Source organism: Paenibacillus sp. Z6-24 (assembly GCF_054161335.1).
In genome coordinates this window covers 3859889-3917559 of sequence record NZ_CP096398.1, presented here as the reverse complement: position 1 = coordinate 3917559, position 57671 = coordinate 3859889, and the positions used below count along the sequence as shown (strand labels likewise).

Genomic DNA, 57671 nt, shown 5'->3' with positions numbered 1-57671 from the left:
AATATTGACGCAAACTCTGTACCAGACTTATACTCCGTGTAAATAAAGTTGCGAAATCATGTAGGGAGGAGCACATGAATATTGGGCCAGGAACAGGAAATCTACTATGCGATCAAGCAGGCCATTATTGAACAGAAGATGCGTCCGAATATGCAGTTGGTTGAAGAAGTGCTGGCCGAGTCATTTGGGGTAAGCCGGACGCCGGTACGCAATGTTGTCCGTCGGTTGGCTGCGGAGAAGCTGGTTACGATCATTCCTTACAAAGGAGCATTTGTATCCTGTCCGACGATTCAGGAAGCCAGGCAGGTATTTGAGATGAGACGTGTGATTGAAGTGGCAGTGGTGCGGAAGGTGTGTCAGCAGTTCAGTCATGATCAGTATGAACGGCTCAGCCGATTGATTGAGGAAGAGCATCAGGCACAGCATGATGGGCAGATTTTTGAAGCGATTCGGATAACGGGAGACTTTCACCTCCGGCTGGCGGAAGCTTCGGGCAATGCGTACTATCATCGCTATCTGGAAGAACTGATCTCTCTGTCGTATGTCATCATTGCGCTGTATGGAGAGCAGAAGACCAAATGCTGCCAGGATCATCAGCGCATTTTGGAAAATATCCGCCAGGGTCAGGCCGAGGCAACTGAGCAGATGATGCTGGAGCATCTATGGGAGATTGAGAAGGAACTGAATTTTGACGAGCAGCATACACGGCTATTGTCGCTTGCGGATATTTTTCAGGAGCACCGGCAGGTAGGCAGTTCGACGTCCTGAATATTCATTTGCTCCGGATTGTATACAATCTTGGATGCGAAAATTAGACCGATTGTACCCAAAGGAGAGAGGCCGTATGAAATTGACAGTTGAAAAGGTACGCAAGAACTTTGGTGAGCGGACGATTCTGCAGGATGTGGATCTGACGATACATGAGAATGAATTTATCTGTATTCTCGGACACAGCGGCTGCGGCAAGTCGACACTGCTGAATATGGTGGCCGGCTACATATTCCCGGATGAAGGCGAGATCAAGATCAACGGTGAGAAGATTCAGGGACCATCCCGTCAGCGCGGTATGGTGTTCCAGGATCATGCACTGTTCCCATGGTGCACGGTACTGGAGAATGTCGCCTTTGGCCCGGAAGTACAGGGAATGCCCAAGAAGCAGGCCCGCGAGACGGCTGCCGAATTTCTCAGCCTCGTCGGACTGGAAGCTTATGGCACCCATTATCCAGCCGAGCTGTCCGGCGGCATGAAGCAGCGGGTAGGTATTGCCCGAGCGATGGCCAGTCACCCGGATATTCTGTTGATGGACGAGCCGTTTGGCGCACTGGATATTCTGACTCGGGACATGATGCAACGTGAACTGCGGAGATTGTATGAGAAGCTGCGCACTACTATTTTGTTTGTAACCCATAGCATCAGCGAAGCGGTCTATCTGGCCGATCGGGTTGTCGTGATGAAGCATGGTGTGATCGCAGAAGTGTTTGAAATTGGTATTCAGCATCCGCGTTCCTTTGATTCACCGGGATTCGCAGAGACGATGGCCCGGATCGAACGGCTGCTGATGGAAGACGAAGAGGAGGTTAGCGCATGAACGATATCCACACCACGCTCTCCAAGACAGGCGAGGCAGCAGCACCGGCACTCAAGCTAAGCACGGCCCGCAAGCGTAAAGGAAAAGGTTTCCAGTCTACCATGGACACGATCAAAAATATAATCCCGTATATTTTATTCTTTGCCGTGTGGGAACTGTTTTCCCAGCTGAATGGCCGCCTGCAGATGTTCAATCCACTGTTTCTGCCGGCGCCTTCCCTGCTGATCCATGACGGCTGGGCACTGGCCAAGACGGGAATTATTCTCGATAGTCTGATCGCCAGCTCGATGCGCATTTTCTTCGGATTTGCCTGCGGAGCGACAGTGGCGGTACTGCTCGCGGTGCTGATGAGCAAATTCTCTATGCTGGAACGCTGGATGTCTCCTTTTCTGACGCTGGTCAGTCCGATTCCTTCGCTGGCCCTGCTGCCACTATTCATTATCTGGTTCGGTATCGGCGAATTTCCCAAAGTACTGCTGATCGCTTGGACGACATTCGTCCCGGTGTTGGTCAATACGGTGGAAGGCTTCAAATCGGTTCCTTCCACACTGATCCGTTCGGCACTCAGCCTGGGCGCCTCGGAACGTCAGGTATTTACCCGTATCATGATTCCTTCGGCTATTCCCAATCTGCTCATAGGTGCACAGATCAGCTTGGGACTTTCCTTTTCCGCATTGATCGTCTCGGAGATGATGGGCGCCGATTCGGGGCTGGGCTATCTGATCGTGGATGCCCGCAATTATTTTAAAGTGACCAATATGTTCGTGGCGATTATTCTGATCGGTATCGAATACAGCCTGTTCGCCCTGCTGCTCAAGCTGCTGGAACGCAAAGTGCTGGCCTGGCGCCGGGGCGGGATGGGCGAAGCGGTCGAAAAGACCAGGTAACGACTCGCAGACACAGGATGATTACCTTACAGCCAGACCATCACAGCAGGAGGTATCCCTATACAAAGTACACCAATTCTATATTCAAGGGGGAAATAAAGATGAAGAAGAACTGGCTGCAAATGATTTCGGGTCTGGCAATGGTGACGGTACTGGCAACGGCATGTTCAAGCGGAGGTGGTGCAGACAAAGAAACGGCTGCAGCGAGCAGTGCAGCCGGATCAAGCACAGGGCTGGAGCAGACGGATATTACGTTGGTCGGTGTTCGGGATGCACAGATCTCCTCGCAGCAGATCATTGCCGACAAGCTGGGCTACTTTAAGGAAGAAGGATTGAATGTAGAGAGCAAACTGATCGAGAGCGGCCCGGATATCGGTCCGATGGTCTCTGGCGGCAGTGCGCCGATCAGCATCCAGACTAACTTTATGGATATTATCCTCAAGTCCAACAATATCGGTGTCAAAATCGTCGCTCCACTGGCCCAGATTGCCGGTACACAGGCAGTGGTCGGTTCTTCCCAACTGCAGCTCGGTTCAGCCAAGGATCTGGAAGGCAAAGCGATCGGCATCCCGAACGGCGCCGATGTCAAAATCGCCATCGATAATATGGGCAAAGAGCTTGGCGTAGATGTGAGCAAGATCAAATTCGTCAATCTGGCGCCAAGTGACGCGGTGGTCGCGCTGCAAAATGGAGATATCGATGCGATGGCTGCCTGGGAACCCTTTATTACCAAAGCGGTGCAGGGCGGCGGCAAATTCCTGTTCAGCGGTACCAAAAGCGAACTGCCTGACAAAAAAGGCGATGTAAACTGGATGAGCGTGCATACGACGATGCAGGTCACCGATCAATATCTCCAGGAAAATCCAAACACGGTCAAAGCGGTACTGCGCGCACTGAACAAAGCCACCGCCTATATTAATGATCATCGCGAAGAAGCGATCAAGATTCTCGCTCCCGAGCTGCATCTGAGTGAAGCCGAACTCAAGGAAATCATGAACCGCAACGTCTACTCCATGACAGTGGACGATACGTATGTAAATGGCAGCAATGGTCCTGCTGTCGGTAACTATCTGCTGTCTGTTGGTAATATCACATCCATCCCGGCTCCGGCTTCCTATCATGACCTGAGTCTGCTCAAGGATGTGGATGCTTCACTGGTGAAGTCGGATATCAAATAACTGCAGACAGGAGCGTACAGACTATGCATGTATATGATCTGGTCGTGATCGGCGGGAATGTTATATTTCCGGATGCCATAGAGCAGACCGATATCGCTATACACAACGGTAAAATCGCGCATATCGGCAGACTGTCTGCCGCGGATATTGCAGGTGCGGTGCAGGTAATACATGCTGATGGCATGCAGGTAATGGCCGGCATGATCGATGCCCATGTGCATTTTAATGAACCGGGATTTGGCGACTGGGAAGGGTTCAAGACCGGTTCGGCTGCACTGGCAGCAGGCGGATGCACCACCTATATGGATATGCCGCTGAACGGCGTACCGCCTACCGTTACGACGGCTGCGCTGGAGTGGAAAAGGGAATTGGCTGCCGGTCATTCCCATGTCGATTATGGCTGCTGGGGCGGCCTTGTGCCAGGCAATCTGGAAGAGCTGGAAGCACTCAGCGAACAGGGAGTATGCGGGTTCAAGGCATTCATGTCCGCACCGGGAGATCCCGACGAAGAAGCCTTCCGCAATGTCGATGATACTACCCTGCTGGAAGGTATGCAGCATATCGCCCGCACCGGCCGGGTACTGGCACTTCATGCCGAGAGCGAGCCTGTCGTCTCGAAGCTGACAGCATCTCTGCTCGCAGAAGGACGTACGACAGCTGCCGATTATTCGGCTTCCCGTCCGATCGAGGCCGAGCTGGAAGCAGTCATCCAGGCACTGGAATATGGCAAGCAAACAGGCTGTCCGCTGCATTTTGTCCATATCAGCAGCGCAGCCGCTGTACAGATGATCCAGAATGCCCGAACAGAAGGGATGGACGTCACGCTGGAGACCTGTCCCCATTATCTGACCCTGACCGATCAGGATCTGGAGCAGATCGGGCCTGCTGCCAAGTGTGCGCCGCCGCTGCGCAGTCCGGAGGAACAGGAACTGCTCTGGCAGTGCATCGCCGCTGGACAGATCGATATGATCACCTCCGATCACTCGCCCTGTCCGACTGCACTCAAGACGGACGCGGCGCATATGTTCGAAGCATGGGGAGGTATCTCGGGAGCACAGCATTCCCTGGAACTGATGATCAGTGAAGGTTATGTAAAACGCGGATTACCTCTGCCGCTCATCAGCCGGATGGTTTCACTTGCACCGGCCCAGCGCTTCGGATTGTATCCGCAAAAGGGCGAAATCGGCATCGGTGCAGACGCGGACCTGGTGATGGTGGATCTGGATGCCTCTTATACGGTAGATCAGGAACAGCTATTGTACCGGCACAAACACAGCCCTTATGCAGGACACGAGATCTTCTGTCAGGTGCAGCTGACAATGGTACGTGGACATATTGTATACACCCGAGAGCATGGGGTGACAGATGAACCAATCGGCCAATCCCTCTGTATTCCCAATGAAAAGCCGCTGAGTCTATTTTGAACAATGCTGGCAGCATACGTGAGAAATAAGCAGAGGCATATTCTACAGATGTTACATTCGCACGATATATTGGAGATAATAATCGATAATGCACTGACAAGGATTCCTATCCAGCTCATCCTCATGACAAAAAAGCTCACGATCCTCACCAAACAGTGGGGATCGTGAGCTTTTATTTTAAAGGTAACCTGCAAGCGTTTGGCAGTTTGAACGCGAGGTTCAATACAAAATGATTTTGCAAAGCAAAATATCCTACGGCTTCAAACCTGGAGGAAAGGCCCCTATTTCTTTCTGGAGGGATGGATATTAACGGTTATCGATCGTCTCCGGATACATATCATGGTTCATCATGCGATGCTCGGCCATTTGCTCATATTTGGTGCCCGGCTTGCCATAGTTGGTGTACGGGTCAATGGAGATGCCGCCGCGCGGGGTGAATTTGCCCCAGACTTCGATGTAACGCGGGTCCATCAGCTTCACCAGATCGTTGAGGATGATGTTCATGCAGTCCTCGTGGAAATCGCCATGATTGCGGAAGCTGAACAGGTACAGCTTGAGCGATTTGCTTTCCACCATTTTCACGTCGGGGATATAGCTGATATAGATGGTCGCAAAGTCCGGCTGGCCGGTAATCGGGCAGAGGCTGGTGAATTCCGGGCAGTTGAATTTGACAAAGTAATCACGGTACGGGTGTTTGTTGTCAAAGCTCTCCAGGATGCTCGGGTCGTACTCGAATGTGTATTTGGTGCCCTGGTTGCCGAGCAGGGTAAGGTCCTGCATTTCGTCTTGTTGTCTTCCTGACATATGGGAATCTCCTTTTTACGGTGGAATTTTAGTGTGCATGGAGAGCAGCAGCGCTGCGAGGATGAGATTGCTCTGTCGGCCGCTGGTAAGCCCGGATATTTTTGAAATGACTGCTTGCAGCAGTAAATATCCGGGCTTAAAGGCGGCCTTTAGAGCAATTTCATCCTCTCCGCTGGAGCGTGCAATTCATTTGCACATATTAAAATAAAGTACATTAACAAAAAAGATCTTCAAGCCTGCGGCTGGCATGAGGGTATTGGGATGACAGTAGATTCGGCTACTCGCCTTCTATTGAATATGGCTGATTATCACAGCATGTTCATTTATTACTGAAATCAAAGTACAACTTCTCTTACACGCCGCGTTTGTTGCCCCATACGAGGGTGTGCAGCTGCGGCAGGATGCGGGCGTCGTTGAAGGCGGGGATGTCCATCGCCTGGTCGATCAGCCATTCGTAGCGGTGCAGCAGGGAAGAAGCGATGTTCTCGTCTGCGCTGGTGACGTCCGGGTTGCCGGTTTGCATGTAGAACGGGACGTTCGGGTAGCGTTTGTGTACCTGTTCGGCGTATTTTAGATCGGCTTCGTCGAAAATAACGACTTTGAGGCTGATCGACTGGTCGACAGGAGCCTGCTCATCCGAGTCGGCATAGATAATGCCCTGCATCATCTGGTTGATCTGGTTCTGGCGCAGTTTGCGGATGATGCTGTCGAGTATCTCGAAGTTGGTCTCCATGCCCGAGCTTGGCGGCTTGGGGGAAATGGTAACGTCGTTGATATCGAGCAGCCAGTCCTGCCAGCGGGAGCCCTGTGTCTCGACAGCGGTACGGATGCCGTCCTGACGGAGCAGCTGTACCAGTTCCCCGATCGAACCCAGCAGTGCCGGATTGCCGCCGGAGATAGTGACATGGTTGAAACGGTCACCACCGATAGCTTTGAGCTCATCGTATACATCATGGGCGCTCAGCTTGCGGATCTGGTCTTTGGCACTGCCATCCCAGGTGAAGGCCGAGTCGCACCAGCTGCATCGGTAGTCGCAGCCTGCGGTGCGCACGAACATCGTTTTTTGCCCGATGACCATACCTTCGCCCTGGACGGTCGGTCCGAAGATCTCCAGTACCGGGATAGTGGCTGTAGGGCGGACTGGCGTACCGACAGATTCATTGCCGCGACGGAATTGCTCATTTTCGCGACCAGCCGGGTCATTTGTATTATTTGACTCTTCCTTACTGTTTATCGGTTCGACCATCATATTGGCGGGTTTGTCGGTGAGCAGTCGGCTCATGATTCCATCCACTCCCGTCTGGCTTCGGCGTAGCTGGTCGGTGTCTCGTACAGCTGGACGAATTCGGTGCGTCCACCCTGGATCTGGTTACAGTAAGGGTCGCTTTGCAGCGCCTGTTCCATCTGTTCATACAGCCAGACGACCATATTCTCGGCAGTGGTATTCATTGGCGGCAGCGTCTCGTTCAGATAGCGGTGATCCAGATACGGCTCGATGCACTCTTTCCAGATATTCTTGATATCACCAAAGTCGATCACAATGCCATTAGTGGACGGGATGCCGCTAATGCCAAAAATGACTCTATACGTATGTCCATGCAGGTTCATGCATTTGCCTTCATAGGCATGCAGATGATGGGCTGCATCGAACGTGAATTCCTTGTTAACGAGCACCCGCTTGCGATGGTAGCGGAGCTGCTCATGCTGGATATCGGTGCCATACTGCTGCAGTTTCTCTACGATGCGAAATGGTCCGGGCTGGTTCATCGCTGGCCTCCTTGCGGAGCTGTCGCAGACGTATCCGTGTCATCCAGCTCGATCATGATGCGGCCTGCAGCCGGGGTGGATGTGCGTTCCTGCATGTATTTATCCAGTCCTGCCTTGCGCAGCTTGCACGCCGGGCATTCTCCGCAGCCATCGCCGATGATGCCGTTGTAGCAGGTGAGTGTGTTCTCGCGAATATATTGAAAAGCGCCCAGTTCGTCCGCCATCTTCCACGTCTCCGACTTGTCCAGCCACATTAGCGGCGTATGAATGACAAAGTCATAGTCCATCGACAGATTGAGCGTGACATTCATGGATTTGACGAAAATATCACGGCAGTCCGGATAGCCGCTGAAGTCCGTCTCGCATACGCCGGTGATGATATGACGTGCGCCCTTTTGCTTGGCCATAACGGCCGCGAAGCTCAGGAACAGCAGATTCCGTCCATCGACGAACGTGCTTGGCAGCTGTCCTTCTTCCTCGGTAATCTCGATATCCGAACGGGTCAGGGCGTTGGGGGCGAGCTGGTTCAGCAGGCTCATATCCAGAATCGTCTGCTGTACACCCTGTTCCTCCGCGATTTGCTTGGCGACTTCGATCTCGGCGCTGTGACGCTGCCCGTAGTTAAAAGTAACGACTTCCACCTCGGCAAAAGTCTGTTTGGCCCAGAACAGGCAGGTCGTACTATCCTGGCCGCCGCTGAATACGACAACCGCTTTTTCATTTTTAAGCATAAAAAAATCTCTCCATTTCCATCAGGGGATATCAGAAAATACAGCCGGGCCTGAAATGGTATCTGCTGCACAGCAAGACGATCCGGCAATAGCCGTTCATCATCAGGCAGGATACATATTCTGGCCAAACGTGATTTCTGTTGTCCTTTGGGAAGAAGAGAGTTCCATGAACTTGATCTATAGTGGCATTTTGCAGCATCTTATGAGGGAAAATCAATTATGCATAAATAGACCCGGATGTATACAAAATGCTCAAGCAAAAACAAACCTGCGATGAGGCGGTTTTAGTTTTTTATAGAGGGAGTTCGCGAACCTCTCCCGCGTCGTACTCCACAGAACCTTCATTTATACCGATGATATAAATAGTAGTTCCAATCAGGACAACCACGGACTTTCTTCTGTTCAGGATGCGGCTGTAAAAACCGCTTCATCAGTATAGCATATCCAAGCATGATTGCTAGGGTAAATTATGCCAGTCAATGGACATGCTAAAGCAGAATTTATCCGACCTATTAATTATTGAGTCTTGGAGTTTGGCAGTCATTTGGTAGAGGTCAATATAGAAACCAAAAGGTTTTATATTAATAAATTATGGTGAGGGGAGGGCAATATATGTTAGTTAGTGAATTCCATCTGTTTTTAGGAGAACCGAATTTTTATATGAATTTGGATGAAACAGATAAACATACGAAATCAGAGGCAGCACCTGATATAAATAATCAAAATGTAAGAGTAACTTTTCTTGATGGAGAGAATTGCAGAACCATTGACGGAGTATTTGAAGAATTTAATGAAAAGTTTAGCTTCCCTTCTTATTTTGGTTGGAATTGGAATGCTTTGGAGGAGTGTCTGAGTGATTTGGATTGGTTGAATGCTCAAGGACACCTTGTTTGTATGGGTAATGCCGAACAATTACTTTATTTATCTGATAATGATCTGTCTGCAATTTTGGATATATTAAAAATAACAGCTCTAGAATGGAGCAATGGAAGACAATACTGTGTTCCTGAACAACCACCGATGCCTTTTAAAGTAATATTTTGCTGTTCTGCAGATCACCAAGAAGATTTTAAGAAACAACTTGAAAAAGCAGATATATATGCGGATATGCTCCTGTAATTTACTATAAAACATAGTAAGTGTGTAAAACAGAAAGTGATTAAATCAAGTGATCGATGGCTGCTTTTTTGCAAAAGGGATAATAAATCAGTAAAAAAGCGGCTGTACGCCAGATCACTGCCGTATACAGCCGCTACTCTATCTAACAGAAATCAATCCCACCAGAAATACCAGATATCCTGCTGCTTCAGGTAGCTGGCATATTTGCCAATCGTATCAAATGGCTCCGGCACATAGGGGGAGAACAGCATATGCTGCTTGGCCAGCTGCAGTGCCTGTTCGTTCAGCATCAATCTTTACTCAGTGACATTGCCCTGGTTGGCGACCTCGGCGGATTTGCGTTCGATATGTTCCGGTTCACCCAGATAAAAGCGGCGGATCGGCTGTACATGCTCATCCAGCTCATACACGAGCGGGATGCCGGTTGGGATATTCAGCTCGGTCAATGACTTTTCATCGATATCTTCCATATACTTGATCAAAGCCCGCAGGGTGTTGCCGTGGGCGGAGATCAGGATGCGTTCTTTTTTGCGGATGAGCGGCACAATCCGCTGATGCCAGAAATCACCTACCCGGTGCACCGTATCCTGCAGGCTTTCCCCGAGCGGCAGATCATGATCGGCAATGTTTTTGTAGCGATCCTCCAGCCTTGGATTACGCGGATCATCCGGATTTAGCAGCGGCGGTCGGACGGTTAGACTGCGGCGCCACAAATGGAGCTGTTCCTCGCCGTACTTCAGTGCTGTATCCGTTTTGCTGAGACCCTGCAGGGCGCCATAATGCCGTTCGTTCAGCTTCCAGGCTTTTTGCTCGGGAATCCAGAGCAGATCAAGCTCGTCGAGAATATAATGCATCGTCTGAATGGAGCGCTTCAATACAGACGAGAATGCCATATCAAAGGTATAGCCGGCTTCCCGGATCAGATGCCCGGCTTCGCGTGCTTCATGAATACCTCTTTCGGTCAAAGACACATCGGTCCAGCCGGTAAACAAATTTTGGCGATTGTATTCACTTTCCCCATGACGAACAAGAATGACGTGATACATAAAACATTACTCCTTTCAGCAGATGAGAATGACTGGATTTGTTCATATAGTGGAGATAAAAGTGATAGTGTAGAGACTGCCGAAGTGAGCAAATCAGGGTCTGACTGACACTAGACAATCGGATGACTGGATGAAGTATGTATGCTTGCTCTCTATTTGATTTTTTTAACCAATCTAATGAAGATAAAATCATTTTAATGCTTTATGCACTTCTTTAAATAATGAGTTATAGCACTTTAATGAATTTTTTTATATGTAAAATTTGACTGTTTCTAGCCTAATAAGACACTGTTTGAATTCTGAATATAATTGCTTTATTTGGAGTAGGAGTCTTAATCCATATATTGAAGAGGAGTCGAGGAATCATGAATAATATTTGTTTGGTATGTGGGTATGATCAATTGGAAGAACCTCAATATGTAGAAGGGGTGCCAAGCTATGAAATTTGTCCTTGTTGTGGATTTCAAGCCGGATTTGATGATGATGCTGCAAGTTACCCGCAGACTATACCAGAATATAGAGCCGGTTGGTTAAAGCATGATGCGCCGTGGTTCTCATCCAGAGGAAAGCCAGTAAATTGGAACTTACAAGAACAGTTGAAAAATATAAACTTTGAATTGTAATTATAATATAGACACGCATACAAAAATTCAGTTCAGAAGCTTGATATCACATAAATACAGGATTATTTGGACAGGTTTTTCAGTATATAAAGGAGCATAAAACCATGAATGCAGATAAATACAAGAAATTTAAGTATTTTTTGGATTGTTATATTGTAATAGCAGAGAGTGATATTGGCGTTCTGGAAACAATACAAGAATTCAAGAAGTCTGAAAGTGAGACTACTATGCAAGCTCTTATAAATGAATTGTTGGAAATTCAAAAAAGAAACAAGTGGGAAGAAATTCAAAGAATTATAATTGAGCATTCATCTAGAAGTATTAGTAGATAATATGTGGAAAATCTTACAGTGACTATTAATGAGGTTCCAATAGGTTGCTTCGATATTTTCCATCAATTGATTATAGATTCCAGCTATACAAATAGCCGGACTATAGAAAAAATGGGATCTCTTGAAATGCAGTTGGAGTTACAGGAAGCATCTATACTAAGTTTGGGTGAATTAGATTTAAACTGAAAGAAATAATCAAGACGTCAAAACAATCTGCATTGGATAAGGGTAGAGCTTAACATCTATACTATTTTTGCAATCCGAAGGAAGAAGGAAATAAATGAAAATTTGGAGTATTATGCTCTCAGGCGAAGCTTTACGTATTGACGAATTAGAAGATGCTAATAGAATACAAGAACTAATAAATGAACTATGTATAGGCGAGAAAGTTAATGATTGGTCAGGCATAAAATTAAAAACGTATTCAGAAGGTCTATATTCTGATTTTGCAAATTTCTTCCACGGACTACCTTTATTTAGTCGAAAAGCACTAAAAGTATTTCAGCCGCTAATTGGAGATCAGGTTGAATTTCTATCTGTGACACATCCTGATCATAACTTTTTTATATGTAATATCCTCAACATAGATGATTATATTGATCATAGTCTGGCTATACCAAAAAGAATTGAAATTTTAAAATTACTTCGAACATATGATCATTATGTTTTTAAAGATGCACTTTTAATGCATTCTGTCAGAAGACATATTTTCCGAATTCCCGAGCTAAAACGTAATATTTTTGTTTCTGATGAATTTGTACAAACCTATCTGGATAATAACTTGAATGGTCTGGTCTTTGAACTGGTTTATGATTCTGAATCGAAAGATGCTGGTGATGAAAAACAAATCCTTGCCTATCAGAAATATATTGCGGAAAAGATTGAAGTTGGTGAAACCTATACCTGGACTCAGGCAATGAAGCTGATCGAACAGGGAGCAGCTTTTGCCAGTCAGCACTGGAAAATCCAACAAACTGAAGATGGAGATTTTATGATAGGACAGTTAACGAGAGAGCTAGATTATCAATTTTTTGTCCCTACAGTCACCCTAAAAGAGTTGCATAAGTTGAACTGGTACAAGACCAGTAAATCAGACATTTAAAATAATAGTAGCGTATTATTCAGATAAAGCCAGCTGCGAATATATACTTGAACATACAACTCATACAATCGCCGAAATAAACGATTTTCTGAACTGTATGCCATATTAACGGAACGGAAGAAAGGAAATAAGGATAACGGACGATCTTTAAGCGTTTGGCAGTTCAAACGCGGAGTGCAATAAAAAGTGATTTTTGCGCAGCAAAATATCTTACTGCTTTAAGCCTGGAGATCCTCATTTTTCTCCCAATAATTAAAGGATCTCCGGGCTTAACCAGAGGACGTGTCCTATTCCTTTCTGGAGTGAATGATGACCAACCTCCCCATATCCATTGGCAAGCACTCCCTATTCATGTTATTTTAAAGCAGACAGCGATAGCACCAACCTGACCGCAAGCAGCCATACATCAGGCACTATCGCCTTAACCACTCGCTTATATCAAACTAACTAACCATAAAGGAGATTCACCCATGAACATTACCATTCGCCGTGCTCAGCTGGAGAAGATGGAAGAACCGGAAAAAGGCTATATCGGCAAAGTCGAACTGGAAGTCGAAGGTCATGCAGAACCTTATGAAATCACCCTGTTCTCCAAACGGGGAACAGACTGGGATTACAGCCTGCATTTCCTCAATGAATCCGGCAAGGAAGAAGAGATCGAAGCCCTGGAGACGGTTATCGAGGAAAATGACGATGAATTCGATCGCATTATTGATGCAGCATGGGATGCCTGCGCCAGCGAGGACATACCGCCTCATGTCCAGCGTGAACGCGAGGAAAATGCTAACAACTGATTCGATGACCGGAACTTGATCATGTGCTCAATCATCTGACAGGTTCTATTCTGTTCCTGTTTTCACAGCTGTTTTCGGTATAAATATAGTCGATCCAACAGCCCCAAAAGCACGTTTCCTACAGCCATCTACTGTATCTGATACAGCGGGTGGCTATTTATGCTGCAGTTATTGAACGTTCATCTTGATAATGCCATCCTTTTTATTTGGATCGGGACGCTATTTAACATTCAAGGCACAAAGCCATGTCTGTATAGATACAATTTACCGGTTATCCTCAGAAAAAGTCGAAAGTATTTAAAAAGTTAGTATTTAAGCACTTTACTCAAGAAAATTAGCTAAAATATAGGTCAGCTCCCTTTTCAATTGTAAATATAATGGGTAGTAAAGACTATTAATTGCGCAATCACGTATACCGATTATGACAAATATCTTCAAATTCTGAACAACGGAGTCTTTAGACTCAGGATTTTGCAGGTACGATCCTGTTACACTGAAATATGCTCTGTGATACGTAAAGTATCCGTATATACTATATTGGAAACAAGGCATCTAGCAAACGAGCAGAAATGACAGTTACCTGATGTACCCTTATTACAGACCAAAAATAACTATGCAAAATAGATGTGAACGTAAATGCGAAAGAATGGTTGAAGCGCGACGAAAAAGGCCGTTAAACAATGCCAATCTGAGGAATGTATAACAGAGAGGAGATTAATAATGATCAGTTTTTTTCGCAATAAAACGATTCCGTTAGCAGAGCAGTGGAATAAGCTGCAGGAGGCAGGCATTGTACTGAATGCCCAGGTGGAGATGCAGCAGGTAATCGCTGGCAATTCACTGTCCTGGTATGAGGAGCGGCCATATACCAATCTGCTGATTTCACTCGGAGAACAGATCTGTACGGATCATGAATACGTCTATCCTTCGGATCAGCTCTGGTACGTCGATCTGCAGGCAATTGAGAACACCGATCTATACACTCAGCTGGCCGAACGTATGGTGGCGATGACCGGAGATCAGCTGGATATGAAGTTTATCCGCAGTTGTCTTGATCACGAGAAAGAGCAGGTGTTATTCTCTTTCCTGTATCATGGAGAGAAAGTCGAATGGGATATCCGGTATTACCATGAATGGGCAGACAAGACGTTTTTTGACCGGGTAATTCAGCTGGATATGCGGCGCGGCGGAGAGCGGCAGTTTGTCTATATGGCACTCGGTCAGCATCTGCTGATGGCCTACATTGACCAGAAGCAGTACAAAATGCTGAACAAGCTGGTCGAGCCTCGTTTTGAACTCTGGAAATCATAAGCCGTTTTTTCCCAATATGAATAAAAACAAAGCAGGCGCCTTACTTTTCGAATGATATGAAAAGTAGGGCGCTTTTTTGTGTTTAATATCCAGTTGGCTTATACTGCTGCTCCGCTGGAGTGTCGTTCATTGATTCTTTGTTATTGGGTAAGCGCTATAGTTTTTATAAACAATGTAGACTGGAACATGATGGTAATATGCTGTTTTATACATATTTTTAAATTCTAAAGATTGGAATATAGGCTTTATTCCGGCATGAACGGGCAAAATCATGCATGAAAACGCTACATGAATAGCGTAATAAGAAATTGATAGCTATTTCGGGACTATGGTCATTTTGTTATCGTTTTCAGTAGATATTTCAAATTTTAAGGGTTGATTTTACTTTTTATGGTAATAGAATAGATATGTACTCTTTTCCATATTTACATGTAATTACAGAAAAATAACATACGCACACCAAAAAAAGGAGATGGATAGAATGAGTACGACTACCCGAACAGAGAGAGAGAATATGATGATCCCAACTGCCCAATCTTCCGATGCACAGACTTCTGATTCCAGCAATGAAATGGCGGCTGCCGCCACACCGAAAGCAAAGACAGGGGCCGATATGGTCGTGGATACCCTGATTGCCCAGGATGTTAAATATGTATTCGGTATTCCCGGTGCAAAAATTGACCCGGTATTCGATGTACTGCAGGACCGTGGTCCACAGCTGATCGTGTGCCGACATGAACAAAATGCTGCTTTTATGGCGGCAGCGATCGGCAGACTGACCGGCAAACCCGGTGTATGTCTGGTAACATCCGGTCCTGGTGCATCCAACCTCGTAACCGGTCTGGTCACTGCCAATGCAGAGAGTGATCCTGTCGTGGCACTTGCCGGTGCCGTTCCGCGTACAGCCAGTCTGAAGCGGACCCACCAATCAATGGATAATGCCGGTCTGTTCCAGCCGGTAACCAAATACAGCGTCGAAGTCGGACATCCCGATAACGTCGCCGAAGCGATTACCAATGCGTTCCGTGAAGCTTCCGCTTCGCAGCCGGGTGCAGCCTTTGTCAGTCTGCCTACCGATGTGCTGCTGCAGGAAGCAAGCGAGTTTCATTTCCATAATACACGGATGCCGCAGCTGGGAACGGCTCCAGCCGAACTGATTACCTCGGTTGCCGAGCAGATTCGTCAGGCGAAAATGCCGGTTCTGCTGCTCGGTATGAAGGCGAGCTCTCCGGCGGTAACCGCTGCGGTACGTGAGCTGATCCGTGATACCGATCTGCCGGTCGTAGAGACGTTCCAGGCTGCCGGAGCGATCTCGCGTGATCTGGAAGATCATTTCTATGGCCGCGTTGGTCTGTTCAGCAACCAGCCGGGTGATATTCTGCTGCAGCAGTCTGATCTGGTGCTCACCATCGGTTATGATCCGATCGAATATGATCCGTACCTGTGGAATAAGGGCGATAATCGCCTTGTCTTCCATCTGGACAACCGCAAAGCCGATATTGACCAGGATTACCAGCCAGCCGGCGAGCTGATCGGGGATATTGCGATGAACGTCAATGCACTGACTCCGCTGCTGAAAGGGCTGCGCTTCTCCACTGAAGCCCGTAATGCCATGCGCCGCCAGCAGAACCGATTGACCCAGGACGATATTGCGATCACGTCTGCGGAAGAAGGACGCGTGCATCCGCTGTACTTTATCCGTACCCTGCGCAAGCTGATCAATGATCAGGTGACCGTCACCTGTGACGTCGGTTCCCACTATATCTGGATGGCCCGTTATTTCCGTTCGTATGAACCGCGCCGTCTGCTGTTCAGTAATGGTATGCAGACACTGGGCGTCGCACTGCCATGGGGAATTGCCGCAGGACTGGTGAATCCGCATGAGAAGGTCGTATCCATTTCCGGTGACGGGGGCTTCCTGTTCTCCTCGATGGAACTGGAAACCGCGGTACGCCTGCAGTCTCCGCTCGTCCACATCGTCTGGAATGACGGTACTTATGACATGGTCGCTTTCCAGCAGGAAATGAAATATGGCCGCACATCCGGTGTTCATTTCGGAGATGTGGATATTGTGAAATATGCGGAGAGCTTCGGTGCAGTCGGTCTGCGTGTTCATCATCCGGGCGAACTGGAAGAGGTACTGCGTCAGGCGCTTGCCCAGCAGGGACCTGTCGTTGTGGATATTCCTATCGATTACAAAGACAATATCAAGCTCGGCGCCAAACTGCTGCCGGATGCCATGAACTGATCGGCGAGAAAAATACCTGACAGTACACCTATGGAACGGACCCATAAAAGGAGAGAAATATCATGAAAAACCCTGTAGTCTATCAAGCTTCGACGATGGTTGCCCTATTGAGCGGACTGTATGATGGTGCAATCACATTTGGAGAACTCAAGCAATACGGCGATTTCGGGATCGGTACTTTTCACCAGCTGGATGGAGAGATGATCGCTTTTGACGGATCGTTCTACCATCTGTATCCGAACGGCACAGCCAAACGGGTGCTGCTGGAAGAGAGCACACCGTTCTCTACCGTGACTTTTTTCGAAGCCCAGCAGACGCATGAGTTCAACCGGACCATGACCCGGGAAGAGCTGGAAAAGGTACTGGACGGACTGATCTCCAGCCCGAACGTGTTCCATGCAATCCGGATCGAAGGACAGTTCCGCGAAGTGCACACCCGCACGGTTCCGCATCAGGAGAAACCGTACAAACCATTCGTGGAAGTAACCAAGTCCCAGCCGTCTTTCCATTTCAAAAATGTAAAAGGCATTATCGCCGGGTTCTGGACACCGGCATTTGCCCAGGGAATTGGTGTTGCGGGTTATCATCTGCACTTTATTAACGATGCCCGCAACGGTGGCGGACATGTGCTCGACTTTACCGTGGAGAACTGCAAAATCACGCTGTGCAGCAGCGAGCAGTTCAACCTGCTGCTGCCGACCGATGAGACCTATCTGAAAGCGGATCTGGCCGCTCCAAATCTGGAGCAGGATATCCTGACAGCAGAAGGTTCACGCTGACCGATTGCACAGACGGTAAGAAGAATGGATTGTCCGGCAGTCGTGCGCAGCGGGACAGATGTTAATAAAATAGCATTCTGAACGAACAGATCGGCCGATGACTGAGATGATTGATTAGACAGAAGCCGTTTATTGAACCTTTCTCAACACGAAATCCTCCCTATCCGATTGGATGATAGGGAGGATTTTTAGCATAAAAACTTTGTAGTGTGAATTAGATATTAATAAGTATAAATAGGGGTCTGTTAAAAACGCCACCGAATCGATCCTTATTTGATAAAAATGCCGCCGAACGGAATCACTTCGCGCAGGATGCGCCGGAACAGACTGTCATCGTTCAGATGCTCTGCCAGCTCACCGTTATCATGGCCGCTCTGGATCAGAATGGAGCCGCTGCCGGTTATGGCCCACTGGTAGTGCATATGCTGGCTGGCCAGATGATTGCCGTAGACGCTCAGCTTGAGGGTGGCATTTTCCGGATAGGCGAGCAGGCTGCGCGCATCCACATAGATCGGAGTGGATGGATGCAGCTTCATCTCCATGACAGTTCCCTGGGTGAGCAGTCCAATCTCTCCCTGACCGCCAAATTTCACTTTGACCACATCCCGGGTGATAAGGATATTCTTGAGCTTGAGCAGCCGTGTCTGCATAGTGATGCCTTCCGTATAATAGAACAAATGGCGAAAATCATACAGCAGATCGCTGCCTGCCTCGATCGTAATTGGGATCATGTTAAAGCCGGGCGGCAGGGAGGCGACAAACCGGCACGGACCGGTAAAGTCAGCCCGGATTAGATTGCGTTTGCGGTACATGCCTTTGACATCCATCAGCCGGTCATGCCGTCCGCCGGAAGGGCCGTCATACGCGATAATTTGTCCGGGGTGAAGCATATGGAGCTTCTCCTGATCGGATAATGCTACAGTAACCGCCTGTCCGGAGACAGGGGGATGCGTGGATTGCTGCCATTCCAGTTGCAAGAGAGAACCTCCTTTATCCCATAATAAGCATATAAACAAAGAGCCGCCGTAGCTTAACGGCGGCGTAGTCCAAACCGGACCAGACGGGTGAAAATAAACCACAGGGCCACAAGCCCGATCGCTGAGAAGACGATCGTTTTCCAGAAGCGGGCACTTGCCGCACGCTCGGCTTCGGACTGCTGCAGCTGCTGCACCGTTTGCGCGAGCAGCTGGTTCTGCTCGGCCAGCCGGGCATTTTCCTCCCGGTAGGCTTCGATGCTGGTCTGCGCCTGGTCCAGCTGGTTCATCGCATTGCTGTAACCCTGCTTGAGTTCATTGACTTCCTCGGGCAGGCTGGTGAAGCTTTTGACACCATTTTTATAGTCTTCCCACCAGCCGGCATGAGCAGAAGGCTGGGCGGCTGTCAGTCCGGACAGAACGAGTACCGCGATCAGACCGGTCTGCAGGTAGCGGGACTTGAATTTCACATAAATTCCTCCTTACTGTGGAGCGGTTGCTTGGAGACAGGTATCCTAACTGTATATTAACCACAATGTTGAATTTTGCATGGACGCTGATTCAGTATGATCTTACAAGGTTTACGTATGAAAAGGCAGCGATGATGCACTTTCTTAATAAAATTGGGTGAATAAAGGAACAGCAGCAGGGAAGTGAACGGCTTGTGCTCACTTGATGAATTTGGATTTTTTCCATACAACTGTTTAACAGGTCATTGCACAGGGTAATAAATACATGTCCTGGAGGACCAGCGGCGAGTTTTCACCTGCCATATGATCGCTTGCAATCTGCAGTACACCGGATTAACGCCTTTTTATCCATTATAAATGGAAACCATATACGACTATTTCTATTATAACATTCGAGGAGTGAACAATATGTACGATACTAACTTTGATCCCAATTTCAAAAAAATCACCATTACAGTAAACGGAGAGCCAGTTGGCAATGGATTGCTGATTGATCGTATCACTTATGTGCCTGTACGTGATAACCGTGAGACTCAGGATACAACCAAAGATTCTGCACAGATGATCTGACAGCCGATACGTGCTCTGCACGCGGCTGTACTTCCTGTGTAAGCAGGGATATCCAATAGAACCTTATACTTCTTATAGACGCGGGCAGATGCTCCGCGGCTTTTTCATTTTAAAAGAGGATAATGCCAAGATAGTCACTTCCGGCATAAGCCGGTCTTGATCTGATTCGGCGTTTGCAGCACAAACACAGACCGTGTTGTCATGAAACCGATTGAATCGGGTATAATACATATACACAGAGACAGAAGCACCAGCGTATGGAATACAGATACATATCAACAGTGAGGAGTCGATGGAATGCATACACAGGAGAGCCGTACAGAACTGGAACAGGAACTGCAGCAGATCGCCAAATGGGAGAAAGATCAGAGAGGGAGCTCGATTCTGGATAAAATCGGCCGGATTCCATTTATGCTGCTGGATCGTCTGACCCCCAAATTTATCCGGGACAAGATCGGAACCGCACTCAATGAGCTGGGACGCTTTATTCAAAATGGCGGTAAATATCTCGTCTCCCCCAAAGGAATCATGCAGCGTCTGGCCAAGGCAAACGGCCAGGAAGATGCCGAGCTGACTCCACGTGATGTGGCCCAGCTGCCGCTCAAAGTGATGGACAATACGGCTCTGGAAATCTCCAGAAGCCGTTCCAATCTGGCAGCACTGGAGGGAGCCGCGTCGGGAGTAGGCGGCATCTTCACGATCGCAGCGGATATTCCGGCGATGATCGGCATCTCGCTCAAGGCACTGCAGGAGATTGCCCTGTGCTACGGGTATTATCCTTCCGATCCCAAAGAGCGGCTGTTTATCCTGAAATGTCTGCAGTTCGCTTCCTCGGATGTGGTCGGCAAAAAGGCCGTACTGGAAGAACTGGCGGATTTTGAAAAGGGAGATACAGGCAAAGAGGTCTTTTCCCAGATTCAGGGCTGGCGTGAAGTAATTATGACGTACCGTGATAACTTTGGCTGGCGCAAGCTGTTCCAGGCGGTGCCGATTGCCGGGATCGTCTTCGGCTCTTTTGTTAATAAAAACTCACTGGAAAGTCTGACCGAAGTCGGTCGTACACTGTACCGCAAGCGCCGGATTATGGAGCGTCTGCAGCAGATGGATCAGGCCGGATCGGATGCAGTGCAAGCCTGATACTGCCTGCAGCGGCAGTTGGCAGGGAAAACAGGCAAAAGTAAAGAAGGCGGATATGGCATCTACATGTCATCATCCGCCTTCTTTGTTTTTATTTACACGAACATATGTGCTATAATAGTTCAGTTCCGTATACGATTGTATGTCTGTCTAATGGATCTGCAGCTGCTGTATCTGCAAATCGAGAATAGTGTGGTCAGGATAATCCGCATGATTTTCGGCGAAAAGGACAGTAATCTGGCGGCTGTTATGGCTGTCGACCCATACTTTGCGCAAGGAATCTTCATAATGCTGCTCCGTGACCGGTACATAACGCTCGACTCTGCTGTTCAGGGACTGCACAGTATCGACAAATGCCTGCCAGGAGACTTCGCGCTTGAATTCCGGCGAGGTCTGGGAATAGACCAGTTCATAATTGCCCTGCAGCAGCACATCGGCCAGCTGTTCCGGCAAAATCGGATCATGAGCTTCTGGGGAAGGGGTTACTCTTACCGAAGTGCGCTGGGGCTGGATGACCTGCATCGATTTGACGGACGCACTGTAGCCTTTGGCATGGTCTGCCCTGCTGCCGGCCAGCATGTCAGAGCCGCACCCGGTCAGCAAAGAACCGGACAGCAGGCTGCAGAGCAGGACCGGAAGCCATTTATTGGATCGTCTCATATCAATCATTCTCCTTAGTAAGGAGCCGAACAGGGCTCTTGAAAGTCATGGATCAGACGGGCGGATAATAAGCTGTTTCTATCATTACCATACTATAATTCAGCGAGCCACAGCGCATGATATCCAAAATTTAACATTGAGTTGATAATAAAAACAGTTCATTTACAAATCGTTCTGCCGAACGGATATCACCTGTGCCGCACGAGGCATAGTCACTCCTACAACACGATCAACGCGCAAGCAATCTGAAAGGAAGAATACGCTTATGATGGGCAAATCCCACTTTATTATCAGTACAGGTCTGACGGTATCGCTCATGACGATGGCCGGCGTTCCTGTGACTTCGGCTGCTGTAGTGGCCGCTGCCGTCAGTTCATTATTACCCGATATTGACGAGCCTAATTCAATCCTCGTATCCAAGACACTGTCCGAGCCGATTCTGCGCATTTTGCAGACGATTATGCTTGCCTCTGTCGTCTGGATTCTGTGGAAAGGAATGTTCGGCATGCCATGGGATATCGGCATAGCGGTAGCGATAGTATTTGTTGCCTTTTTGCCGACCCGGTCGCTGCGCAAAGTGGTCATGTTCCTGATCGGTGTCGGCATTATTATCTATGGACGCGAGATTGCTCCATGGAACTATATGGGCGGCAGTCTGCTGATTATCTGTACTTTCCTGCCGCACCGCGGGCTGACGCATACGATCTACGGCACCGCCGCCTGGACAGCGCTGCTCTATGGCACCACAGCTCATCTGGGCTCCAGCATCTGGGTTGCCGGCGGTGTCTCCTATTTGCTGCATCTGCTAGCCGATTCACTGACCAACCGCGGTGTACGGCTGCTGCCGCCGCTGAAATGGAAGCTGCGCTTCAACCTGATGAGCACAGGCACCAAAAAAGGTTCTGCTGTTGAGAATGTATGCATTATTCTGACACTGATCATCGCTGGCATTGTCTTCCTGCCGAAACTGTCGGGCTAGTCTGCAATTACTCTACTGTGTCCAGCCGCGTCAGAGCGCCATTTGCAGACCTTTATGAACATGCTAAAAAGGAACGGCTTTACCAGGCCGTTCCTTTTTGCTGTACAGCAGAAGTACATGAACCAAACCAATAGAAGTGAACAAACATATGTTCGGTCAGAAATCAAAAAAATATAGCATTTCCCGGGGGATGCCTGTGCGCATTGCAAAAGCTTCCAGCGTCTCACCTGCACGCTGTTCCTGTCCGGCCGTCAGCAGGGTAATGGCAAACGAATTCGCCTGCCTTTCCAGCTTGCCCGGCCAGAAGTAAGAATGTTCCTCCAGGAAAAAGCGGCTCAATCCTTTGTGAAGCCGATCGTGACCCAATTCGTGCGCACACACAAATCGCTGCCACTGATCGGATAAGCCCTGATTGATTACAATGAAGCGCCGCCGGAGTTTTTTGTAGTACAGTCCTTTCGTGGACTTGCCGAGATCCATGTAGCGAATATGTATGCCGAGCGCTTCAGCAATTTCAAAAGGGCAGTTTGTCTTATACTTGTGGACCAGATGAGCTGCAGTATCATCCATCGGTACAATCACCTCGTAAGCGTTTGGCGTTATAGGTGCAGCTGTAATCTCCAACTGCCGGTAGAGCAGAGACTGCAGGTACAGTCGTCTGCATGGGCGACGATGTCTCAGGAATGGTTGCGGCGATCATCCGGGGCAACCGGCTTGCGTTTGTTCATCTGTTTGGCTTCCCAGAATAACCCGGTCAACACATCCTTGATCCGCTGCTTGTCTTCATCATCCAGCGGAACACCGTCAAACATCAATTCACCATCTTCCTCTAACATTTTTTTGAAATCACGTCTGTCCCGTGCATTCGCCCATTCCGGAGTCTGCTGATTCTCCTCGGGTCGCAGGTATCCGGCTCGGTCCATCATTTCCGCATACGGGACACCGAGCGCCCGGGCGATTTTCTCAATCGTCTGCGGCTTGGGAACACCGCGTTTACCATTTTCAATTCGTGAGATTTGTGAAGTGCTGATGCCGGCGAGGTCTGCCAGTTGGTTAATACTCCAGTTCTTCTGCTCACGTATTTGCTTCAAATAACTGCCAAATGAAGAATTATCCACCGACAAAACACCCTTTCTATAGGCACTGTGAACACCAATCGTTCATAACATGACACAAGAAGTCAAAACGTATATATGTACTATACCCCAATATTGCCATTAGGTAAACAATGGAAATCTTTTCTTTGCCAAAAGGCACATGGTGAAGAGAATAATGGAGATAATGAATGATTAAGCGGCCAAAATGACCTTAAACCGAATTTTACGAATAGCATGTCAGCATGGTATCTTAAGAATACGAAATGCGAACAATATGCGAACATTAACAAAAATATGGAATTTCAAGTGGTTGAATCAAAGATAAACAGGTTATATATCCAATTGTATTGCCAAAAGGCAATACAGAAATGCCAGATGGAGATGAGCAGATGCTGAAGCTGCCAGGCCTGTTGTATTGCTGTATTACGTATACCGATGACTTTCTTCACTTAATACATTACATCCGAGGAGTGTTGTACAATGAACCCGATGATTTCCCTGCCCGAACTGGACCGCCGACAGACACGCGCTGCTGTAGAAGCTGTTTTTGAGAAATACCGTATTTACAAGACGATTACGTTTGAGATGAGAGAAACTTCGCTTACAGCTTCATATGAAGCAAGAATGCACGGACCGACCAATGTGACCGGAGATCCGACAGCAGGTGCAGCCATTTATAATGTAGATACTCCTGCTGCACGCCGCGCTTACTGCGAGCATGTGGAGGCGATCGTGGAACGGCTGAATGAGCGGGAGCAGCTGCTCGTGCGCGAACGTTATCTCAAGCATGATGATATTTTCGATTATAAAGTATACAGCTATCTGTTCGATCCACCGATCAGCAAAGACACTTACGTCAAGATCCGTGCCCGTGCCTTTTACAAAATGGCTCTCGCCCTGGCCGATACCGGCATGATCCGGCTGGATGAGCTGATGCCGCAGAAGAAGCGTACCCGCCGTTCAGAAGCTTCCTGCAGCACTTCCTGATAGGTTATGGTGAAAAGGGATAATTCAATTATTCTTGGTAAGCTGTCTGTTCACACAGGCAGCTTTTTTGCCTGCTGATTCGGTTAGAACTTTCACAGGTAATTTATAATGTTGTGGTATGATCGCATAACAGGAAGAAATAAGCATAGAAGAAGATAATTTATGATATGCACCATCATTTTATGTTATTTTATGGTAAAATAATAGGCGTTTATACTCATGCGGATTATCGCTGTACATAGAATATCGGATAGCCATCAGACAACTGCAGGCGATCATCCAATAAAAGCCAAGGAACAGGAGCTCTGATTTTGTGAAAAGGGAATTAAATACCGCGAGGAGATCTGCCGTTCCGGCAGCCGCCGACCGGTTCAGATTGCAACATGTATACAAGGCCTGGCTGTTTGATAGTACAATCGTCTCTTTGCTTGTCAGCGGCCTGAGCTCGATCTATCTTAACTTTGCTTTGCAAAACACGGTGCTCGTCTCGGAAATGGGAATACGTTCACAGCTTGTTGTATTGCTGCTGCTCTTTGTACCGCTGTTCGCTTATTCGCTGGTCATTCTGGCGCCTCTGAACCGCTGGCTGCGCCTGAATATTCAGCGAATGCCGCTGCAGTTTGTTCTATTTAATGGAATAGGCATTATCGTCAGCTGGGCAATTATGCTGTGGATGCCGCTGCCGGCATGGTTCAGCTCGCCGGTGCTGCTATGGAGCATTCCGGTATTTGCGATGATTTCCTATCTGTTCTCCAGTGTGTTTCTCAATTCGTCTCCGACGGAGCAGTAGTGGTAGTTGTCGATAATGGGAAATAGGGGATATACATCAAAGTCTGCCTGCGGGCAGGCTTTTTTTGTACGGTTTGTGGACATAGGGGTGGAAACATATGCTGGGCTTGTACTGACGGCAGGAACAGACGGTAAAAGATTGATCTATATAAATGTTGCTGAATAGGCAGGTTATGACAGGACATATAGGCTGTAAATGCCTGGAATGGCGCTGCTGCAGGGCTGATCCACTTCCGGCGTCTTTTTACCGCTGTTCTGCCGCTAAACTCAACTGATAACCGTCCTTTTTTCGTCCATAGCACCGTCTCCATTAGGAGAAATCCGGTGTAAGATTGTATTATCGGAAATGAAGAAACAAGGAACACCACAGGGATAAAAATATTCCACATAATGAGTCTTTACACTGGTGGTGCAAAGTTTCCTAATCTTGATTCCGTAAGTAATAACCGAAGGAGGTGAGCGTCCTTCTCGGTAAAGGAGGAAGAAACATGAATGCACAGGAGGTTGTCGCCTATGTGCAATTATCACTGCAAGAGAAGTTTCCAGACGTTCCGTTTGAACGGGCAGAAAAGCCAGAGCCAAAGCAGCCGAGGTTGGAGTATCGCTTGGTTTCAGTAGACTTTACGCGTGAGCGTAGTGATCGATTTGTACGTGTGTACACGTTAGAGATTCGGTACGTTCCAGCAGCTGAACATTATGCGGATGAGCAGATTGAACAACTATTTGAAGCGCTTGAGACTATCGGGACTGGCGAAGATTTGTGCCGGGCCAGTGAACTACGGTGGGATACGGATGACGGTATTCCCCGAATCCGGGTCAACTATCCGGTACGCACTGTTCGCCCGCCGGCTTCAGGTGTACTGATGAGTGCAATGGACCAATATGTATCCGCTGCTTCCCATGTAAAGTAGCAGATGGAGACAATTTAAAGGTAGAGCAAACGTATATCAAAGGAGAGAGAAACAATGGCTGAACAAGCTGCTGTCGGTTCATACCGAAAAGAGCAATTTATGCAATCAACAAAATTCACCCAGCTTGAAAAGGATGTACTATCCGGGCTGCTGGAAGAAGACAAACCGTACACGATTGAACAAGCAACATCTCTGCTACATCAATTTATGAATAAGGAGGCCAATTAAATGGCTGGAGGAACTTATACAACACAAAATAAAATTCGCCCTGGTGTATATATTAACTTTGTATCTGAGGGTAAACTTCCTGGGACACTGGGTGAGCGCGGCACGGCAAGTTTGGCATTGAACCTTGATTGGGGAGCACCCAAGAAGATGTTTACCATTGTTGCTGGAGACAATACGCTGCAGACTCTTGGTTATGACTATACTTCTCCACAAATGCTGCTGATTCGTGAAGCGCTCAAGCGTGCACAAAAGCTCATTGTATACCGCCTAAATGATGGTACACCTGCTTCTGTAAAAGTAGAGCCGCTGACAGCAACAGCCAAATATAGTGGTACACGAGGCAATCAGTTGGCAATCGTAGTAGAAACGAATATTAACAATGAAACACAGTTTGATGTAACAACGCTGCTGGAAGGTGCTGTGGTCGATAAGCAGACAGTAAGTACAGTAGAAGAGCTGGCGAGTAATACCTATGTTGTCTTCAGTGGTAAGGGGACACCTGTACCGACTGCGGGTGCTCCACTGGCTGGAGGTACAAGTGCGCTGGCAACCAATGCGGATCATACCGCATATCTGGAACAGCTTGAAGCACTGGAATTCCAGACAGTCGGTTTGATCTCGGATGATGCTTCCCTGAAATCCGTATATGCTGCATACATCAAACGTCTGCGCAGCAATGAGGGCAAAAAGGTACAGGCTGTGCTTGCCAACTACCCTAATGCTGATCATGAAGGTGTAATCAGCGTGAAAAACGGTGTGGTGCTGAGTGATGGTACAGTACTGGATGCAAAACAGAGTGTAGCCTGGGTAACAGGTGCAACTGCCGGTGCTGCTGTTAACGCATCCCTGACCTATAGCGCTTATGACGATGCTGTAGATGTTAATGGGAAGCTGACTCATACCGAGACAGAGGCAGCTTTGCAAAAAGGGGAGTTTGTATTTACAGCTAGCAGCGACCGCGCTGTAGTGGAACAGGATATCAATACATTCGTGTCCTATACGCCGGAAAAAGCGCGCCATTTTGCCAAAAACCGTGTGGTGCGTGTACTCGATAGTATTGCCAATGACCTTAAGCGTATTTTTGAATCGTATTTTATTGGTAAAGTGAATAACAATACAGATGGACGCAGCTTGTTCCGTTCACAGTGTGTAGCGTATCTGACGGATCTGCAAAACATTGGAGCAGTACAGAACTTTGATGCTCAGTCGGATATTAGTGTAACTGCAGGTAATGAAGTGGATAGCATTGTAGTAGAAGTAAATGTACAACCTGTAGATTCCGTTGAAAAAGTATACATGAAAGTGAAGGTGGTTTAAGATGACATTTCTAAAAGCAAAAGATACCATTTCCGGCCAGGAAGGCCGTGCGTTTGCAACAATCAATAACCAGGTAGAGGAAATGTTTTATATCAAAACGCTCGAAGCTACCGTAGAAAAGCAAAAAGCCGAAGTGAAAACGCTGGGACGCCGCGGAGTGCAGCATAAAGCAACAGGTTGGTCTGGATCCGGTACCATGACCATCTTCTATATGACTTCCCGCTTCCGTCAGATGATGCTGGATTACATGAAGACGGGTGTAGACACGTACTTTGATATCGAAGTGACAAACGAAGATCCAACATCGAGCATTGGTTACCAGACTATTATTCTGCGCGATGTGAATCTGGACAGTGTCATTATGGCATCGCTGGATACTGAATCGGATGCACTGGAAGAAGAAGTAAGCTTTACTTTTGATGGAGTAGATATTAATCAGGCATTTAGCGCACCGGTTCAGTAATTCAATTAATTCGTTTAACAACGTATTTATAACATTTAAATAGGGTGGCTATGTACCGGATGAGCACATATATTTTGGGTTTTTTTCCGGTACATCTGTCATCAGTTCAGCGGAATATTAGATATGATGCCAAAGCGGATATTATTGAATATTAAAATATTGCACAACTATTAGGAGGAATTATCAATGAGTGAATTAAGCCTGTTTTTTGCACAAAACGTCTCTTCTGACGTGGTAGAACAATTTGTAGTATCTGCACGATTCAAAGATGCAGATGGTAACCCTGTAAGCTGGAAACTTCGCAGCATGAATGAGGACGAAAATCAGGAATGCCGTAAAGCAGCTACCCGTAAAGTGAAAGGGAAAAATGGTATGTATACGCCAGAGATTGATCCTAATGAATATATGGCTAAACTGATGAGTGCCAGTGTTATCTATCCTGATTTGAAAAATGCAGACTTACAAAAATCCTATGGGGTAATAGGTGCAGAATCCTTGCTGCGCAAAATGCTTCTTCCAGGTGAGTTTGCTGCATTAGGTGAACGCGTACAGGAATTGAACGGTTTCAACCGGGATATGAATGATTTGGTTAATGACGTAAAAAACTAATTAATGGAGGCGACAGCGAAGCGAATCTAGCTTACTATGCCCTCCATGAGTTGCACATCTTACCACATGATTTAATGAAAATGTCTATCCATGAACGTGCTGCGATCTACGCAATGATTGCAATACGTGTGGAGGCAGAGAAGCAGGCACAACGTAAGCAAAAAAGGAAATAATTGATGTATAGGGGGTGAAGCAATGGCGAATATAGGAGCACAGTTGGTTGGGAATATTAGTCAAAGTCTGTCTGTTAGTATCTCAAGGCAGCTTAGTATAGCTTTGAGTAATATTTCAATTAATGTACCTGTTTACAACATTACCAATTCGTTTAATCAGGTAAATCAGACTGTGCAAAATGTCAATAACCATTTAACCCAGCTAAATGTTACTCAAAATAATTTTAATAATACATTGCAATTGACACAGGCAGCTCAACAACGAATTACTGATACTATTAATGACACAGCAGATGCTCAAAATAATCTGAATGATTCTTCTCAAAAAGCAGAAGATTTGGCTGATAAGCAGGCTAGTAAATGGGAGAATATTAAAAATCACATTGCCAAGGCAGCAGCATTTGGAAATAAGTTGGCTTCTGGGGCATATGGATTAGGTAAAGATTCGCTTGCTGGAGCAGCTGAAGATGATACGATGAGACGTAAATTTGTTGTTACTACAGGAAGCGGCCAAGAAGGAACAGAGTTATTTGAAAAGTACAAAAAGGGAGCATTATCATCAGGTATGAATCCAAAAGATGTACTTTCAGGCTCTCTTTCTTTTCTTAAACAATCAGCTAATGACATGCAAACAGAAAAATTAAATAATATGGCATCTAAACTTAGTGTGTTATCTGGTCAAAGTTATAATGACACTGTTAATGCTTTAATTAGTGGAATGCAAGGTGATACTAAATCTTTAAATAACTCATTTGGTATTTCTGCAAAAGGCATGGAGAATGCAGGCGTTGCTGATAAAGGAAAATCGGGAGATGTGGATGGTTATATCCAATCCTTGGATGCGTTAATGGAAAAGCAAGGTTTTACTCAAAAAGCTTTCGATACAATGATGGATTCTCCTAGTGCAAAATGGACGCAATTGACGAATAATTATAGTAATACGTTAGCTTCAGTTGGTTCACAAGCTTTAACTGCCCTGGTTCCTGCCTTAGATGCATTAAATAATGCATTTGAATCAGACCAGTTCCAAGTGCTTATAGATGTTCTGACTGCAGGCTTTGTAGTTGTTGCTAATGTTGTAGCAATGCTGGTTAATGGGTTGCTGTTTTTGACGGGTGTTATTCAGCAGCATTGGGACATTGTCTCACCTATACTCAGTGCAATTGCTTTTGTGTTATTGGCAGCTATGATTATACAACTTGGAATTATTGCAGCAGAATGGCTTATGATAAATTGGCCTATTTTGCTCGTAGTGGCTGCTATTGCTCTTGTTATATCTATTTTGCAGATGATGGGTATAAGTGGTTCTGAGATGATGGGAATGATCGTAGGTGCGATATACGCAATAGGAGAAGTATTTAGGATCGTCTTTATGGCAGCGTGGGCATTTGTAGCCATTGTTGTTAATGGAGTTGTAAAACTTTGGTATGACGCAGTGTTTACCGTACAAACTATTTTCTACTCATTAAAAATGTACTTTTTGCAAGTGATGTATGATCTTGTATATGGAGCAGAATCATTCGCTAATGGATTTACTTCGTTGATTGCTGATGCGATGAACAGTGTTATTACAGGTATTAATACAATACTTCCCTATTTTAATAAATTGTTCGGTACAAATTGGGGCAGCATAGATTTGTTAAAAGGGACAGATTTTCATGGTGCAAGCGACAGTGTAAAAAAAATGATGGGAGCTTTAGAGAGCCAGGCTCCTCAAAAAACTAAAAATATGTTTCAAATGGATCAACCAGAAATCAATGCTAATGTGGGTGGAGCCAATCAAAACGGTATTAAAGCTTGGCAAGGATTGAGTGATAAATTAACTAATGGTACAAGTAAAGTAAAAGATTCTTTAAGTAACTATCAAGGTACTCCATTAAAAGGTGCGGATGTTGTTAAAACACCCCCACCTGCTGTACATTCAGCAATGAATCATGGAGGAGCAACAGGAGTTGGAGTAGGTATGCCAGGAGGCTATCCTCCAGCTGGAAATACTGAAAACAACATTAATAATGTAAAGAGTGTTGATAGCATCCGTAATATTGAAGGTACAGTCGATATCTCCAGTGAAGATTTAAAATTGCTGCGCAATTTGGCTGAGATACAAGCCATTCAGCATTTTGTAAATCTAACCCCGACTGTACAAGTGACTACCGGTGATATTAATAGTGGTGCAGACCTGGACACAATTGTCGGTCATATTGGTCGCAAATTGGAAGAAGAATTTGTCTCGACCGCGCAGGGGGTGTATACCTGATATGGAGGAGTATGGGTTTTTCCTGGCGTTTAATAATCAAAGCGAAGCGATCCGACTGCCTGTAAATCCTGAAAAAATTGAGATTAATAGCAGTGGGGATGGAAAAAGTTACACTATCATCGATCTTGGTGAGATTAATTCAATCCAACCAAACAAGCTGCGCGAAATTACGTTGGAAAGCTTTTTTCCAGGTCAACGTTATCCATTTGTTGTTGGTAAGGAGTTACAAACCCCTTACTACTATGTAGAAATGATCCAGAAATGGATGGAGACAAAGCGTCCCATCCGTTTTGTGTTTTCTGGTCTACAATTGCCCGAGTCTGCATTATCTGGAGATACAGCAGTAAAGAATGCAAAGGGCGAAATAGAACGTTTTATTTCCAATGAAACATTCATGGCAATCAACATGGCAGTCAGTATTGAAAAATTCGACTGGACACTGGCTGCGGGAGACTCGGGAGACATTCAGTTTAAGCTGTCCTTAAAAGAGTATGTCTTCTACCGTGCACTCAAAGTTAAAATCAAAAAAGACAAAGACAAGTCTACCGTAGCCAAAAAGCGTACCGACACCAAAGTGAATCCCAAAACTTACAAATTGGTTGCTGGAGATTCGCTATGGAAGATTGCCAAGAAACAATTGGGAGATGGAAGTCGGTACAAAGAAATACAGAAGCTGAACGATATCAAGGATAGTGAGCTGCGTAAATTGCCGATTGGAATGGTGATCAAGCTGCCACAGAAAGAGGCTGCCAAATGATACAGCTTCATATCGATAACAAACAAGGCAGTCTCTGGGACATATCTGGTATTGCTTCGGATATCACCTGGAAAACCAGTCGAATAGGCAAACCAGCTTCACTGGAATTTACGTTGATTAGTGATGGTTTCTATCAGAAAAAAGATTTTGACGTACAAAATGGCTATGTGGTTCGCTTCATCTATAATGGAGCGAACCTTTTTTATGGCTATATTTTTACAGTAAGTACGGGCACAGATAAGCAGATAAAAGTGACTGCCTATGACCAGGTGCGTTATTTGCTTGGTAATGACACATTTGTATTTACCAATGTAACCGCAGATGAAGTTATCCGGCAAATCGCAACCCAAAATAATTTAAAACTTGGAAAGCTGGATAAAGGCAAATATACAATTCCGTCACTGATCGAGGATAACAAAAAGCTGCTGGATATTATTATGGGTGCCCTGGATCATACGTTAGCGTACAAATCACAGTTGATGGTCTTTTACGATGACTTTGGCAAGCTGCGGTTGCAGGATATCCGGAGTATGAAGCCTTCTGTCATTCTCGGAAAAGGCCATTATCTGTATGATTATTCGATCAAGAAAAGTATTGACTCGGATACGTACAATCAGATCAAATTCTATCGTGATAATAAAGATACCGGACACCGGGATATTTTTATCAAAAGAGATCTTAATCATATCGGTGCATGGGGATTACTCCAAAAGTATGAAAAGGCAGAAGATAGTTGGAATATTGCTCAGATTGAGGAAGCACTCTCACTTAACCTGAAGCTATATAATCGCGAGCAGGTCACCCTGTCTGTAGATGCAATCGGTGATGTCAATGTACGTGCAGGGCAGTTTGCTTATATTCTGCTTGATGAATTTGAAGTACAGGTTTATCTGGTGGAAGAATGCAGTCACAAATTTTCCGGGACAGATCATACAATGTCTCTCGATGTGAAGGTGGTGTAAATATGCTTGATATTATTCGCAAAGCCAGTCTGGGAGCTGTATCCAATGCAAATCCAATGGCTGTAATGTATGGAACTGTGCTTAATAATCAACCGCTGGAAATTAATATTGATCAACGGTTTACTCTGCCGGCTTCGGTGCTCGTTATACCGGAGACGATCAGCAAGCTGACTGCTGAGGAAAATGGAACGACAGTAACCGGTTTACAGATCGGTGATAGAGTACTACTGCTACGTGTTCAGGGTGGTCAGAGTTATGTGGTACTGGATCGGTTGGTGAATAACGTATGATTCCTACAGGATTACAGCTGCAGCCGGATCAAAGCCTGGATACTGCAGATCTGGTTATGCCGGGTTTGACTTATAAAGTAGATTGGGAACGCGGAATTATTGCTGGTAAAGTGGATGGCCTGGATTCTTTGCGACAGGCGGTATTGAAAATTCTTACTACAGAGCGTTATCAACATCTGATCTATAGTAACGATTACGGTACAGAATATAGAGAAATTCTTGGTAAGGATCATCTATATGTGCGGGCAGAAATTCGAAGAATGATTACGGAAGCTCTACTGCAGGATGATCGTATCGAACAAATTGCCGATTTTCGTACAACATGGACATCAGGTGATGATATTCGGGTTAGCTTCACTGTACAGACTGTATATGGAGCATTTCAGATTGACGAGGAGGTGAACTAAATTCATGTATGAGACGCAAACGTACGAAGCACTACTGGAGCGTATGCTGGATCGTGTAACGGATCAAATGGATAAACGAGAGGGCAGTATCATCTATGATGCTCTGGCACCAGCAGCATTGGAATTGGCTCAAATGTATGCTGAACTGGATATTCAGCTGAATCTTTCTTTTGCAGATACAGCGACAGGTGAATATCTGGAGCGTCGTACAGCTGAATATGGTATCCAGCGAGAGCCAGCTACTCATGCCGTTCGTAAAGGGATTTTTTATAAAGGTGATGGTACACGAGCAGAAGTAAACATTGGCAGTCGATTGGCCAGTGGAGATCTAGTCTATGAGATAACTGCACGTCTCGGTGCAGGTGAATACGCACTCACCTGTGAGACCGCAGGCGAGATTGGTAATACTGCAACCGGGGCTCTGCTGCCACTTGATTATATTGCCGGACTCGCAGCAGCTGAACTGAATATTGTACTGGTGCCCGGAGAAAATGCTGAAGATGATGAGACATTGCGGTCCAGGTATTTGCAGGCCATTAATGAACAGCCATTTGGCGGTAATATTTCGGATTATAAGCAGACCATCAATGAGATGGAAGGAGTCGGAGGCGTCAAAGTATTCCCGGTTTGGAAAGGAGGAGGAACGGTCAAATGTACTATTATTGCCAGCAATGGACGTCGTCCTTCAACTGAGCTAATTAGCCGTGTGCAAACAGCTATTGATCCGGTTGTGAATAGTGGAGAAGGCATTGGACTTGCCCCCATTGGACACCGGGTCACAATTGCAGGAGTAGAAGAAGTAGTCATCACTGTAAGTACAAAATTAACACTGGAACCTGGTGCCACTGTAGGGCAGGTGAAGTTGGATGTGAATGATATACTCGCAGCCTATGTCAAAGAGCTGACAGCTGGCTGGAAAGATCAGGAGCAGATCATTATCCGTATTAGCCAGCTGGATGCCCGCATTGTAGGTGTAAAGGGAATTGCAGATGTAACAGATACTACAGTTAACGGCAAACCGGCCAATCTGGTATTGGGAGCTGAACAGATTGCCGTATGGGGAGGAGTGGGCACCCTTGAGTAACCGATTAATGCAGTATGAGCCGGAATATTATCATTCTGTAAGAGAGTTTATTGCCTTGCTGGATACAGAAGAAATGGAGCTGGATCAGCTTGAAGCAAGCCGTTTGAGAATGCTTGGAGATCAGTTTGTCATGACATCCAGTGAAGCGGCATTACGTCGCAGAGAACAACAGCTGAAGATTCAAGCCGATCCAACGATCGAAACGCTGGATTTCCGCCGCCGCCGGATTGTTAACCGCTATACAACCAAGCCACCATTTACGATTCGTTATTTGCAACAAAAACTGGATCAGCTATTAGGGGCAGGTAAAGCGAGTGCGACAGTAGATATTCAAAACTTTGTGATGACAGTTATGGCCAATCTGACAGATGCGGCGGTATTCAAGGAAGTTAACTATACGGTGCAAACGATCAAACCGGCTAATCTGGCTTATGTGCAGCAAACATCGCTTAGAGAGTCCATTATATTGCACGAAACGGCTTATCGTTATACTGCTGAACGCAATACGAGACTGTCTACCCGCTGGAAGCTGGGCAGCACGCCATTTACGATGCTTGGAGAGGAGGTTCGGGTGTTATGATCCAGAATAGTTATCTTCAGGAAATCGCAAGCTATACCAACCAACGGATTGCCAAAGTGACATTGAATGGAGAGTATGAAATAACCCAATTCAGAATCAAGCAGGTAACAGATGATCTGGTAGAACTGGAATATTTGATTCCAGCTGTTGATCTCTCATCGGTCACCCGGCTGGAATTACGTTCTGTCAGTGATGAAATCATCAGCAGCAGCGAAGTGTTTATTCCTGTTGCGGCGGATACGGTTGTTAAACAATATGTAGAAGTGAAAGGGGCGTAAGCATGGACTATCAGGCAAAGACGGATTGGAACTATAATGACACCGTAACCGAGCAGGATATGAACCGGATTGAGGCCGGCCTCGGTGATTTGCATAATCGATTGGATACGGAAGTGCGACAAGAAATTGTGCTGCAACCAGGGACACAGACAATAACGGCTAAACGGGATACACCATTTCAGCTTACCGGAATTACAGGACGTATGCTTCTCAATCTGGAGGCTCGAACATGGGGACCGAACAAAAGCATGGCCGGTTTGGCTGGCTTTCAATCGACCATTACGATGGATAGCAGCAAGAGTGTAGTTGGTGGCGGTTCGGTGAAAATTACAGCAACCACTGCCAATACTATTGCAGATGCAGTTTCTACCAAACCATATCAACTCAAAGCAGGCAAAAAATACGTTGTTGTAGGGCATATTTATAATGAGTCAGCCAAAAGCGTTCTGCTGGCTTTGCAGGGTACTTCGGTCAGTACGCCTATATTTACTGATAAAGGTAAGTGGATTACTGCCTATATGAAGTATAGCCCCAGTGGAGACGTGAACAATACACAGATCGTCGTCAGACTTAATGCGGCAGCTGCAGGCAATATAGCTTATGCAGATGGACTCAGAATTTATGAAATTTCGGATGCCGAATATACAGCTCTTGATAAAATGACCGCGGATCAGATCGCTGTGAAGTATCCATATACGGAGGGTCTCGCTGGAGTACGAAATCCTTATGCAATTCGCTGGGCTAACAAGGATAAGACGGATGTTGCAGCCATGCTGGCTTTTGATACTGAATTGTTGGCTTCGCCAGTAATCGATGTAGATGCTGATAAATTACAGCAAGGAATGGATGGACAATATTGCAAAATCAGTAATTGGCGTAAAGTTACGCTGGATGGTTCACAAAATTGGATGCTGTTTGGTAGGCAAACCGGATACACTGTAGCTTCGCTATCTATGTTCGGTGCTGCAAAAGACACTGGCTATGTGATTAAATACAATGGTTCTATTCTGCAACGTTTTCTGACAGACTCGCCTATCCCCGGAGCCGATGCACAGGTGCTTACAGATTCAACAACAGCAAATCCCAATCTTTTGGCAATCACTATTTCAAATGCAGATAGCGGTTGGAGTGATGGCTATTCACCAAGCGTAGAAGAATTAAAGGCTTATTTCTGGGGTTGGGTTATGGGAACTCAATCCAATGGTATTTTTACACCGGGATACAATGGATCAGGTACAAAAGTATGGCGTGGAATAGTTGATGATAATGGTGCAGGAACTACAACTCTACCAACCATGTATTTTAAAGAACAATATCCGCAGCCTTCATGGCAGCCATACCAATTGATGTATAAGTTTCCTGCTGCGAGAAAAGAACCAGTATCATCCGAAGGGGATTTGACCTTATCGAGAGGAGATAATGTAATTGAAGTTGGCAGTGGATTGATACTGAGGGAAAAAGTCAAACCTGTGTCCAGTGGTGATGGAACTGCCTACTACATTAATGCAAGAGGAACATTTTCTGCGTCATCTTTGGTATATAACTCGATAAGACCGTTACTTATTTATCGTAATGGATTACAGGATGGTTGGGGCCAAGATAATAATGGGGATGATTTCGGTTCTCGACAAGCAGGTATTGGAGTAGAGCGCTTCGATAAAAGTGCAGTGTACACTGTAACCTATTTTACTCGTAATGCGTTTCCAGCAGCTATCCTTACAGGCAATTATCCTGAAACGGAACATGCCACACTGAATGATTTGATTCAGGGTATGCAGCAAATAACACAGCGCGTATCGGTTGTTGAGAGTACCAAACAAAATACAATGATAGGGATAAATTGGTTGACGCCTACATTGTTAAATGGATGGACTGGGAATGTACAATATGCAAAGTTAACAAGCGGAGAAGTTGTTTTTAGAGGGGTAATTGCGGGAGGAATTATAACTCCTGGTACAGTGATCTTTAATTTGCCGGCTGGGATCCTGCTCAGATCGAATCGGGGATTGGAACTTCGTATAAGGTCAAGTAACGGTTCTGCTGATGCAGCCAATTCTACCATCCTTGTTGAAACTGATGGCAGAATAAGAGTACAAAATTCCTGGTACAATACTGCTGTATGGTTCGATGGCTTATCATTTATAGGCGAAAAATAGGAGGTAAATATGAAGGTTGTACCATTTGTAAATAAAGAGGGCTATTTTGTTAAAGACGTATTGGAAGATCAATCCTTTGTGGGTACTGTATTACTTGAAGATGGTTCTGGCACAATAATTGCTGAACCAGTACTGGCTGGTTTATACAAACCACGTTGGGATTTTGAAGGTAAGCAATGGGTCGAAGGGTTATCTGCTGAAGAGATTGAAAAGATTAAAAATTCTATGCCAGCTCCGGAAGCATCGGAAACGGTGGAGAAAAAGCTTACTCGTTTGGAACAAGCAGATCTGGACAATAAGGAGTTAATTGCATCGCTGTATGAAATGCTCCTGTCCAGAGAAAAATGATTTCGCACTATAATAAGTGAGAAATGAATACTTTTTTATGCCAGTGTCGAGAGACTGCCGAATAGAAGTGTCTATTTCAGAAAACTTATAAAATACAGCAAGCTGAAAGAGGTATCCACCGGTGGAGAACTGGTACAAGGATCACCTCTTTTATTTTGCCTTATGGACTTTGGAGAAGGGAGATGAATATGTCATGAATGAAATGACATTAAAGCTGTTTGCATCCACATATGTTGCCCTGATTCTTGCGGGTCGGCGCGATATCAGCGATGTACCAGCCAACCTGTTAGCTTATGTGCAGGCCGACCTAGATATAGTAGATAGTAGTAGTCCTTCATAAGAATTAAACGACAGAGAAAGGAGCAGAAGGGGATGGGGGAGCCGTGGCCGCAAATCATCAAGGTAATCTCGACAGCGTATGGTGCTGCTGTAGGCTACCTGTTTGGGGGTTGGGATGTGTTGATTAACTTATTGTTGGTACTTGTCATTGTGGATTGGTTCTCCGGGTGGGCGGCTGCCTGGATGAGGGGCGAATTAAAAAGCAGGGTTGGATTCAAAGGAATTATCCGCAAAGTCGCGATTTTCGTCGTCGTGTCCATTGCACACTTCATTGATCAGGCACTTGGGAGTTTGCATTACTTCCAGGATGCCGTGATCTTTTTTTATCTGGCGAATGAATTGCTCTCGGTGATCGAGAACGCCGGCAAAATGGGACTGCCAATGCCGAATATTTTGCGAAACGCCGTGCATATTTTTGAATCGAAAAATACGCCGCCGGAGAATCCGATGCTGATCGATGAAGCCCAGCCGGAAGCCGTCAAGGAAATCAAAGAAAACAAGGAAAATAAAGAAAGCCAGATCGACCATAATCAGGAGGAGGATACCCGGGATGCAGGCGAGAAACAAGCGTAATGCCCAGGGCATAGACGTCTCCCACTGGCAGGGCAGCATTAACTGGAATCAGGTCCGGGCAGATGGCCGGCAGTTTGTGTTCGTCAAAGCCAGTGAAGGGACGAGCTACCGGGATAACCGGTTTATCACCAATATTCAGGGCGCCCGCGCAGCAGGAATGCTGGTGGGCGCCTATCATTTTCTGAATGCACAAAGTACTGCAGCCGCGCAGCGGGAAGCTGCTCATTTTATTGAGTGCCTGAACATGGTAGGCGGAGCCCAAAGTCTGGATCTGCCGCCGGTAATGGATTATGAGGATAATCCGGGCAAGCTGAATCCCAGTCAGATCACTGCGATCGCACTTGCTTTTCTGCAGGAAGTGGAACGCCTGGGAGGCCGCCGTCCGATATTGTATACCGGCAACGCTTTTGCGACCCGGTTTGGCAGGAGTCTAAGCGATTATGATCTATGGATCGCCCGCTACAGCAATACCCGGGTGCCGGATGACTGTACCGCCTGGCAGCGCTGGGATTTCTGGCAGTATACCGATTCGGGACAGGTCCAAGGAATTCAGGGCGGCGTTGATCTAAATGAATACCATGGCACGCTCATTGAGCTGCAGACGAGATATGCAAATAACAGCAACCAGGGAGATGAAGAAGCAATGACCGCAGAGGAAAAGAAAGCTTTTGCTGCGCTGGAAGCCCTCGTCAAAACACAGGCAGACCGGATCGCGTCCCTGACCGACAGCCGGGATATGCTCAAGTCCAGCATTAGCAACATGGACAGCCGGCTCCAGCAGGTCGAGCAGAGCCGAAGGATGGCAATTCCGGACTGGGCGCAGGAAGCTGTCAATCAGGCGGTGGCTGCAGGGATTGTGGATGATCCGGAAGGCGGCAGCTATGACTTTTACCGCCTGATTACCGTAATGTACCGCAAAGGACTCATTTAACCAAACGAAAGGAGAATGCGATATGGAACTGTTTGATGATGTACTGACTTTTGCTTCGACACTGGCTGTAATTATTCTGGCACTCGTCCAGATGGTCAAAACAGCGCTGACTATTCCCAAAAATCTGCTACCCGTTATCGGCATGCTGATTGGGTTGCTGATTGCTGCAGCGGCATACTCATTTACCGAGCTGGATCTGGTTGCCCGCTTGTGGGCAGGTGGGCTAGCCGGATTGTCGGCGACCGGGCTGTTTGAACTGGCGTTCAATCCGAAAAATGGAACTACCCGAGAGAGCCGCTAAACGGCAGGTGGAGATGTCACTTGATCTTTGTTATCTAAAATGTATATGTATAGGAAGGATGCACAAAGTTTTATATCCAGTGACTGTACAAACCGTTTCATTGAAACAGCAAAAAAAGACCTGGCGCGTATAGCCAGGTCCTTTTTTTGTGCTAACTATTAACTTCAACATACATAGTACTTGGCGTGTTGATTCTACTCCTATACTGCACAGTTGAATGGTGTAATTCCAATACGGGTGGTTGAATCGCATAATATCGCACCATGCCTGTACTGCCAACTCGAACGTTACGTGCAGTAGAGCTGCTTATGAAGCATCCGGCAGTTCAAGCTTCTGGCCCGGATAGATCCAGTGCGCGTTAGTCAGGTCATTGGCATCGCGCAACTGCTGCCAGGTTGTGCCGTGCTTTTTGGCGATGGAGTACAGGGTATCGCCATTTTTCACTACATATACATCGGTATCGGCACTTGCTGCAGGAGCAGCAGGCTTGGCTGGAGCAGCCGGTTTGGCAGTGGCTGGTTTGTCAGCTGGAGCAGGTACAGGCTTGACGCTGCTGCCTGGCGCTGCTGCTGCCGTAATACGATTCTCTGAAGCTGGCATATTCACACTGCCCAGAGACTGCATATGCTGGATCAGTGCTTCATCGAGTGTGCCGTACGTTCCGGTCTGCTGCTTGCCGAGGAACATTTTGTATTCGTCGCCGCCGGCTACGAGGAAGTCATTCGTAGCGACATTGTACGTTTTGTTCAGATCCAGTGGTGCGCCGGCTACCGTTACGGAGTGGACACGGCTGCCTGCCGGTTTGGCAGGGTCGATTTTGTATGTGATTCCCGATACATGGGCAAAGGCGCCTTTGGCGGTTGGATAATCGGTTGCCCCATTTTCCAGTGCAGCCAGAATGTCAGCGCCGGTCACATCAATGGAAATGACCAGGTTACCAAATGGCAGAACGGTAACCACATCGCCTTTGGTGACCGATCCGGCATCGATCGACGCGCGGATACCGCCGCCGTTGGTGATCGCTGCATCTGCACCCGACACGGTACGCATCGCGTCAGTGATCAGATCGCCCAGATTCGTCTCGCCTGTGCGGACTTTCTCACGGGAACCATCCAGCAGTACGGAAGACTTGGCGACTTCTTCATTCAGGATCGACTCCTGGGAAGACTGGATCGAAGTGATTAGGCTGGCTACTTCCGGGTCGGGAGTTACACTGGCAGCCGCTTTCTCATCCAGAGTGTAGGCTTCTTTTTTGGTTACATCGCCTTTGTCGACCCACAGATCGATCACGCCCAGATGCTCACCATATTCACCGGTGCTGGCGATCAGCGTATTATTTTCCATCTGACCGTTTTCCAGCAGGGTGTGGCTGTGACCATCGATGAATACATCAATGCCCGGTACCGCTTTGACAATATCGATACTTGTCTGCTCGGTGGACTGGTCCATACCGATATGACCCATCGCTACGATCACATCAACTTTACCCTGCAGCTCGGCGACCATTTTGCGGGCAGCTTCGGTAGGATCGGTAAAGTTAACATTGGTTACGTTATTCGGATTGGTTTTGTAGGCGGTTTCCGGTGTTGTCAGACCGAAGAAACCGATTTTCACGCCATTAACTTCACGAATGATATAAGGCTCGAAAGGCGCTGTTCCGGTGTCCTTTTGGGTGAGGTTCGCGGAGATGAACGGGAAGTTGGCCATTTTGGACAGTTCCAGCAGACGCTCATACCCGTAATCGAATTCATGGTTGCCCGGTGTCAGGGCAGCAAAGCCCATTTCGTTCATGACTTTGATAATACTCTCGCCGCGCACAAGTGTAGCGAATGAAGTACCGTGTACTGCATCCCCATCATCAAGCAGCAGAGTATTCGGATTCGCTTGACGATACAGATCGGCGAGTCCGGCAATTTTGGCGAGACCCATCGAAGGTGTCTCTTCCAGGGCATGGGCATGAACGTCGTTCGTATGTAAAAGAGTGATATGCGTACCTGTTCCCGCATCCTGCTCCGCTTGCTGTCTGATGCCTTCCACTGTAAGAGCGGATGGAGCAGCAGCATTGACCAGACTGGACATGTTCAGAGTGAACATTGCTGACACAGCCAGGCTAAAAATCATTTTTTTCGTTACCATAAGTATAATATGCCTCCCCTTTTGCTTAATACCACTTTATTCTAGCAGTATTTTATTAAAAGTGTTACTACCTTTGGTAAGTTTATTTGTTAAAAACATAATAAATTATCATAATTATGATAAAAAATGCATAATAAATAATGAAATATTACCTAACTATAAAAATCCTATAGATCAAAATGTTCGACTCTGGAAATGGAAGCGGATACTATATAGCATATATCCTTATAGATGCATCAAAAAGACGAATATGTATCGAAAACTGTCGTTTGATGTTAGTTATTAAAATAAAAAAGAGGATTATTGTAAAAATTCATTGCCAAACACGACATCATAATGTAAATTAAATTCATCCTGTGGTCAATTCCAATTCCTTCTATCTATAACAATATACATATAGATGAAAAAGATATTAGGGTATAAATTGGGTTGAACACGATTTCGCCATTCAGAAGGGAGCCAATGCTTATGAGAAAAAGTTGGACAATGATGCTCACACTGGTTTTATCGTTTGTACTAATCCTGTCCGGATGCAGTGGCAATAACGATTCTGCAGCACCGGCCGCTTCCGAGTCGGGTGGAGAAGCAGCTGGCGGTGGCACTCTCATCGTGGGCCGCGGCGGCGATTCAGCTGCACTGGATCCATCGATCGTAACGGATGGGGAGTCTCTCAAGATTGCCCAGCAGGTTTTTGATCCTTTGCTTGCGTATAAATCAGGCACGACCGAAGTGGAACCAGCCCTCGCAGAGAGCTGGACTATTTCCGATGACGGTCTGACTTACACGTTCAAGCTGCGCCAGGGTGTAAAATTCCATGATGGTACGGATTTTAATGCGGATGCGGTTGTATTCAACTTTAACCGTTGGAACGATCCGAATAGTGAATTCAAGTTTGAAGGCGATTCTTTCGACTATTATGATTCCATGTTCGGTCCGGAAGAAGCCCGCGTGATCAAAAGTGTAAAAGCCGTAGATGCTTCTACTGTGGAATTCCAACTGAACCAACCTCAAGCTCCTTTCCTGCAAAATCTGGCTATGCCTCCATTCTCTATTGCCAGTCCTGCCGCTGTTGAAAAAGAAAAAGAAAATTTCAAATCGAATCCTGTAGGTACCGGCCCGTTCGTATTCAAGGAATGGAAGCGCAGCGATTCGATCACACTCGATAAAAATCCGAACTACTGGCAGCAGGGTCTGCCGAAGGTTGATCAGGTAATTGTCCGTTCCATTCCGGATAACACTGCTCGCTTCAACGCACTGCAAAACGGCGAGATCGACCTGATGGAAGATCTGAGCCCTGACAATCTGGCGACGCTGGAAAGCAACCCGGATCTGCAGAAATTCAACCGCCCACCTTTCAACGTAGCCTATCTGGGTTTCAATACAACCAAAAAACCATTTGACGATCCAAAAGTACGTGTGGCATTAAACCATGCTGTTGATAAAAAAGGCATCATTGACGCGTTCTTTGCCGGTCAGGCAGAACCAGCCGTTAACCCGATCCCGCCAACCCTGTGGGGCTATAACAAAGAGATCGAAGATTATCCATTTGATCTTGCCAAAGCGAAGCAGCTGCTGGCAGATGCCGGTTATCCAAACGGAATCGATCAGGAACTGACTTTCTACGCCATGCCGGTGTCCCGTCCGTATATGCCGGATGGACGTAAAGTGGCTGAAGTCATTCAAGCCAGTTTTGCCCAAATCGGTGTGAAAGTATCGATCCAGTCTCCGGAGTGGGCGACCTATCTGGATGATCTGAGCAAAGGGGAAAAAGACGATCTGTTCATCATCGGCTGGACCGGTGATAATGGTGACCCGGATAACTTCTTCTACCCGCTGCTCGATAAAGACTCTATCGGTGGCAATAACTACAGCCAGTATGTCAGCGAGCCGCTGCACAAATTACTGGTACAGGCACAGCAGGAGACCGATCAGGATGCACGTGCCAAGTTGTATGAACAGGCTCAGGTCATTATCAAGGAAGATGCACCGTGGGTACCGCTTGTCCATTCCACGCCGTTATTGGCCGCAACTTCCAAACTGAAAGGCTATACGCCTTCACCAACAGGTTCGGAGCCGTATGCGGACATTTATATGGAACAGTAATACGTAAATAAGCAAAAAGAATCAATACAGTTGAAATGACATGCTGCCGATTTTGCAGTCATGTCATTTCACTGTACAAATGAACGTATGGCAGGTGATGAACGCATGGGTTCCTATATTACAAAACGTCTGCTCGTACTGATCCCTGTACTGCTGGGCATGACGCTGATTGTATTTTCGATTATACATGCCATTCCCGGTGACCCGGCGGATACCATCCTCGGAGACAAGGCGACCGAGCAATCCAAGCAGGCACTGCGTGAACAGCTGGGACTGGATCGGCCGTGGCTGGAACAGTACTTTGCCTATCTCGGTGATCTGCTGACCGGTGATCTGGGTAATTCCATCCGCACCCGTGAGCCGATTGCGGAGGAGATTGGCCCTTATCTGGCCGCTACCATGGAACTGACTGTGGCGAGTATGCTATTTGCCATTATTATTGGGGTAAATGCAGGGATTGTGAGTGCATGGAAGCGTAATTCCTGGTTTGACTACATTTGTATGCTGATCGCGCTGGTCGGGGTATCGATGCCGATTTTCTGGCTGGGATTAATGGAGCAGTGGATTTTTGCAAACGAACTGCGCTGGCTGCCTTCGATCGGAAGGATGAATCAGCGTGATCCGATGGAGTCGATTACCGGATTCTATGTATTTGATGCCATGATCTCCGGGCAGTGGTCCCAACTGTGGACAGTAATGAAGCACCTCATTCTTCCATCGATTGCGCTAGGTACGATTCCGATGGCCGTTATTGCACGGATGACCCGTTCCAGTATGCTGGAAGTAATGCAGTCCGATTATATTCGCACAGCCAAAGCCAAAGGAATCTCCAAATTCCTCGTTATCTACAAGCATGGTCTCAAAAATGCATTTATCCCTGTGTTGACCGTTATCGGTATTCAGACAGGGGCGCTGCTCGGCGGTGCGGTATTGACCGAGACGATCTTCGCCTGGCCGGGCGTGGGACGATACATTTATGAAGCAATCAGTAACCGCGATTATCCGGTCATCCAATCGGGAATTCTGATTATTGCGGTTATGTTCGTGATTATCAATCTGCTGGTGGATCTGCTCTATGCATTATTTGATCCGCGCATCCAGTACAAGTAAGAGGTGAGAATATGACACAGGCATCACTGGATACGGGGTCGGGAGCACAGCTCAAAGAAATCAAATCAGGACCATGGCGGGATGGCATTCGCCTGTTTATGCGCAACAAGACAGCGGTAGTCGGACTGGTCATAGTACTCTTTTTCGTCCTGCTGGCGTTGCTGGCACCGCTGATTACGCCTTATGATTATACCGCTCAGGTACTGTCGGAGCGGCTGCAGTCGCCATCGGCTGAGCATTGGTTCGGTACGGATGATCTGGGACGGGATATATTCACGAGAACGATCTATGGAGCACGCATTTCCCTTTGGGTTGGTCTGCTGTCTGTCGTCGGTTCGATTATTATCGGTACACTGCTGGGGCTGCTGGCCGGATTTTACGGCAAATGGATCGACATGATCATTTCCCGGTTCTTCGATATTCTGCTCGCTTTCCCGGGAATTCTGCTGGCGATTGCAATTGTAGCCATTCTGGGGCCTTCCCTGCAGAATGCGCTGTATGCGATTGCGATTGTAAACATACCGACCTATGGACGACTGGTTCGTGCACGTGTTCTATCGCTTCGCCAGGAAGAATTCGTCACAGCAGCGCGGGCAATTGGAGTCGGCGATTCACGGATTCTGCTGAAGCATATTTTGCCAAACAGCCTGACGCCGATCATTGTACAGGGAACCCTCGGTGTAGCAACGGCGATTATTGAAGCCGCCGGGCTTGGCTTCCTCGGACTGGGTGCTCAACCGCCTGATCCGGAGTGGGGGAAAATGCTGTCGGATTCCCGCCAATTTATCCAAACCGCGCCATGGACGGTCATCTTCCCGGGTCTTTGCATTTTGCTGACATCGCTCGGGTTTAACCTGATGGGGGATGGGCTGCGCGATACCTTCGATCCGAAGCTCAAAAACCAGTAATCATAACCTTATAAGAAAGAATACATCAATCCGGATCATCAGGTCCGGATTTTTTCTTCTATAATATAGGCCCTAAAATGAAGTGCAGCAGAGCAGCTGAAAAAGGTTAAATAAAAGCGTGAGAGAATACGGACCATAAGCGCACAGACAGGATATCCTTCCCTACAGGCTGAAAAATGTGTATAATCACTCCAATCCGACACATTGAATAATGCAGAAAATATAGGAGAACATGATATGGATAAATTTGCAGAATTAAAATCATTGCGTGAGCATCGTCAATATGAGGAAGACAAACATGAAGCTTCCCGTGAAGCATACGAGCGGGACTATTCCCGGCTGATTCATTCCCCGACATTCCGCCGGCTGCAGGGCAAATCCCAGGTATTCGGAGCAGGTACCGGCGATTATTATCGCACACGGCTAACCCATTCCCTGGAAGTGGCCCAGATTGCCAGACAGGCAGCCAAAAGCCTGCTCAGTCGTTACCCGGAGATTGATGAACAGCGGGCAGACAGTCCCGGTCTGATTATCCATCCCGAAGTGGTGGAGTGCGCTTCAATCGCTCATGACTTCGGGCATCCGCCATTTGGACACAAAGGCGAAGAAGTACTCGCTCATATTCTGGAAGACTGGATCGAGCAGAAAACCGCCGAAGCGCTGCAGGGCAAAGTGGTCACCGAAGAAGAGCGGGAGCAGATCCATTTGCAGATCCGTGAGAAATACGAGCATTTCGAAGGCAATGCACATAATTTCCGGTTGATTATGTTCCTGGAGAAAAGGGAAAATCTCGATGGCCTGAATCTGTGCGATGCCGTGCTGCTCGGTATTAACAAATATCCATATTCCGGCATGGTCAACAAAAAAGGATTGTACCAGCGCGAATGGCAGTATATTCGCCAGATTCGCCAGGCATGGGGAATTCCTGACGGCAAGACCACGCTGGAAGCGCAGCTGATGGATCTGTGCGATGATATCGCCTATTCAGCGCATGATCTGGAAGATGGCATCAAGGCAGGCAAGATAGAGGTGCATGAACACTTCATGCATGATCCCCATATTCGCCACCTGATTATGGAGAAGATTACGACGCTGGAAGATCGTTTCTGGAGAGGGTGGAACAATCAGCAGATCGAAGCCAAAGTCGATGAAGTGCTGAATGCGTATCTGCGGGTATGGCGGGAGAAGCTGCCGACATGCGGACTGGATTACTCGCGTACCCGCCGCGAGGTCAAAGCGTACTGGGTGAACCATTTTGTCAGCCAGCTGGGCGTGATCGAAGATCAGGATTGGAAAAAGGTCACCTTTGTCTATGCTAACAGGGAAGACGAGGATATGCTGCGTACGGTGAGCGTACTCAAAAGTTTTGCCTGGGTGACCATGATTCGTGATCTGCGGGTACAGCGTCTGCAAAAGCGCAGCGAATGGATCATCCGCCGTCTATGGAAAGCCTTTGTCGACCAGGAGACGTCCATGGCAATCATGCCGCCGGATTGGCTGCAGCGGTTTGAACATGATCAGGCCAGTCCCGAGCCGGTATGGACATGGGAGCGCATGATTATCGATTATATCGCTGGCATGACCGACGCATTTGCCGAGAAAATCTATAACGAACTGTACGGACTCAAAGTCGGCTCCATCTACGATGTGGACTGACCGCTGTGAAGTCTCTAAGCTTCGATTTAATGTTCCCTGTATGATGAACGGACTAAAATGGGTTGGCTTGGTTGTAATACAGGGAATTTTGCCTGAAGTTCAACAAATTTCAGACGACTTTCTACTATTAAAATGTATGTATGCAATTGAACGTTATACATCTGGAATATACATCCGGATCCTATCGCAAAATGAACAAAGGAGGTGCATCCATGACTTACGAAAAACTACCTCTTGGCATACTGGATATGTCACCCGCACTGGAAGGAGCGTCGGTAGAAGCTGCGCTTGAACGTTCGGTGCAGCTGGCGATTATGGCAGAGAATTCGGGCTATCATCGCTTCTGGTTATCCGAACATCATGATATGGCCCAGTTGGCCTGTACGGCTCCCGAAATCCTGCTGGCTCATATCGGTGCACGTACTTCCTCTATCCGCCTCGGAGCCGGAGCGGTGCTGCTGCCGCATTATCGTCCAATGAAAGTAGCCGAGACGTTTCGCATGCTGGGGGCCTTGTATCCGGGACGCATCGATCTGGGCATCGGACGTGCTCCGGGCGGCTCGGCACATGCGGCGATCGCACTCAGCGGCAATTACTTATCCCATGTGGCACAGATGCCAGAGTTGGTCAGGGACCTGCGCAGTCTTTTGCAGGATGAGTACAAGGTGGAAGAGACGCCGGTGCTGGCACGTCCCCAGCCGGTCTACCCACTGGAATTTTGGATGCTCGGCACCAACCGCAAAAGTGCCGTTCTGGCAGCGCAGAACGGGACGGGTTATGTATTCGGCTATTTTATGAGCGGAAGCGATGGGGTAGCGGCCGTTCAGCAGTACCGGGAGCACTTTGAGCCTTCACGTCTACATCCACAGCCCAGAGTCATCCTGGCTGTGCGTGTCATTGCCGGCCATACCGATCAGGAAGCCGAACGGTTATATGAGCGCTGGAAAAGTTCACCGGCAGGAATTGCTTCCATTGGTGAAGAGATTCCTCCGCCGATCGTAGGTGGAAAAGAGTCCGTCTGGCAGCAATTTCAGGAACTATGCCTAAAATATAGGGCGGATGAACTACTATTAATTTGCCCGCTGAATCGTTATCAAGAACGCATTAACGTCTATGAATCAATTGTCTCATAGGCACCGTCATCCGGTTGATTTCCGATGTCGAAAAATAGAAAAAAACATATTTATTACATGTAATAATTGAATATGCGGTTCAATTTAACTATAAAAACCGGGGGATGATCCTGATTTATAATTGAAAAGAGACGATTCGTGAAGGAAGAATCGTCTCTTTTTTCTATACATCAATGTCTACATATACATACTGGAATTAGTATTGTCTGCTATAATCCACCAGATTAACCGGCAGCGTCTGACCGGCTTGATAAGCTTTGAGATTTTCGACGAAAATATCGATAACACGATCGGTATAATGCTCATTGCTGCCTGCAATATGCGGCGTGATGATCACCTGTTCCATGTCCCAGAGCGGATGCTCTTCCGGCAGCGGCTCAGGTTCAAACACGTCCAGCCCTGCCCCGGCAATTCGGCTGGATTGAAGAGCATCGACAAGTGCATCCGTGTCCACAGTAGGTCCGCGGCCCACATTAATAAATATGCTGCTATTCTTCATTACTGCAAAGCGTTCTTGATTAAACAGCTTTTCGGTCTCGCCGGTAAGCGGAAGAATATTAACGATATAGTCGCCGTCACGCAACGCTTCATCCAGCTGCTCCATCGTATACATCCGGTCGATGCCATCCTGTTCCTTGCCTGAGCGCCGCACACCTATTGTCCGCATGCCGAATGCTTTAGCCAGCCGGGCAGTACCTGCTCCGATATTTCCGACACCAACGATAACGATCGTCTTGCCATGCAGTTCGGTAAAGGTGCCGCTCTCGTCCCAGGCATGTTTTTCCTGATTGCGAACAGCCCGGTACAGATTGCGTGAAAATGCAAGCATATAGGCAAAAATCTGTTCCGAGATCGGGATCGTATGCACGCCGTTCGCACTGGTAAGCAGTACCTGCTTCTGTTCCAGCTGCTCCATCGGCATTTTATCCACACCTGCTGACCAGGTCTGTATCCATTTCACCGGACATTGATCCGACAAAATAAAATCCTGCAGCTTGCGCGACCAGCCGAGGATAATCTCGGCATCCGCCAACACGGAGTTATTGGCCTCACGAACCGGAACGGTCACGATTTCATAAGAGGATGCAGCTTGCTGTACTTTCTGTTGCTGTGACTCGCTGAGATGCTGAAGAACCACAATTTTGGACATAAATGTACCTCCCCGGTTAATGAATAATGATAATGATTAATAATGTACGTATCTTCCAAATGATAACAAATTAATATATGCAAACCAAATGATTTCCGTCAGGCCAGAGTGTACTTCACGATATTACCTGCCCTGAACCGCATCGAATCCGAAGGATCATTTCCGCTAATAGTTTTGCACTGTTTTCAAGATTAGTGTATACTGGTTGAGATCGTTCGGAACAAGTGTTCGTAAATAGTATTACACTGTAATATGAAAATGCACTTCATGCATATGAACCAAATAGAATAAACATTGAAAGGGAGTGTAAGAATGGGGACTCAGCCAGGACAGGAACGTGTATTTGCCGCTTTGCAGATTAAGGGTGAAGCAGCCCGTACGTTAGCTGCATGGAGCCGGCAAGCGCAGGAACGTTATTCTTTCCGCCGATGGACTTACGTTGAGGATCTTCACATTACACTTCAGTTTTTTGGCGATGTGGATGTAGACCGGCTGCCGCAGTTGAGTGCTGCGTTGCAGCAGGCTGCAGCTGTGGTACGGCCATTTCAGCTTCAGCTGGGTGGAGCCGGAGTGTTCGGCAATCCATCGGCGCCGCGTGTATTATGGATTGAACCGCAGGGGGATACGGATAGCCTGTACCGTTTGCAGACCGAAGTGCAGCAGATATGCATCCCGCTGGGATTTGCACCCGAGCAGCGTCCCTACCATCCGCATCTGACAGTGGCCCGCAAATATAACGGAAGCCAGCTGTTTGCCGAACTTACGCCAGAAGACCATCCGTCGCCGGACAGCTGGCTCGTTGATGAAATGGTATTATATCGGACACATCTCGGGCAGCAGCCGATGTATGATATTGCAGGCGCATTTTCGCTGTCGGGCAGATGACCAAGCCTAAATTGGCGATTTTGTCAATTTGACAAAAGTAAACAAGTTATAATAATATACTTGCTGCTGCAATCGGGCGGCATTTTATAGGGGAACAGCATGGTAATCATGCTCAAATAAGTATTGAATTCCGGAAGATCCGGAGATTCAAATTCAAGTTGGCATTGCTCCGCATCACCGGAGAGTAAATAACACTGTGAACTGAATGTGATTCAAAATTTGAATGTTGGTGTATTCAAATGGAAGGTCAAAAAGGTTACATAGGGTTAGGAGTATGCTAACAGTACTGGAGGAAGAAAATGGATTTTATTAGACGCAATCAGTGGATTACGCCTTTACTCGGCGTGCTTTTTATATTCGTTATGTCCGCCCCTTTCTGGATGGATTCCAAAATGACGAGCGAACAATCCTTTACTGAGCTGCCTGCACGGGGGGCGCAGCCAGCAGGTTCAGTTTCCCATGCTCAGAATGTCAGGACCGACACGGCATTTATGACATGGAACCACAATCACACTCAAAAGCTGATTCATCAGGTCAAGGCAGAAGAAGCTGCAGCACTCAAAGCGGAACAACATAGGAAAAAAGCTGCACAAATCAAGGCGAACACCGCTACAGCCAAGGCAAAAGCAATGCCGACGGCAGTGACGGCAAGTTCGTCCATTAGTGATTCCACCCCAACCCACTTATACTTTACTCGGACAAAGCTGCTCAGCCAGAGCAACAAATCTCAGGCTACCTGGACCTACGCATTGTCCGATAAAGAACAGCTCTTGCTTGAACGTATCGTTATGGCAGAAGCTGAAGGCGAACCGTACGAAGGCAAAGTGGCAGTCGCCAATGTTGTCTTAAACCGGCTGCGGTCCGCTAATTTCCCCGACACGATTAAAGATGTAATCTATCAGAGATATCAATTTTCTCCGGTAATGAATGGCAGATTCGAGCGTGTGACACCTAACGCTGATTCGGTAAAAGCGGTGCATGAAGCATTGGAAGGCCGCAAGGAAGTTCCGGATAATACGTATTATTTTGTGTCGCTTTCCCTGGCGACTGATTTTGATATTCCCAATACCCGAACCAAAGTGGAGCAAATTGGTCACCATACGTTTTATAAATAAGCTGCCGATTTCTGGAGCTTGTTCCGTTCTGCCCTGCTGCAGGGTTACACATCTGTGATCGATGGTGGTACAATAAACGGTGGAAAATCAATTCAATCCCGGAGGTGCTTCATCCATGAAAATCACATATTACGGTCAATCCTGTCTGCTGGTCGAAGAAGACGGCAAAAAGGTCATTATCGACCCATTCCTGTCCGGCAATCCGCAAGTCAATATTGATCTAAAAGACATCCAGGTGGATGCGGTTATTTTGACGCATGGTCACGCTGATCATTATGGTGACACGGTGGAGATTGCCCAAAATAATAATTGTCCGGTGATTGCAATCGTTGAACTGGCACAGTATGCAGCCAGCAAGGGAGCTCCTGAAGTGGTAGGCATGAACCTTGGTGGCGCCAAACAGTTTGACGGCTTCAAAGTCAAATTCACACTGGCATTCCATACGTCCTCCATCCAGGATGGCGATCAGGTCGTCTATCTTGGCGAACCGGCAGGTATCCTGCTGACGATGGGCAGCAAGACGCTGTATCATGCAGGCGATACAGCACTGTTCGGTGATATGAAACTGATCGGTGAATTGAACAAGATCGACGCAGCTGCACTGCCGATCGGCGACTTCTATACAATGGGCCCGGAAGATGCACTGCTGGCTGCAGAATGGCTCAAAGCAGGCCATGTGATTCCGGTGCATTACAATACCTTCCCGGCGATTGAGCAGGATGGAGATGCCTTTGTCGCTGAACTGCAAAAAAAAGGGCTGCAGGGTTCTGTTCTTCAGGTTGGCGAGAGTGTAGATATTTAACGGATCCGTCGGTGAACGGATTTTGAAATTCATAGAGCAGCAGCAAGGAACAGATTCATTGGATCAATAAATAGGCAGTACCAGACAATACAGAAAAAGCGCACAGCCCCATCTAACGGAGCTGTGCGCTTTTTTTCTTATGGTCAGCTGGTAGCGTACCTATCTGCTGTAGTATCCATACAGCCGGCGCCAAATGTCTGCTTTGGAAAGCAATATCTGTATACGCTAAACAAACTGAATATAATATTAAATAAAATGCATCATTATACAGTATAATCTATTGTACTACGTTATCACGCTAATGCTTTGACGCAAAATAATAATTTATCGGAGATATAAAAAGTTTGAATTGCTATGACGTGAGCTCAGTGTTAAAATGTATAAAACCCATTAGGTTACAACGATATCACATAAGCTGAGTAAGTCGCTTGAATCCATAAGTGGATAATTATTCTTCCAATGTCTCTTCTGAACCTTATATTCAAATAGGCTGCTTCCATTACATTCGAATTTGCAGAGATGTATATCCCGATGAATGGAAAGAGCAGTCTGTTTTGTATACCCTATCCTTTAGCATCATTCTTCTTCGTATGGCCGTCCTCTGGCTCGTCTTCTGACAATTCACTTCATAATAGAAAGGTTGCGTATTATGAACATTACAGGTTTACCTCCGAAGCAGGGTCTATATGATCCGCAGTTTGAAAAAGATGCCTGCGGTATGGGATTTACCGCACATATCAAAGGAATACCTAGTCACCAGATTGTTAGTCAGGCACTCACGATGCTAGAAAATATGGAGCACCGCGGCGGTCAGGGCAGTGAACCGAATTCCGGTGACGGAGCCGGCATTATGGTACAGATCCCGCACCGTTTTTTTGTTAGGGAAGCACAGGCGAATGGTTTTGAACTGCCCGCAAAGGGTCAGTACGGTGTGGCGATTGTGTTCCTATCCCGTGATGAAGAGCTGCGCAGCCGTCATGAAGCTGTGCTAAAAAGCATTATCGAGCAGGAAGGTCAGGTATACCTCGGAGCACGGACCGTTCCGACGGATGACAGCACGCTCGGCAAGTCGGCCAAGGATGCCAAGCCGGTTGTACGCCAGTTCTTTATCGGACGCAGTGAAGCATTACAGAGTCAGGATGAGCTGGCATTTGAACGCAAACTGTATGTCATTCGTCGTCTGGCCGAGCGTCATATCCGTTATGCTGAAGAAGCAGGAGGAGAGACATTCTACATTCCGAGTCTGTCCTGCCGCAAGGTGGTCTACAAGGGAATGCTGACGACGGCTCAGGTAGGCGATTTCTACCTGGATCTGCGTGATGAAGAGTTCGAATCGGCCATGGCGCTTGTTCACTCCCGTTTCAGTACCAACACATTTCCCAGCTGGGATCGTGCCCATCCGTATCGCTTTATGATCCACAACGGTGAAATCAATACGATGCGCGGTAATGTGAACTGGATGCATGCCCGTCAATCGCTGTTTGAGAGCGAAGTATTCGGTGAGGATATCGACAAGATCCGTCCGGTTATTAACCCGGATGGTTCGGATACGGCGATGTTTGATAACACGCTGGAGTTCCTGTATCTGAACGGCCGTTCCCTGCCGCATGTAGCGATGATGATGGTACCGGAGCCATGGAGCAACCATGACACCATGGATGAGAAGAAGAAGGCGTTTTACCAGTATCACAGCTGTTTGATGGAGCCGTGGGACGGACCTGCCGCAATGGCATTTACCGATGGCATTCAGATTGGCGCGATGCTTGACCGTAACGGTCTGCGCCCGGCACGTTATTATGTAACCAAGGATGACCGGATTATTCTGTCTTCCGAAGTCGGTGTGCTGGATATACCGGCAGAGGATATTTTATACAAAGACCGTCTGCGTCCAGGACGGATGCTGCTGATCGACACGCAGGAAGGCCGTATCATTTCCGACGAGGAAATCAAGGAAAAGATCGCTTCCGAGCAGCCGTATGCAGAGTGGCTGGAAGAGCATCTTATGAATCTGGATGAAGTTCCGGAAGCACCGGAAGCGATTCAGCCGGATCATGACAATGTACAGCAACTGCAATTGGCATTTGGTTATACGTTTGAAGAGCTGCGCAAAGTCATTGAACCGATGGCAACGACAGGAGCGGAAGCGATTGGCTCGATGGGCTATGATGCACCGTTGGCCGTACTGTCGGATCAGCCGCAGCGATTGTATAACTATTTCAAGCAAATGTTTGCCCAGGTTACGAATCCGCCGATCGATGCGATTCGTGAAGAGATCGTAACCTCGACAGCCACCGCGATCGGACCGGAGCGCAACCTGCTCGATCCGCAGCCGGAGAGCTGTCGTCAGATTATTTTGAATACACCGATTTTGTCCAATGAGGACTTTGCCAAGGTACGTCATGTACGCCGTCCGGGCTTCAAGGCGATGACGATTCCAATCTTCTTTGAGGCGTCCAAAGGTGCAGAAGGACTGCGTGCTGCACTGGTGAACCTGTGCGAAGCAGCGGATCGCGTTATTGCCAAGGGACATAATTTCCTGATTCTGTCCGATCGTGGAACGGACAAGGATAATGCAGCGATTCCAGCTCTGCTGGCAGTGGCTTGTCTGCATCACCATCTGATCCGCCAGGGCACACGTACACGGGTCAGTCTGCTGCTGGAATCCGGCGAGCCGCGTGATGTGCATCATTTTGCACTGCTGCTCGGCTACGGAATCAGTGCGGTCAATCCGTATCTGGCATTCGAAACGATGCAGGATATGATCAAGCAAGGACTGCTGCGTGGTATTTCCCACGAGAAAGCAGTCAAAAACTATATCAAAGCCGTGACCAAGGGTGTCGTGAAAATCCTGTCCAAAATGGGCATCTCGACAATTCAATCCTATCGCGGCGCACAGATCTTCGAAGCAGTTGGTCTGAAGCAGGATTTTGTGGATCAATACTTCACCTGGACGCCTTCCCGGATTGGCGGGATCGGTCTGGAAGAAGTGGCTCAGGAAGCTCTGTCACAGCATACCCGTGCCTTTACGGATAAAGACGGCAATGACCGTGTGCTGGATTCCGGCGGCGATTATCAGTGGCGCAATGATGGGGAACAGCATCTGTTCAACCCGCAGACGATTCACCTGCTGCAGCATTCCGTGCGCACAGGCGATTACAAGCTGTACAAAAAGTATGCTGCCCTGGTGGAAGGCGAGAACGAACAGCGCCTGACCCTGCGCTCCATGCTGCAGTTCAAGCCAAACGGTGCACCGATTCCACTCGAAGAGGTAGAGCCGATCGAATCGATCATGCGGCGCTTCAAGACCGGTGCCATGTCCTTTGGTTCGATCAGCAAGGAAGCGCATGAGAGTCTGGCGATTGCGATGAACCGGATCGGCGGCAAGAGCAATACCGGTGAGGGCGGCGAAGATCCTGCCCGCTTCGTACCGGATGCCAATGGCGATTCCCGCCGCAGTGCGATCAAGCAGGTCGCTTCCGGACGGTTTGGCGTTACGTCCAACTATCTGGTGAATGCCGATGAAATTCAAATCAAGATGGCCCAGGGTGCCAAGCCGGGCGAAGGCGGACAGCTGCCGGGCCGTAAAGTATATCCATGGGTAGCGGAAGTGCGTGGTTCCACGCCGGGTGTAGGCCTGATCTCACCGCCGCCGCACCATGACATTTATTCCATCGAGGATTTGGCCGAACTGATCTATGATCTCAAAAATGCCAATCCTCGTGCAGCCATCAACGTGAAGCTCGTATCCGAAGTCGGTGTCGGCACAATCGCTGCCGGTGTTGCCAAAGGACGTGCAGATATTATCCTTGTCAGCGGTTATGACGGCGGTACAGGTGCTTCTCCGCAGGGTTCGATCCGTCATGCGGGTCTGCCGTGGGAGCTTGGACTGGCCGAGACCCAGCAGACGCTGATCATGAACAATCTGCGCGACCGTGTCGTACTGGAGACGGATGGCAAAATGCTGAGCGGACGCGATCTTGCTGTCGCAGCACTGCTCGGTGCCGAAGAGTATGGATTCTCCACTGCACCGCTCGTTACGCTCGGCTGTATCATGATGCGTGTCTGTCAGATGGACACCTGTCCGGTTGGCGTGGCGACGCAAAACCCGGAACTACGCAAGAACTTTACCGGCGATCCGGAGCATGTGGTTAACTTCATGAAGTTTGTCGCAGAGGATCTGCGCGAGATTATGGCCGAGCTGGGCTTCCGTACCGTACAGGAAATGGTAGGCCGCATGGATTGTCTCGATGCAGCGAACGCGGCAGATCACTGGAAGAAAAAAGGACTGGATCTGTCTGTCCTGCTGCATGAGC

General features: G+C 47.4%; 58 protein-coding genes, 1 pseudogene and 1 riboswitch (1 of these 60 cut by a window edge). Of the genes and pseudogenes, 46 read left to right on the top strand and 13 right to left on the bottom strand.

The features are described 5' to 3' along the window. Positions 1-81: 81 nt before the first annotated feature. From M1D61_RS17075 to M1D61_RS17055, 5 genes are all read left to right on the top strand, one after another. Positions 82-768: a GntR family transcriptional regulator gene (locus M1D61_RS17075; RefSeq protein WP_458119817.1), complete on the top strand. Its 687-nt coding sequence runs from the start codon at positions 82-84 to the stop codon at positions 766-768. 76 nt (positions 769-844) lie between these two features. Next, positions 845-1588, top strand: coding sequence for an ABC transporter ATP-binding protein (locus tag M1D61_RS17070; RefSeq protein WP_458119816.1), 744 nt, complete (start codon positions 845-847; stop codon positions 1586-1588). Continuing rightward, a complete protein-coding gene (locus M1D61_RS17065; protein ID WP_458119815.1) occupies positions 1585-2475 on the top strand; it encodes an ABC transporter permease in 891 nt (296 codons plus the stop codon). Before M1D61_RS17070 ends, M1D61_RS17065 begins: the two co-directional genes overlap by 4 nt. A 101-nt stretch (positions 2476-2576) precedes the next feature. After that, entirely contained in the window at positions 2577-3653 is a 1077-nt protein-coding gene (locus M1D61_RS17060) for an ABC transporter substrate-binding protein (RefSeq protein ID WP_458119814.1), read from the top strand. A gap of 23 nt (positions 3654-3676) precedes the next feature. After that, positions 3677-5077 carry an allantoinase gene (locus tag M1D61_RS17055; protein ID WP_458119813.1) on the top strand — a complete coding sequence of 467 codons (1401 nt, stop codon included), beginning with the start codon at positions 3677-3679 and terminating at the stop codon, positions 5075-5077. Between the two features lie 306 nt (positions 5078-5383). Here the strand turns inward: M1D61_RS17055 and queF are convergent, their stop codons facing one another. The 4 genes from queF to queC form a co-directional block, all read right to left on the bottom strand. Continuing rightward, complete coding sequence (gene queF, locus M1D61_RS17050) at positions 5384-5881, bottom strand: preQ(1) synthase (protein ID WP_017812795.1); 498 nt, start codon at positions 5879-5881, stop codon at positions 5384-5386. A gap of 352 nt (positions 5882-6233) precedes the next feature. After that, positions 6234-6959: a 7-carboxy-7-deazaguanine synthase QueE gene (gene queE / locus M1D61_RS17045; RefSeq protein ID WP_458122544.1), complete on the bottom strand. Its 726-nt coding sequence runs from the start codon at positions 6957-6959 to the stop codon at positions 6234-6236. A gap of 200 nt (positions 6960-7159) precedes the next feature. Next, positions 7160-7648, bottom strand: a complete 489-nt coding sequence (gene queD, locus M1D61_RS17040) for a 6-carboxytetrahydropterin synthase QueD (protein ID WP_458119812.1) — start codon at positions 7646-7648, stop codon at positions 7160-7162. Continuing rightward, complete coding sequence (gene queC, locus M1D61_RS17035; protein ID WP_458119811.1) at positions 7645-8379, bottom strand: 7-cyano-7-deazaguanine synthase QueC; 735 nt, start codon at positions 8377-8379, stop codon at positions 7645-7647. Before queC ends, queD begins: the two co-directional genes overlap by 4 nt. A 278-nt stretch (positions 8380-8657) precedes the next feature. Beyond that, a riboswitch (PreQ1 riboswitch) is annotated at positions 8658-8701 on the bottom strand. A 290-nt stretch (positions 8702-8991) separates the two neighbouring features. On the opposite strand from queC, the gene M1D61_RS17030 reads away from it, so the two are divergent. After that, positions 8992-9498 (top strand): barstar family protein, encoded by a 507-nt coding sequence (locus tag M1D61_RS17030; protein ID WP_458119810.1) that lies wholly within the window; start codon positions 8992-8994, stop codon positions 9496-9498. 152 nt (positions 9499-9650) lie between these two features. On the opposite strand, the gene M1D61_RS17025 is transcribed toward M1D61_RS17030, so the two are convergent. Both M1D61_RS17025 and gpmA read right to left on the bottom strand, forming a co-directional pair. Continuing rightward, a complete protein-coding gene (locus M1D61_RS17025; RefSeq protein WP_458119809.1) occupies positions 9651-9788 on the bottom strand; it encodes a DUF4253 domain-containing protein in 138 nt (45 codons plus the stop codon). Between the two features lie 6 nt (positions 9789-9794). Beyond that, positions 9795-10544, bottom strand: coding sequence for a 2,3-diphosphoglycerate-dependent phosphoglycerate mutase (gene gpmA, locus M1D61_RS17020; RefSeq protein ID WP_458119808.1), 750 nt, complete (start codon positions 10542-10544; stop codon positions 9795-9797). 365 nt (positions 10545-10909) lie between these two features. On the opposite strand from gpmA, the gene M1D61_RS17015 reads away from it, so the two are divergent. The 7 genes from M1D61_RS17015 to budA all read left to right on the top strand — a co-directional run bounded on the left by M1D61_RS17015 (position 10910) and on the right by budA (position 17733). Continuing rightward, positions 10910-11167, top strand: coding sequence for a hypothetical protein (locus tag M1D61_RS17015; RefSeq protein WP_458119807.1), 258 nt, complete (start codon positions 10910-10912; stop codon positions 11165-11167). A 104-nt stretch (positions 11168-11271) separates the two neighbouring features. Next, the gene (locus tag M1D61_RS17010) at positions 11272-11499 is read left to right on the top strand and encodes a hypothetical protein (protein WP_458119806.1); all 228 of its coding nucleotides are present in this window, start codon (positions 11272-11274) and stop codon (positions 11497-11499) included. Positions 11500-11779: 280 nt separating this feature from the next. Then, a complete protein-coding gene (locus tag M1D61_RS17005; protein WP_458119805.1) occupies positions 11780-12601 on the top strand; it encodes an imm11 family protein in 822 nt (273 codons plus the stop codon). 470 nt (positions 12602-13071) lie between these two features. Then, the gene (locus M1D61_RS17000) at positions 13072-13395 is read left to right on the top strand and encodes a hypothetical protein (protein WP_046213138.1); all 324 of its coding nucleotides are present in this window, start codon (positions 13072-13074) and stop codon (positions 13393-13395) included. Between the two features lie 720 nt (positions 13396-14115). Further along, positions 14116-14706, top strand: a complete 591-nt coding sequence (locus tag M1D61_RS16995; protein ID WP_458119804.1) for a hypothetical protein — start codon at positions 14116-14118, stop codon at positions 14704-14706. Positions 14707-15277: 571 nt separating this feature from the next. Further along, positions 15278-16954, top strand: coding sequence for an acetolactate synthase AlsS (gene alsS, locus M1D61_RS16990; protein WP_458122543.1), 1677 nt, complete (start codon positions 15278-15280; stop codon positions 16952-16954). Between the two features lie 62 nt (positions 16955-17016). Then, positions 17017-17733, top strand: coding sequence for an acetolactate decarboxylase (gene budA / locus M1D61_RS16985; protein ID WP_458119803.1), 717 nt, complete (start codon positions 17017-17019; stop codon positions 17731-17733). Positions 17734-18002: 269 nt separating this feature from the next. Here the strand turns inward: budA and M1D61_RS16980 are convergent, their stop codons facing one another. After that, positions 18003-18704 carry an AIM24 family protein gene (locus M1D61_RS16980; protein ID WP_458122542.1) on the bottom strand — a complete coding sequence of 234 codons (702 nt, stop codon included), beginning with the start codon at positions 18702-18704 and terminating at the stop codon, positions 18003-18005. Between the two features lie 59 nt (positions 18705-18763). Further along, complete coding sequence (locus tag M1D61_RS16975; RefSeq protein ID WP_458119802.1) at positions 18764-19177, bottom strand: hypothetical protein; 414 nt, start codon at positions 19175-19177, stop codon at positions 18764-18766. A 408-nt stretch (positions 19178-19585) separates the two neighbouring features. Here M1D61_RS16975 and M1D61_RS16970 point away from each other — a divergent pair, with 408 nt between their 5' ends. Together M1D61_RS16970 and M1D61_RS16965 are read left to right on the top strand one after the other, a co-directional pair. Continuing rightward, positions 19586-19747 (top strand): hypothetical protein, encoded by a 162-nt coding sequence (locus M1D61_RS16970; protein WP_458119801.1) that lies wholly within the window; start codon positions 19586-19588, stop codon positions 19745-19747. A 297-nt stretch (positions 19748-20044) separates the two neighbouring features. After that, positions 20045-20884 (top strand): EcsC family protein, encoded by an 840-nt coding sequence (locus M1D61_RS16965; protein WP_458119800.1) that lies wholly within the window; start codon positions 20045-20047, stop codon positions 20882-20884. Between the two features lie 150 nt (positions 20885-21034). Here M1D61_RS16965 and M1D61_RS16960 read toward each other — a convergent pair whose 3' ends face one another. Next, positions 21035-21544, bottom strand: coding sequence for a hypothetical protein (locus tag M1D61_RS16960; protein ID WP_458119799.1), 510 nt, complete (start codon positions 21542-21544; stop codon positions 21035-21037). 265 nt (positions 21545-21809) lie between these two features. On the opposite strand from M1D61_RS16960, the gene M1D61_RS16955 reads away from it, so the two are divergent. Then, the gene (locus M1D61_RS16955) at positions 21810-22523 is read left to right on the top strand and encodes a metal-dependent hydrolase (protein ID WP_458119798.1); all 714 of its coding nucleotides are present in this window, start codon (positions 21810-21812) and stop codon (positions 22521-22523) included. 156 nt (positions 22524-22679) lie between these two features. Here the strand turns inward: M1D61_RS16955 and M1D61_RS16950 are convergent, their stop codons facing one another. Then, on the bottom strand, positions 22680-23093 hold the full coding sequence (locus M1D61_RS16950; protein ID WP_458119797.1) for an ImmA/IrrE family metallo-endopeptidase: 414 nt from the start codon (positions 23091-23093) through the stop codon (positions 22680-22682). A gap of 107 nt (positions 23094-23200) precedes the next feature. Then, positions 23201-23641, bottom strand: a complete 441-nt coding sequence (locus tag M1D61_RS16945; protein WP_458119796.1) for a helix-turn-helix domain-containing protein — start codon at positions 23639-23641, stop codon at positions 23201-23203. A 459-nt stretch (positions 23642-24100) separates the two neighbouring features. Here M1D61_RS16945 and M1D61_RS16940 point away from each other — a divergent pair, with 459 nt between their 5' ends. The 21 genes and pseudogenes from M1D61_RS16940 (at position 24101) to M1D61_RS16840 (ending at position 40360) form a co-directional block, all read left to right on the top strand. Next, the gene (locus M1D61_RS16940) at positions 24101-24607 is read left to right on the top strand and encodes an ArpU family phage packaging/lysis transcriptional regulator (protein WP_458119795.1); all 507 of its coding nucleotides are present in this window, start codon (positions 24101-24103) and stop codon (positions 24605-24607) included. 313 nt (positions 24608-24920) lie between these two features. Beyond that, positions 24921-25397: a hypothetical protein gene (locus tag M1D61_RS16935; protein WP_458119794.1), complete on the top strand. Its 477-nt coding sequence runs from the start codon at positions 24921-24923 to the stop codon at positions 25395-25397. A 487-nt stretch (positions 25398-25884) separates the two neighbouring features. After that, complete coding sequence (locus M1D61_RS16930) at positions 25885-26307, top strand: phage tail terminator family protein (protein WP_458119793.1); 423 nt, start codon at positions 25885-25887, stop codon at positions 26305-26307. A 54-nt stretch (positions 26308-26361) separates the two neighbouring features. Then, positions 26362-26535: a hypothetical protein gene (locus tag M1D61_RS16925; protein WP_200897654.1), complete on the top strand. Its 174-nt coding sequence runs from the start codon at positions 26362-26364 to the stop codon at positions 26533-26535. Further along, positions 26536-27852 (top strand): phage tail sheath family protein, encoded by a 1317-nt coding sequence (locus tag M1D61_RS16920; RefSeq protein ID WP_458119792.1) that lies wholly within the window; start codon positions 26536-26538, stop codon positions 27850-27852. A 1-nt stretch (position 27853) separates the two neighbouring features. Beyond that, a complete protein-coding gene (locus M1D61_RS16915; protein WP_458119791.1) occupies positions 27854-28315 on the top strand; it encodes a phage tail tube protein in 462 nt (153 codons plus the stop codon). Between the two features lie 186 nt (positions 28316-28501). Then, positions 28502-28924 (top strand): phage tail assembly chaperone, encoded by a 423-nt coding sequence (locus M1D61_RS16910; RefSeq protein WP_458119790.1) that lies wholly within the window; start codon positions 28502-28504, stop codon positions 28922-28924. A gap of 195 nt (positions 28925-29119) precedes the next feature. Next, positions 29120-31354: a hypothetical protein gene (locus M1D61_RS16905; RefSeq protein WP_458119789.1), complete on the top strand. Its 2235-nt coding sequence runs from the start codon at positions 29120-29122 to the stop codon at positions 31352-31354. Between the two features lies 1 nt (position 31355). Continuing rightward, positions 31356-32111 carry a LysM peptidoglycan-binding domain-containing protein gene (locus M1D61_RS16900; RefSeq protein WP_458119788.1) on the top strand — a complete coding sequence of 252 codons (756 nt, stop codon included), beginning with the start codon at positions 31356-31358 and terminating at the stop codon, positions 32109-32111. Next, positions 32108-33073, top strand: coding sequence for an XkdQ/YqbQ family protein (locus M1D61_RS16895; RefSeq protein ID WP_458119787.1), 966 nt, complete (start codon positions 32108-32110; stop codon positions 33071-33073). Before M1D61_RS16900 ends, M1D61_RS16895 begins: the two co-directional genes overlap by 4 nt. A 2-nt stretch (positions 33074-33075) precedes the next feature. Next, positions 33076-33363 (top strand): DUF2577 domain-containing protein, encoded by a 288-nt coding sequence (locus M1D61_RS16890; protein WP_458119786.1) that lies wholly within the window; start codon positions 33076-33078, stop codon positions 33361-33363. Then, a complete protein-coding gene (locus tag M1D61_RS16885; protein ID WP_458119785.1) occupies positions 33360-33770 on the top strand; it encodes a DUF2634 domain-containing protein in 411 nt (136 codons plus the stop codon). Before M1D61_RS16890 ends, M1D61_RS16885 begins: the two co-directional genes overlap by 4 nt. 4 nt (positions 33771-33774) lie before the next feature. Then, on the top strand, positions 33775-34854 hold the full coding sequence (locus M1D61_RS16880) for a baseplate J/gp47 family protein (protein ID WP_458119784.1): 1080 nt from the start codon (positions 33775-33777) through the stop codon (positions 34852-34854). Continuing rightward, positions 34847-35434 carry a putative phage tail protein gene (locus M1D61_RS16875; RefSeq protein WP_458119783.1) on the top strand — a complete coding sequence of 196 codons (588 nt, stop codon included), beginning with the start codon at positions 34847-34849 and terminating at the stop codon, positions 35432-35434. Before M1D61_RS16880 ends, M1D61_RS16875 begins: the two co-directional genes overlap by 8 nt. Further along, positions 35431-35712, top strand: coding sequence for a ketopantoate hydroxymethyltransferase (locus tag M1D61_RS16870; RefSeq protein WP_458119782.1), 282 nt, complete (start codon positions 35431-35433; stop codon positions 35710-35712). Before M1D61_RS16875 ends, M1D61_RS16870 begins: the two co-directional genes overlap by 4 nt. A 2-nt stretch (positions 35713-35714) precedes the next feature. Continuing rightward, positions 35715-37868: a hypothetical protein gene (locus tag M1D61_RS16865; protein WP_458119781.1), complete on the top strand. Its 2154-nt coding sequence runs from the start codon at positions 35715-35717 to the stop codon at positions 37866-37868. A 9-nt stretch (positions 37869-37877) separates the two neighbouring features. Further along, on the top strand, positions 37878-38216 hold the full coding sequence (locus tag M1D61_RS16860) for a hypothetical protein (protein WP_458119780.1): 339 nt from the start codon (positions 37878-37880) through the stop codon (positions 38214-38216). A gap of 121 nt (positions 38217-38337) precedes the next feature. Continuing rightward, positions 38338-38556, top strand: a complete 219-nt coding sequence (locus M1D61_RS16855; RefSeq protein ID WP_458119779.1) for a CD1375 family protein — start codon at positions 38338-38340, stop codon at positions 38554-38556. Positions 38557-38588: 32 nt separating this feature from the next. Further along, positions 38589-38987 (top strand): annotated as a pseudogene (locus M1D61_RS16850) (phage holin family protein); the annotation flags it as partial. 118 nt (positions 38988-39105) lie between these two features. Further along, positions 39106-40059, top strand: coding sequence for a glycoside hydrolase family 25 protein (locus tag M1D61_RS16845; protein WP_458119778.1), 954 nt, complete (start codon positions 39106-39108; stop codon positions 40057-40059). Positions 40060-40081: 22 nt separating this feature from the next. Beyond that, positions 40082-40360, top strand: coding sequence for a holin (locus tag M1D61_RS16840; protein WP_458119777.1), 279 nt, complete (start codon positions 40082-40084; stop codon positions 40358-40360). Between the two features lie 306 nt (positions 40361-40666). Here the strand turns inward: M1D61_RS16840 and M1D61_RS16835 are convergent, their stop codons facing one another. Continuing rightward, positions 40667-42496, bottom strand: a complete 1830-nt coding sequence (locus tag M1D61_RS16835; RefSeq protein WP_458119776.1) for a 5'-nucleotidase C-terminal domain-containing protein — start codon at positions 42494-42496, stop codon at positions 40667-40669. Between the two features lie 462 nt (positions 42497-42958). On the opposite strand from M1D61_RS16835, the gene M1D61_RS16830 reads away from it, so the two are divergent. The 5 genes from M1D61_RS16830 to M1D61_RS16810 all read left to right on the top strand — a co-directional run bounded on the left by M1D61_RS16830 (position 42959) and on the right by M1D61_RS16810 (position 49406). Then, on the top strand, positions 42959-44599 hold the full coding sequence (locus M1D61_RS16830) for an ABC transporter substrate-binding protein (RefSeq protein WP_458119775.1): 1641 nt from the start codon (positions 42959-42961) through the stop codon (positions 44597-44599). 105 nt (positions 44600-44704) lie between these two features. After that, on the top strand, positions 44705-45709 hold the full coding sequence (locus M1D61_RS16825; RefSeq protein WP_458119774.1) for an ABC transporter permease: 1005 nt from the start codon (positions 44705-44707) through the stop codon (positions 45707-45709). An 11-nt stretch (positions 45710-45720) separates the two neighbouring features. After that, entirely contained in the window at positions 45721-46617 is an 897-nt protein-coding gene (nikC, locus tag M1D61_RS16820) for a nickel transporter permease (protein ID WP_046213105.1), read from the top strand. A 237-nt stretch (positions 46618-46854) separates the two neighbouring features. Further along, positions 46855-48273 (top strand): deoxyguanosinetriphosphate triphosphohydrolase family protein, encoded by a 1419-nt coding sequence (locus M1D61_RS16815; protein ID WP_458119773.1) that lies wholly within the window; start codon positions 46855-46857, stop codon positions 48271-48273. Between the two features lie 212 nt (positions 48274-48485). After that, entirely contained in the window at positions 48486-49406 is a 921-nt protein-coding gene (locus tag M1D61_RS16810) for an MsnO8 family LLM class oxidoreductase (protein WP_458119772.1), read from the top strand. Positions 49407-49602: 196 nt separating this feature from the next. On the opposite strand, the gene M1D61_RS16805 is transcribed toward M1D61_RS16810, so the two are convergent. Then, entirely contained in the window at positions 49603-50556 is a 954-nt protein-coding gene (locus tag M1D61_RS16805; RefSeq protein ID WP_458119771.1) for a D-2-hydroxyacid dehydrogenase, read from the bottom strand. Between the two features lie 312 nt (positions 50557-50868). Between M1D61_RS16805 and thpR the strand changes: the two genes are divergently transcribed. From thpR to gltB, 4 genes are all read left to right on the top strand, one after another. After that, entirely contained in the window at positions 50869-51441 is a 573-nt protein-coding gene (thpR, locus tag M1D61_RS16800; RefSeq protein ID WP_458119770.1) for an RNA 2',3'-cyclic phosphodiesterase, read from the top strand. A 299-nt stretch (positions 51442-51740) separates the two neighbouring features. Next, on the top strand, positions 51741-52556 hold the full coding sequence (locus M1D61_RS16795) for a cell wall hydrolase (RefSeq protein WP_458119769.1): 816 nt from the start codon (positions 51741-51743) through the stop codon (positions 52554-52556). Positions 52557-52671: 115 nt separating this feature from the next. After that, entirely contained in the window at positions 52672-53358 is a 687-nt protein-coding gene (locus tag M1D61_RS16790; RefSeq protein ID WP_458119768.1) for a metal-dependent hydrolase, read from the top strand. A 649-nt stretch (positions 53359-54007) separates the two neighbouring features. After that, positions 54008-57671: the 5' portion of a glutamate synthase large subunit gene (gene gltB / locus M1D61_RS16785; RefSeq protein WP_458119767.1), read on the top strand. The gene runs 938 nt beyond the window's last position; only the first 3664 of its 4602 coding nucleotides appear in the window; the start codon lies at positions 54008-54010; its stop codon lies beyond the right edge, outside the window.

Coding starts and splice junctions, on each gene's coding strand:
- M1D61_RS16805 (WP_458119771.1), bottom strand. CDS start 50,556: ATGTCCAAAATTGTGGTTCTTCAGCATCTCAGCGAGTCACAGCAACAG.
- M1D61_RS16900 (WP_458119788.1), top strand. CDS start 31,356: ATGGAGGAGTATGGGTTTTTCCTGGCGTTTAATAATCAAAGCGAAGCG.
- queF (WP_017812795.1), bottom strand. CDS start 5,881: ATGTCAGGAAGACAACAAGACGAAATGCAGGACCTTACCCTGCTCGGC.
- M1D61_RS16845 (WP_458119778.1), top strand. CDS start 39,106: ATGCAGGCGAGAAACAAGCGTAATGCCCAGGGCATAGACGTCTCCCAC.
- M1D61_RS16925 (WP_200897654.1), top strand. CDS start 26,362: ATGGCTGAACAAGCTGCTGTCGGTTCATACCGAAAAGAGCAATTTATG.
- M1D61_RS16790 (WP_458119768.1), top strand. CDS start 52,672: ATGAAAATCACATATTACGGTCAATCCTGTCTGCTGGTCGAAGAAGAC.
- M1D61_RS16830 (WP_458119775.1), top strand. CDS start 42,959: ATGCTTATGAGAAAAAGTTGGACAATGATGCTCACACTGGTTTTATCG.
- M1D61_RS16810 (WP_458119772.1), top strand. CDS start 48,486: ATGACTTACGAAAAACTACCTCTTGGCATACTGGATATGTCACCCGCA.
- M1D61_RS16920 (WP_458119792.1), top strand. CDS start 26,536: ATGGCTGGAGGAACTTATACAACACAAAATAAAATTCGCCCTGGTGTA.
- queC (WP_458119811.1), bottom strand. CDS start 8,379: ATGCTTAAAAATGAAAAAGCGGTTGTCGTATTCAGCGGCGGCCAGGAT.
- queD (WP_458119812.1), bottom strand. CDS start 7,648: ATGAACCAGCCCGGACCATTTCGCATCGTAGAGAAACTGCAGCAGTAT.
- M1D61_RS16860 (WP_458119780.1), top strand. CDS start 37,878: ATGAAGGTTGTACCATTTGTAAATAAAGAGGGCTATTTTGTTAAAGAC.
- M1D61_RS16965 (WP_458119800.1), top strand. CDS start 20,045: ATGCATACACAGGAGAGCCGTACAGAACTGGAACAGGAACTGCAGCAG.
- M1D61_RS16825 (WP_458119774.1), top strand. CDS start 44,705: ATGGGTTCCTATATTACAAAACGTCTGCTCGTACTGATCCCTGTACTG.
- M1D61_RS16915 (WP_458119791.1), top strand. CDS start 27,854: ATGACATTTCTAAAAGCAAAAGATACCATTTCCGGCCAGGAAGGCCGT.
- M1D61_RS16960 (WP_458119799.1), bottom strand. CDS start 21,544: ATGAGACGATCCAATAAATGGCTTCCGGTCCTGCTCTGCAGCCTGCTG.
- M1D61_RS16870 (WP_458119782.1), top strand. CDS start 35,431: ATGATCCAGAATAGTTATCTTCAGGAAATCGCAAGCTATACCAACCAA.
- M1D61_RS16795 (WP_458119769.1), top strand. CDS start 51,741: ATGGATTTTATTAGACGCAATCAGTGGATTACGCCTTTACTCGGCGTG.
- M1D61_RS17055 (WP_458119813.1), top strand. CDS start 3,677: ATGCATGTATATGATCTGGTCGTGATCGGCGGGAATGTTATATTTCCG.
- M1D61_RS16950 (WP_458119797.1), bottom strand. CDS start 23,093: ATGGATGATACTGCAGCTCATCTGGTCCACAAGTATAAGACAAACTGC.
- M1D61_RS17025 (WP_458119809.1), bottom strand. CDS start 9,788: ATGCTGAACGAACAGGCACTGCAGCTGGCCAAGCAGCATATGCTGTTC.
- M1D61_RS16840 (WP_458119777.1), top strand. CDS start 40,082: ATGGAACTGTTTGATGATGTACTGACTTTTGCTTCGACACTGGCTGTA.
- nikC (WP_046213105.1), top strand. CDS start 45,721: ATGACACAGGCATCACTGGATACGGGGTCGGGAGCACAGCTCAAAGAA.
- M1D61_RS16905 (WP_458119789.1), top strand. CDS start 29,120: ATGGCGAATATAGGAGCACAGTTGGTTGGGAATATTAGTCAAAGTCTG.
- M1D61_RS16995 (WP_458119804.1), top strand. CDS start 14,116: ATGATCAGTTTTTTTCGCAATAAAACGATTCCGTTAGCAGAGCAGTGG.
- M1D61_RS16955 (WP_458119798.1), top strand. CDS start 21,810: ATGATGGGCAAATCCCACTTTATTATCAGTACAGGTCTGACGGTATCG.
- M1D61_RS17065 (WP_458119815.1), top strand. CDS start 1,585: ATGAACGATATCCACACCACGCTCTCCAAGACAGGCGAGGCAGCAGCA.
- M1D61_RS16940 (WP_458119795.1), top strand. CDS start 24,101: ATGAACCCGATGATTTCCCTGCCCGAACTGGACCGCCGACAGACACGC.
- M1D61_RS16815 (WP_458119773.1), top strand. CDS start 46,855: ATGGATAAATTTGCAGAATTAAAATCATTGCGTGAGCATCGTCAATAT.
- M1D61_RS17005 (WP_458119805.1), top strand. CDS start 11,780: ATGAAAATTTGGAGTATTATGCTCTCAGGCGAAGCTTTACGTATTGAC.
- M1D61_RS16880 (WP_458119784.1), top strand. CDS start 33,775: ATGTATGAGACGCAAACGTACGAAGCACTACTGGAGCGTATGCTGGAT.
- M1D61_RS17030 (WP_458119810.1), top strand. CDS start 8,992: ATGTTAGTTAGTGAATTCCATCTGTTTTTAGGAGAACCGAATTTTTAT.
- thpR (WP_458119770.1), top strand. CDS start 50,869: ATGGGGACTCAGCCAGGACAGGAACGTGTATTTGCCGCTTTGCAGATT.
- M1D61_RS16865 (WP_458119781.1), top strand. CDS start 35,715: ATGGACTATCAGGCAAAGACGGATTGGAACTATAATGACACCGTAACC.
- M1D61_RS16835 (WP_458119776.1), bottom strand. CDS start 42,496: ATGGTAACGAAAAAAATGATTTTTAGCCTGGCTGTGTCAGCAATGTTC.
- gpmA (WP_458119808.1), bottom strand. CDS start 10,544: ATGTATCACGTCATTCTTGTTCGTCATGGGGAAAGTGAATACAATCGC.
- M1D61_RS16930 (WP_458119793.1), top strand. CDS start 25,885: ATGAATGCACAGGAGGTTGTCGCCTATGTGCAATTATCACTGCAAGAG.
- queE (WP_458122544.1), bottom strand. CDS start 6,959: ATGGTCATCGGGCAAAAAACGATGTTCGTGCGCACCGCAGGCTGCGAC.
- M1D61_RS17070 (WP_458119816.1), top strand. CDS start 845: ATGAAATTGACAGTTGAAAAGGTACGCAAGAACTTTGGTGAGCGGACG.
- M1D61_RS16970 (WP_458119801.1), top strand. CDS start 19,586: ATGTACGATACTAACTTTGATCCCAATTTCAAAAAAATCACCATTACA.
- M1D61_RS17015 (WP_458119807.1), top strand. CDS start 10,910: ATGAATAATATTTGTTTGGTATGTGGGTATGATCAATTGGAAGAACCT.
- M1D61_RS16890 (WP_458119786.1), top strand. CDS start 33,076: ATGCTTGATATTATTCGCAAAGCCAGTCTGGGAGCTGTATCCAATGCA.
- alsS (WP_458122543.1), top strand. CDS start 15,278: ATGGCGGCTGCCGCCACACCGAAAGCAAAGACAGGGGCCGATATGGTC.
- M1D61_RS17010 (WP_458119806.1), top strand. CDS start 11,272: ATGAATGCAGATAAATACAAGAAATTTAAGTATTTTTTGGATTGTTAT.
- M1D61_RS16895 (WP_458119787.1), top strand. CDS start 32,108: ATGATACAGCTTCATATCGATAACAAACAAGGCAGTCTCTGGGACATA.
- M1D61_RS17060 (WP_458119814.1), top strand. CDS start 2,577: ATGAAGAAGAACTGGCTGCAAATGATTTCGGGTCTGGCAATGGTGACG.
- M1D61_RS17000 (WP_046213138.1), top strand. CDS start 13,072: ATGAACATTACCATTCGCCGTGCTCAGCTGGAGAAGATGGAAGAACCG.
- budA (WP_458119803.1), top strand. CDS start 17,017: ATGAAAAACCCTGTAGTCTATCAAGCTTCGACGATGGTTGCCCTATTG.
- M1D61_RS16910 (WP_458119790.1), top strand. CDS start 28,502: ATGAGTGAATTAAGCCTGTTTTTTGCACAAAACGTCTCTTCTGACGTG.
- M1D61_RS16885 (WP_458119785.1), top strand. CDS start 33,360: ATGATTCCTACAGGATTACAGCTGCAGCCGGATCAAAGCCTGGATACT.